The sequence below is a fragment of the Nocardiopsis sp. CNR-923 genome (assembly GCF_001942255.1).
Lineage (GTDB): Bacteria > Actinomycetota > Actinomycetes > Streptosporangiales > Streptosporangiaceae > Nocardiopsis.
The window spans coordinates 1-57671 of record NZ_MKKC01000064.1 but is presented as its reverse complement, the minus strand read 5'-3'; the positions used below and the strand labels follow the sequence as shown (position 1 = coordinate 57671).

General features: G+C 72.6%; 42 protein-coding genes and 10 pseudogenes. 38 read left to right on the top strand and 14 right to left on the bottom strand.

Translation table 11 applies throughout. The features are described 5' to 3' along the window. Window positions 1-32: 32 nt before the first annotated feature. The 5 genes and pseudogenes from prcB to BJF83_RS05965 all read left to right on the top strand — a co-directional run bounded on the left by prcB (window position 33) and on the right by BJF83_RS05965 (window position 5584). Window positions 33-875 carry a proteasome subunit beta gene (gene prcB, locus BJF83_RS05985; RefSeq protein ID WP_075925514.1) on the top strand — a complete coding sequence of 281 codons (843 nt, stop codon included), beginning with the start codon at window positions 33-35 and terminating at the stop codon, window positions 873-875. A 54-nt stretch (window positions 876-929) separates the two neighbouring features. After that, the gene (gene prcA / locus BJF83_RS05980) at window positions 930-1742 is read left to right on the top strand and encodes a proteasome subunit alpha (RefSeq protein ID WP_075925513.1); all 813 of its coding nucleotides are present in this window, start codon (window positions 930-932) and stop codon (window positions 1740-1742) included. A 110-nt stretch (window positions 1743-1852) separates the two neighbouring features. Beyond that, a pseudogene (gene pafA / locus BJF83_RS05975) lies at window positions 1853-3210 on the top strand (Pup--protein ligase). Between the two features lie 113 nt (window positions 3211-3323). Beyond that, window positions 3324-4427: an FKBP-type peptidyl-prolyl cis-trans isomerase gene (locus BJF83_RS05970; RefSeq protein WP_075925512.1), complete on the top strand. Its 1104-nt coding sequence runs from the start codon at window positions 3324-3326 to the stop codon at window positions 4425-4427. A 146-nt stretch (window positions 4428-4573) separates the two neighbouring features. Then, entirely contained in the window at window positions 4574-5584 is a 1011-nt protein-coding gene (locus tag BJF83_RS05965; protein ID WP_075925511.1) for a methionyl-tRNA formyltransferase, read from the top strand. Window positions 5585-5589: 5 nt separating this feature from the next. On the opposite strand, the pseudogene BJF83_RS05960 reads toward BJF83_RS05965, so the two are convergent. Next, window positions 5590-6676, bottom strand: a pseudogene (locus BJF83_RS05960) (DUF3866 family protein). A 104-nt stretch (window positions 6677-6780) separates the two neighbouring features. Here BJF83_RS05960 and BJF83_RS05955 point away from each other — a divergent pair. The 7 genes and pseudogenes from BJF83_RS05955 (at window position 6781) to BJF83_RS05925 (ending at window position 14807) form a co-directional block, all read left to right on the top strand. After that, window positions 6781-8798 (top strand): annotated as a pseudogene (locus tag BJF83_RS05955) (helix-turn-helix transcriptional regulator). 81 nt (window positions 8799-8879) lie between these two features. Beyond that, window positions 8880-9062 (top strand): hypothetical protein, encoded by a 183-nt coding sequence (locus BJF83_RS05950; RefSeq protein WP_075925530.1) that lies wholly within the window; start codon window positions 8880-8882, stop codon window positions 9060-9062. A gap of 66 nt (window positions 9063-9128) precedes the next feature. Then, window positions 9129-9452: a Sec-independent protein translocase subunit TatA gene (tatA, locus tag BJF83_RS05945; RefSeq protein ID WP_075925510.1), complete on the top strand. Its 324-nt coding sequence runs from the start codon at window positions 9129-9131 to the stop codon at window positions 9450-9452. A gap of 169 nt (window positions 9453-9621) precedes the next feature. After that, window positions 9622-10452 (top strand): twin-arginine translocase subunit TatC, encoded by an 831-nt coding sequence (tatC, locus tag BJF83_RS05940; protein ID WP_075925509.1) that lies wholly within the window; start codon window positions 9622-9624, stop codon window positions 10450-10452. Between the two features lie 100 nt (window positions 10453-10552). Then, window positions 10553-10974, top strand: a pseudogene (locus tag BJF83_RS05935) (DUF397 domain-containing protein). 83 nt (window positions 10975-11057) lie between these two features. Beyond that, window positions 11058-11954: a diacylglycerol kinase family protein gene (locus BJF83_RS05930; RefSeq protein WP_075925508.1), complete on the top strand. Its 897-nt coding sequence runs from the start codon at window positions 11058-11060 to the stop codon at window positions 11952-11954. Between the two features lie 12 nt (window positions 11955-11966). Beyond that, entirely contained in the window at window positions 11967-14807 is a 2841-nt protein-coding gene (locus tag BJF83_RS05925; protein ID WP_075925507.1) for an RNA helicase, read from the top strand. A 35-nt stretch (window positions 14808-14842) separates the two neighbouring features. Here BJF83_RS05925 and BJF83_RS05920 read toward each other — a convergent pair whose 3' ends face one another. Further along, complete coding sequence (locus tag BJF83_RS05920) at window positions 14843-15886, bottom strand: LacI family DNA-binding transcriptional regulator (RefSeq protein ID WP_143831803.1); 1044 nt, start codon at window positions 15884-15886, stop codon at window positions 14843-14845. A gap of 443 nt (window positions 15887-16329) precedes the next feature. Between BJF83_RS05920 and BJF83_RS05915 the strand changes: the two genes are divergently transcribed. The 8 genes from BJF83_RS05915 (at window position 16330) to BJF83_RS05880 (ending at window position 23520) form a co-directional block, all read left to right on the top strand. Further along, entirely contained in the window at window positions 16330-17379 is a 1050-nt protein-coding gene (locus tag BJF83_RS05915; protein ID WP_075925505.1) for a substrate-binding domain-containing protein, read from the top strand. Between the two features lie 30 nt (window positions 17380-17409). Beyond that, complete coding sequence (locus BJF83_RS05910) at window positions 17410-18459, top strand: ABC transporter permease (RefSeq protein ID WP_187347099.1); 1050 nt, start codon at window positions 17410-17412, stop codon at window positions 18457-18459. Beyond that, the gene (locus BJF83_RS05905) at window positions 18456-19310 is read left to right on the top strand and encodes an ATP-binding cassette domain-containing protein (RefSeq protein WP_075925504.1); all 855 of its coding nucleotides are present in this window, start codon (window positions 18456-18458) and stop codon (window positions 19308-19310) included. The genes BJF83_RS05910 and BJF83_RS05905 overlap by 4 nt, the downstream gene beginning before the upstream one ends. Continuing rightward, window positions 19307-20266 carry a carbohydrate kinase gene (locus tag BJF83_RS05900; RefSeq protein ID WP_075925503.1) on the top strand — a complete coding sequence of 320 codons (960 nt, stop codon included), beginning with the start codon at window positions 19307-19309 and terminating at the stop codon, window positions 20264-20266. The genes BJF83_RS05905 and BJF83_RS05900 overlap by 4 nt, the downstream gene beginning before the upstream one ends. Before the next feature lie 123 nt (window positions 20267-20389). Further along, the gene (gene panD / locus BJF83_RS05895; RefSeq protein WP_075925502.1) at window positions 20390-20794 is read left to right on the top strand and encodes an aspartate 1-decarboxylase; all 405 of its coding nucleotides are present in this window, start codon (window positions 20390-20392) and stop codon (window positions 20792-20794) included. Between the two features lie 162 nt (window positions 20795-20956). Continuing rightward, window positions 20957-21196: a hypothetical protein gene (locus tag BJF83_RS05890; RefSeq protein ID WP_187347098.1), complete on the top strand. Its 240-nt coding sequence runs from the start codon at window positions 20957-20959 to the stop codon at window positions 21194-21196. Between the two features lie 50 nt (window positions 21197-21246). After that, window positions 21247-22542: an MFS transporter gene (locus BJF83_RS05885; RefSeq protein ID WP_075925500.1), complete on the top strand. Its 1296-nt coding sequence runs from the start codon at window positions 21247-21249 to the stop codon at window positions 22540-22542. Between the two features lie 387 nt (window positions 22543-22929). Further along, window positions 22930-23520: a DUF4352 domain-containing protein gene (locus BJF83_RS05880; protein ID WP_316042212.1), complete on the top strand. Its 591-nt coding sequence runs from the start codon at window positions 22930-22932 to the stop codon at window positions 23518-23520. A 42-nt stretch (window positions 23521-23562) separates the two neighbouring features. On the opposite strand, the gene BJF83_RS05875 is transcribed toward BJF83_RS05880, so the two are convergent. Together BJF83_RS05875 and BJF83_RS05870 are read right to left on the bottom strand one after the other, a co-directional pair. Further along, a complete protein-coding gene (locus BJF83_RS05875) occupies window positions 23563-24387 on the bottom strand; it encodes a (2Fe-2S)-binding protein (RefSeq protein ID WP_394329300.1) in 825 nt (274 codons plus the stop codon). A 232-nt stretch (window positions 24388-24619) separates the two neighbouring features. Then, window positions 24620-25345 carry a DUF2306 domain-containing protein gene (locus tag BJF83_RS05870; RefSeq protein ID WP_075925499.1) on the bottom strand — a complete coding sequence of 242 codons (726 nt, stop codon included), beginning with the start codon at window positions 25343-25345 and terminating at the stop codon, window positions 24620-24622. Window positions 25346-25464: 119 nt separating this feature from the next. On the opposite strand from BJF83_RS05870, the gene BJF83_RS05865 reads away from it, so the two are divergent. After that, window positions 25465-26256 (top strand): TetR/AcrR family transcriptional regulator, encoded by a 792-nt coding sequence (locus tag BJF83_RS05865; RefSeq protein WP_075925498.1) that lies wholly within the window; start codon window positions 25465-25467, stop codon window positions 26254-26256. 100 nt (window positions 26257-26356) lie between these two features. Here BJF83_RS05865 and BJF83_RS05860 read toward each other — a convergent pair whose 3' ends face one another. The 3 genes and pseudogenes from BJF83_RS05860 to BJF83_RS05850 all read right to left on the bottom strand — a co-directional run bounded on the left by BJF83_RS05860 (window position 26357) and on the right by BJF83_RS05850 (window position 31338). Next, on the bottom strand, window positions 26357-27556 hold the full coding sequence (locus BJF83_RS05860) for a JmjC domain-containing protein (protein WP_075925497.1): 1200 nt from the start codon (window positions 27554-27556) through the stop codon (window positions 26357-26359). 241 nt (window positions 27557-27797) lie between these two features. Next, window positions 27798-29890: pseudogene (locus tag BJF83_RS05855) on the bottom strand (prolyl oligopeptidase family serine peptidase). Between the two features lie 230 nt (window positions 29891-30120). Then, window positions 30121-31338, bottom strand: a complete 1218-nt coding sequence (locus BJF83_RS05850) for an ABC transporter ATP-binding protein (RefSeq protein ID WP_075925496.1) — start codon at window positions 31336-31338, stop codon at window positions 30121-30123. A gap of 597 nt (window positions 31339-31935) precedes the next feature. Here BJF83_RS05850 and lnt point away from each other — a divergent pair. The 3 genes and pseudogenes from lnt (at window position 31936) to BJF83_RS05835 (ending at window position 35050) form a co-directional block, all read left to right on the top strand. Continuing rightward, window positions 31936-33605 (top strand): annotated as a pseudogene (gene lnt / locus BJF83_RS05845) (apolipoprotein N-acyltransferase). Between the two features lie 87 nt (window positions 33606-33692). Then, complete coding sequence (locus BJF83_RS05840; RefSeq protein ID WP_075925495.1) at window positions 33693-34262, top strand: FxsA family protein; 570 nt, start codon at window positions 33693-33695, stop codon at window positions 34260-34262. A gap of 143 nt (window positions 34263-34405) precedes the next feature. Beyond that, window positions 34406-35050: a class I SAM-dependent methyltransferase gene (locus BJF83_RS05835; RefSeq protein ID WP_075925494.1), complete on the top strand. Its 645-nt coding sequence runs from the start codon at window positions 34406-34408 to the stop codon at window positions 35048-35050. A 260-nt stretch (window positions 35051-35310) separates the two neighbouring features. Here BJF83_RS05835 and BJF83_RS05830 read toward each other — a convergent pair whose 3' ends face one another. Beyond that, window positions 35311-37857 carry an HAD-IC family P-type ATPase gene (locus BJF83_RS05830; protein ID WP_394329299.1) on the bottom strand — a complete coding sequence of 849 codons (2547 nt, stop codon included), beginning with the start codon at window positions 37855-37857 and terminating at the stop codon, window positions 35311-35313. Window positions 37858-38098: 241 nt separating this feature from the next. On the opposite strand from BJF83_RS05830, the pseudogene BJF83_RS05825 reads away from it, so the two are divergent. The 3 genes and pseudogenes from BJF83_RS05825 to BJF83_RS05815 all read left to right on the top strand — a co-directional run bounded on the left by BJF83_RS05825 (window position 38099) and on the right by BJF83_RS05815 (window position 39868). After that, a pseudogene (locus BJF83_RS05825) lies at window positions 38099-38882 on the top strand (NRDE family protein). A 228-nt stretch (window positions 38883-39110) separates the two neighbouring features. Beyond that, window positions 39111-39494: a hypothetical protein gene (locus tag BJF83_RS05820; RefSeq protein ID WP_075925493.1), complete on the top strand. Its 384-nt coding sequence runs from the start codon at window positions 39111-39113 to the stop codon at window positions 39492-39494. A 182-nt stretch (window positions 39495-39676) separates the two neighbouring features. After that, window positions 39677-39868, top strand: a complete 192-nt coding sequence (locus tag BJF83_RS05815) for a hypothetical protein (RefSeq protein ID WP_075925492.1) — start codon at window positions 39677-39679, stop codon at window positions 39866-39868. A 13-nt stretch (window positions 39869-39881) separates the two neighbouring features. On the opposite strand, the gene BJF83_RS05810 is transcribed toward BJF83_RS05815, so the two are convergent. Beyond that, window positions 39882-40145, bottom strand: coding sequence for a hypothetical protein (locus BJF83_RS05810; RefSeq protein WP_262391347.1), 264 nt, complete (start codon window positions 40143-40145; stop codon window positions 39882-39884). Window positions 40146-40358: 213 nt separating this feature from the next. Here BJF83_RS05810 and BJF83_RS05805 point away from each other — a divergent pair, with 213 nt between their 5' ends. The 3 genes and pseudogenes from BJF83_RS05805 to mshC all read left to right on the top strand — a co-directional run bounded on the left by BJF83_RS05805 (window position 40359) and on the right by mshC (window position 42657). Next, window positions 40359-41120, top strand: coding sequence for a Scr1 family TA system antitoxin-like transcriptional regulator (locus tag BJF83_RS05805; RefSeq protein WP_075925491.1), 762 nt, complete (start codon window positions 40359-40361; stop codon window positions 41118-41120). Further along, window positions 41117-41194: pseudogene (locus BJF83_RS30360) on the top strand (DUF397 domain-containing protein); the annotation flags it as partial. The gene BJF83_RS05805 and the pseudogene BJF83_RS30360, both read left to right, overlap by 4 nt. Window positions 41195-41433: 239 nt before the next feature. Continuing rightward, window positions 41434-42657: a cysteine--1-D-myo-inosityl 2-amino-2-deoxy-alpha-D-glucopyranoside ligase gene (gene mshC / locus BJF83_RS05795; protein WP_075925489.1), complete on the top strand. Its 1224-nt coding sequence runs from the start codon at window positions 41434-41436 to the stop codon at window positions 42655-42657. Window positions 42658-42783: 126 nt separating this feature from the next. Here mshC and BJF83_RS05790 read toward each other — a convergent pair whose 3' ends face one another. Further along, window positions 42784-43305: a nitroreductase family deazaflavin-dependent oxidoreductase gene (locus BJF83_RS05790; RefSeq protein ID WP_075925488.1), complete on the bottom strand. Its 522-nt coding sequence runs from the start codon at window positions 43303-43305 to the stop codon at window positions 42784-42786. 117 nt (window positions 43306-43422) lie between these two features. On the opposite strand from BJF83_RS05790, the gene BJF83_RS05785 reads away from it, so the two are divergent. Further along, window positions 43423-44625 carry a hypothetical protein gene (locus BJF83_RS05785; protein WP_075925487.1) on the top strand — a complete coding sequence of 401 codons (1203 nt, stop codon included), beginning with the start codon at window positions 43423-43425 and terminating at the stop codon, window positions 44623-44625. A 107-nt stretch (window positions 44626-44732) separates the two neighbouring features. Next, window positions 44733-45149 carry an ABATE domain-containing protein gene (locus tag BJF83_RS05780; RefSeq protein WP_143831802.1) on the top strand — a complete coding sequence of 139 codons (417 nt, stop codon included), beginning with the start codon at window positions 44733-44735 and terminating at the stop codon, window positions 45147-45149. Window positions 45150-45190: 41 nt separating this feature from the next. Here BJF83_RS05780 and BJF83_RS05775 read toward each other — a convergent pair whose 3' ends face one another. From BJF83_RS05775 to BJF83_RS05765, 3 genes are all read right to left on the bottom strand, one after another. Continuing rightward, the gene (locus BJF83_RS05775) at window positions 45191-45592 is read right to left on the bottom strand and encodes a thiol-disulfide oxidoreductase DCC family protein (protein WP_075925485.1); all 402 of its coding nucleotides are present in this window, start codon (window positions 45590-45592) and stop codon (window positions 45191-45193) included. A gap of 49 nt (window positions 45593-45641) precedes the next feature. Continuing rightward, the gene (locus BJF83_RS05770) at window positions 45642-46193 is read right to left on the bottom strand and encodes a hypothetical protein (RefSeq protein ID WP_158070338.1); all 552 of its coding nucleotides are present in this window, start codon (window positions 46191-46193) and stop codon (window positions 45642-45644) included. A gap of 85 nt (window positions 46194-46278) precedes the next feature. Next, complete coding sequence (locus BJF83_RS05765; RefSeq protein ID WP_075925483.1) at window positions 46279-47118, bottom strand: PAC2 family protein; 840 nt, start codon at window positions 47116-47118, stop codon at window positions 46279-46281. Between the two features lie 362 nt (window positions 47119-47480). On the opposite strand from BJF83_RS05765, the pseudogene metH reads away from it, so the two are divergent. The 3 genes and pseudogenes from metH to BJF83_RS05750 all read left to right on the top strand — a co-directional run bounded on the left by metH (window position 47481) and on the right by BJF83_RS05750 (window position 52662). Then, window positions 47481-50953, top strand: a pseudogene (gene metH, locus BJF83_RS05760) (methionine synthase). Between the two features lie 284 nt (window positions 50954-51237). Next, on the top strand, window positions 51238-51933 hold the full coding sequence (locus BJF83_RS05755; RefSeq protein ID WP_075925482.1) for an HAD family phosphatase: 696 nt from the start codon (window positions 51238-51240) through the stop codon (window positions 51931-51933). Between the two features lie 204 nt (window positions 51934-52137). Continuing rightward, the gene (locus BJF83_RS05750) at window positions 52138-52662 is read left to right on the top strand and encodes a cellulose synthase (RefSeq protein ID WP_075925481.1); all 525 of its coding nucleotides are present in this window, start codon (window positions 52138-52140) and stop codon (window positions 52660-52662) included. Window positions 52663-52747: 85 nt separating this feature from the next. On the opposite strand, the gene BJF83_RS25935 is transcribed toward BJF83_RS05750, so the two are convergent. Next, entirely contained in the window at window positions 52748-53089 is a 342-nt protein-coding gene (locus BJF83_RS25935) for a hypothetical protein (protein WP_083678432.1), read from the bottom strand. A gap of 417 nt (window positions 53090-53506) precedes the next feature. On the opposite strand from BJF83_RS25935, the gene BJF83_RS05740 reads away from it, so the two are divergent. The 3 genes and pseudogenes from BJF83_RS05740 (at window position 53507) to BJF83_RS05730 (ending at window position 57518) form a co-directional block, all read left to right on the top strand. Then, window positions 53507-54562 (top strand): ABC transporter permease, encoded by a 1056-nt coding sequence (locus BJF83_RS05740; protein WP_075925480.1) that lies wholly within the window; start codon window positions 53507-53509, stop codon window positions 54560-54562. Window positions 54563-54662: 100 nt separating this feature from the next. Continuing rightward, a pseudogene (locus BJF83_RS05735) lies at window positions 54663-56413 on the top strand (ABC transporter substrate-binding protein). Window positions 56414-56504: 91 nt separating this feature from the next. Beyond that, complete coding sequence (locus BJF83_RS05730) at window positions 56505-57518, top strand: ABC transporter permease (RefSeq protein ID WP_075925526.1); 1014 nt, start codon at window positions 56505-56507, stop codon at window positions 57516-57518. The last annotated feature ends 153 nt before the right edge of the window (window positions 57519-57671 follow it).

Below are 57671 nucleotides of genomic sequence, written 5' to 3'. Positions count from 1 at the left end.
TGACGGGGTGGGACGCGAGTGGAGGGAGTCGCGTGTTCGAAGGGTTCGAGGGCGGACGGTTGCCCGCCGCGTTCATGAGTGCGGGAACCTCGTCTTTCACCGAGTTCGTCCGATCGGTCAGCCCCGAGCTGTTGCCCGGACACCACCTGCCCTCGGGCGAGGGGGCCGAGCACCTCACGCCCGACGCGACGACCATCGTCGCCCTGACCTTCCCCGGGGGCGTGGTCATGGCCGGGGACCGCAGGGCCACCCAGGGCAACGTGATCGCCAACCGGGACATGGAGAAACTGTTCCGCACGGACGAGTTCTCCGCGGTCGCCTTCGCCGGTTCCGCGGGGATCGGCATCGAACTGGCCCGCTTGTTCCAGGTGGAACTGGAGCACTACGAGAAGATGGAGGGCCGGGTGCTCTCCCTGGAGGGTAAGGCGAACAAGCTGGCCCAGATGGTCCGGGGCAACCTCGGCATGGCCATGCAGGGCTTCGTCGTCGTCCCCCTACTGGTCGGCTACGACGAGACCGCCGACGTCGGTCGCGTGTTCAGCTACGACGCCGTGGGCGGGCGCTACGAGGAGCACCGCTACCACTCCATCGGCTCCGGGTCGGTCTACGCCCGGGGCTCGGTCAAGAAGCTCTACCGGGACGACCTGGACGAGACCGGCGCCGTCAGGGTGGCGCTGGAGTCCCTGTACGACGCCGCCGACGACGACTCCGCGACCGGCGGCCCCGACCTGCACCGCAAGATCTTCCCCCTCGTCGACGTCATCACCGAGGCCGGACACCGCCGTGTCCCGACCGACGACGTCGCCCGTCTGGCGACGGAGGTGGTCCAGGGCCGGGCCGCGCACCCCGACGGCCCGACCGCGACGTTGAGCTGATCCAGTCCGAGGCCCCACGCAGACTTCTCTTGACTAGGTAAGGAACGATCCGCGGTGTCGATGCCGTTCTACGTCGCCCCCGAACAGCAGATGAAGGACAAGGCGGACTACGCGCGCAAGGGCATCGCGCGCGGCCGCAGCGCCGTCGTCCTGCAGTACGAGGGCGGGATCCTCATGGTCGCGGACAACATGTCCCGCACACTGCACAAGATCAGCGAACTCTACGACCGCATCGGCTTCGCGGCCGTCGGACGCTACCCAGAGTTCGAGAACCTGCGCCTGATGGGCGTGCGGTTCGCGGACGTGCGCGGGTACCAGTACGACCGTCGCGACGTCAGCGGGCGCCAGCTCGCCAACATCTACGCCCAGACCCTGGGCACGGTCTTCAGTGAGAGCCTCAAGCCGTGGGAGGTGGAGATCGTCGTGGCCGAGGTGGGCGACACCGCGGCCGACGACGAGATCTACCGCATCACCTTCGACGGCTCGATCGTCGACGAGCGCGGTTTCGTCGCGGTCGGCGGCTCATCCGAGAGCGTCGCCACGGCACTCAAGCAGCGGTTCGTCGCCGACGCACCGCTCAGCGCCGCGCTGAACACCGCCACCCACGCCCTGGCCCGTGAGAACGGCTCCGACCGGGAACTGGAGGCGGGCAACCTGGAGGTGGCGGTCCTGGAGCGGGCCCGAGAGCACCGCAAGTTCCGCCGCGTCCACGGCCGACGCCTGACCGCCCTGCTGGAGGAGGGCCGGGCGCGCGGTCGCGCAGGGTCCGGCGGGGACGGCGGGGACGGCGGTACCGCAGCCAGGGGCTCCGCGGCCAGCGCCTCCGCCGACGGGGACGGCGCCGACGAGGACCAGACCGACGAATGACCTGATGGACGAACGCGGTGCGGCGCGACCGACGCGCCGCACCAGCCGGGCGGGTGCGGACGGCGAGGCCCCGTCGCCGCGCCCCGGTGACGGGAAGTTGGTGAGGCCGCGTGGAACGACGGATCTTCGGTCTGGAGAACGAGTACGGAGTCACGTGCACCTTCCGGGGGCAGCGCCGCCTGTCACCCGACGAGGTCGCCCGCTACCTCTTCCGCAGAGTGGTGTCCTGGGGACGCAGCAGCAACGTCTTCCTGCGCAACGGCGCCCGGCTGTACCTGGACGTGGGCAGCCACCCCGAGTACGCGACGCCCGAGTGCGACGGCCTGGCCGACCTGGTGGCCCACGACAAGGCGGGTGAGCGCATCCTGGAGGGGCTCCAGGTGGACGCCGAACAGCGCCTGCACGAGGAGGGCATCGCCGGGGACATCTACCTGTTCAAGAACAACACCGACTCGGCGGGCAACTCCTACGGCTGCCACGAGAACTACCTGGTCGGCAGGCACGGCGAGTTCGGCCGCCTGGCCGACGTGCTGATCCCGTTCCTGGTCACCCGCCAGATCGTCTGCGGCGCGGGCAAGGTGCTCCAGACTCCGCGGGGCGCGCTGTTCTGCGTCAGCCAGCGCGCCGAGCACATCTGGGAGGGCGTCTCCTCGGCGACCACGCGCTCGCGCCCCATCATCAACACGCGTGACGAGCCGCACGCGACGCCGAGCGGTTCCGCAGGCTGCACGTCATCGTCGGCGACTCCAACATGAGCGAGACCACGACGCTGCTCAAGCTGGGCTCGACCGACCTGGTGCTGCGGATGATCGAGGCCGGTGTGGTCATGCGCGACTACACCCTGGAGAACCCGATCCGGGCGATCCGCGAGGTCAGCCACGACATGACCGGCCGGCGCAAGGTCCGGCTCGCCAACGGGCGCGAGGCCAGCGCGCTGGAGATCCAGCGCGAGTACCTGGAGAAGGTGCAGGGCTACGTCGACCGGCACGGCACGGACGCGGTGGGAAAGCGCGTGCTGGAGCTGTGGCAGCGCACCCTGGAGGCGGTCGAGACGCAGAACCTGGCACTGGTCTCCCGGGAGATCGACTGGGTCGCCAAGTACCTGCTGCTGGAACGCTACCGCGACAAGCACGACCTGTCGCTGTCCTCACCGCGGGTGGCGCAGCTGGACCTGACCTACCACGACATCCACCGCGACCGGGGGCTGTTCTACCTGATGCAGAACCGCGGTCAGATGGACCGGGTGGTGGGCGACCTGAAGATCTTCGAGGCCAAGTCGGTGCCGCCGCAGACCACGCGCGCCCGGCTGCGCGGGGAGTTCATCAGACGGGCCCAGGAGCAGCGGCGCGACTTCACCGTCGACTGGGTGCACCTGAAACTCAACGACCAGGCGCAGCGTACCGTGCTGTGCAAGGACCCGTTCAAGTCGGTCGACGAGCGGGTGGAGAAGCTCATCGCCGGGATGTGACGTCCGGCGTGGTCAGGGGACCGCGGCCTCTGGACCGGTGCTCGTGGACGGCCGTGCGCCGACCATTCGGTAGTGTGACCCTGTCCTGAGCCCGATACCAGAGGTTGTGACTGATGCACCGACGTGCCGCCGCCCTCGCGGTGCCCTTGACCGCCCTCGCCCTGGCGGTTTCGAGCTGCGGATCCATCCCCGAGGAATGGCGCACGCCCGCCTTCCTCAGGATGGACGAGGACCAGCTCGACCCCCGCCTCCCGGAGGTCTCCGGACCGGTCGGCGAGGAGCCCGAGATCACCTTCCCCGACGAGGAGCTCCCGGACGAGGAGATCTCCGGAGTCGTGAACCCGGGCTCGGGTGAGGACGAGCTGGTGCGCGCCGACGACCTCCTCGTCGCCAACGTGGCCTCCTACCAGTGGACCGGGCCGGGCGAGGGGGAGGCGGTCGAGGGCCAGTCGAGCTACGAGACCGGCGCCCCCGACCTCATCCGCATGAACCAGATGCCGGAGTACATCACCGACGTGCTGGTCAACCAGTCCGTCGGCAGCCGTATGGTGTACGTCTTCCCCCCGCTGTCCGAGGAGGAGACGGCGCAGGCCGAGGCGGCGGGCCAGGAGGTGCCCGAGGGCGCCAGCGTGCTGGTGCTGGACGTGATCGACCGCTTCGGCAACGGATCGGTCGTCCCGGGCGAGCAGACCAGCGACGGCGGCGGCGACCTGCCGACCGTCACGCAGGACGACGTGAGCGAGCCGGTGATCGAGATCCCGGACACCGACGCCCCCGAGGACCTGGTGGTGGAGCCCCTGATCGAGGGGACGGGCCCCGAGGTCGAGGAGGGGCAGCAGATCATCGTCCAGTACACCGGTGTCCGCTGGGAGGCCGACGAGGACGGCGGCCACCCGGTCTTCGACTCCACGTGGAGCCGTGCCGGCGAGCCCTTCGACACGACCATCGCCGAGGGCAGCGTCATCGACGGCTGGGTCGAGGGCATCGTCGGCCAGCGGGTCGGCAGCCGCCTGCTGCTGGTGATCCCCGGCGACCTGGCCTACGGGGAGACCGCCGAGGAGGCCGGGGGCGGCCCCGCCGGTCCCCTGGTCTTCGTCGTGGACCTGCTGGGCGCCTACGACAACCCGCCGCCGGTCGAGGAGGCGCAGGAACCGGCCGAGGACGGGGAGGACACCGAGGAGGCCTCGCCCGAGGAGGACTCCGGCGGCCAGGAGTAGCCGTCGCACCGGGCGCGCGCACACCGCGCGGGGGCGCCCGCGTGTCGTCGACGGGCAACGCTCGCGGACACGCCTGACGGCCGCACGTCCACGGTCTGCCCCGCCGGCATGCGTAGAGTCGGTGCCATCGGTCGCGAGGGGGAGCCATGTCAGACCGACGCTACTGCTACGTCTCCGGGCTGCGCCTGGGCGTTCCGGCCGTGGAGGAACTCTGCGCCCAGGGGCGACCACCCAGCCTCGTCGTGTCCTACCCCGCCGAGCTGGCGCACCGCTGCGGCTACTTCGACTACGAACCGCTGACCCGGCGCCACGGGCTGACCCACCTGAGCGCCGCCGACATCAACTCCGACGAGGTGCGCGACGCCCTGGCCACGCACAGCATCGACCTCATGGTCGTCGCCGGCTGGTCGCAGATCGTCCACGAACAGCTCCTGTCCGCCCTGACCCTCGGCGGCGTCGGCCTGCACCCCTCACCGCTGCCGGTCGGGCGCGGACGCGCCCCCATCCCCTGGACCATCCTGCGCGACATGCGCTCCAGCGCGGTCACCCTCTTCCACCTCGACCACGGGTCCGAATCCGGCGACATCGTCGACCAGTTGTGGTTCGACGTGGCCCCCGACATCACCGCCACCGGCCTGTACGAGCGCGTCAGCTGGCTCCAGGCCGAACTCCTCATCCGCCACCTGGACGGTCTCCTCGACGGCGCCGCGCCGCGCCGCCCGCAGAGCGGCCACGTCTCGGTGTGGCCACGGCGCCGCCCCTGCGACGGCCACCTGGACTTCACCGCCTCCGGAGCGGACGTCGACCGCATGGTCCGCGCGCTCGCCGACCCCTACCCGGGCGCCTTCGCCCGGTTCGGCGGCGCCCACATCACCCTGTGCGGGGGCACGCTGCACCGGGACATCGCCGGGGGCGCGCCCGGTCAGATCGTCTCCGCGGGGTCGGGTCGCGAGTGGGGGGTCACCTGCGGCGACGGCACGGTGTTCGTCCCGGACGCGCTCCGCGTGGACGAGGGCGTGCGCGCCGATCCCACGTCCTTGGCCATGTTCCGGCCGGGCGCGTTCTTCGACGTCCCGTCTCCGCACATGCTCACGTCCGCGCGCCCCGGCCACGTTCCGGATCCGTCCCCGCACGGCGACTCGTTGCAGCGCGCCTGACGGGTTCAGGCGTCCAGCAGCCGGGCCGCGTGCCGCCCGGCGGCGGCGGCGCTCAGGAACGCGGCCCGGTCCTGCTCCAGTCCCCGACCCATCGTGGACACCTGCACGGGCAGCGACCGAAGTTCGTGCTCCAACCCCGCGACGTCCACGTCGACGAGCGTGTGCCGGGCGGCCAGTTCCGCGGCCTGGGACCGCACCCGCTCCCCGAACGCCCCGGGAAGGCGGGGCACGACCACGTCCGCCCCGGCCAGGGCCACCCGGCCGTAGGCGGTCAGGCTGTGGTGCGACACCCCCCGGTGCCGCCGTCTGGGATCGGCCTCGCTGATCCGCAGCGACGCCACGGCCCGTCCGTCGAGAGCCGCCACCGCGTTGACCGCCTCACCGCAGGCCACGCCGGAGAACCCCCAGGGTGTTCCGGTCCCCAGATTTCCCGGCCCCTGGCACACGACGGCGACGTCCGCCCCCAGCACGTGCCGGGCGGTGAGCAGGCCCGAGTGCACGGTGACCGCCTCCAGGTCGCCGCCGAAGGCCTGTCCGGTGGTCACGCACCCCGTGATCAGGCCCTGCTCGCGCAGCACCGCCACGATCCGGGAGAAGGCGGCGGGCAGCGCGCCCCCGTCGAGCATCACGTACGCGATCCGGGCCCCCGGTCGGGCAGCGCGCACTCCGGCGACGACGGCGGGCAGCGCCGAGTGCAGGTCGGCCACCACCACGGGCATGGCGTCCACGCCCGGTGCGGCGCACAGCGTCGCGTGGTGCGCGGACCCCTGCTCGTCGCGCCCTGGACGGTCGCCTGGAACGGGGTGTAGCGGGCTTTGACCAGGTGGCCGGGGCCGCGGGTGTCGGGCGGCAACCGGTCGGGCACGGCCACGACCAGTGCGTACCCGCCGGTGCCCAGGCCCAGGTCCAGGGCGCCGGTGTGAGCAGGACCCGGTCGCCCACCCGCGGGGCTCCGACCAGGTCCGTGTAGGCCAGCGCCCGGCACCTGGCGGGCTCCCGGCCGTCCTCGGCGGTCAGGTCGACCGCGCACGGCCGCACACCCGGCCAGGAGGGCAGGAGCTGACGGACCACACCACGACGCCACCGGATCATGTTCGGCACGGTACCTTCGTTGCTGAAACCGACGGCGGAGCGACGCGCGCGAGGCGCGGCACCCGTCGGTGGATCCACCACACGTGTCGAGAAGGGTGCTGGCGATGTCGCGCAGGAAGACGGAACGGCAGTTGAACCTGGTCATCTGTCTGCTGTCCACGCGCCGCCATCTCACCGCCCAGGAGATCCGCGAGACGGTGCTGGGGTACGCGGAGGCCGAGAGCGAGTCCGCGTTCAAGCGCATGTTCGAGCGTGACAAGCGCGAGCTGCGCGACAGCGGCATCCCCATCCAGGTGGGGACCGGTGACGCGGTCAGCGGCGAGGAGGGTTACCGCATCTGGCGCACCGACTACGAGCTCCCCGAGATCGAGCTGCTGCCGGACGAGGCCCTGGTCCTGGGCCTGGCCGCGCGTGCCTGGCGGCACGCCTCCCTGGGCGAGGCCGCCGCCAACGCCCTGTTCAAGCTCCGGGCGGCCGGGGTGCCGGTGGACTCCGGCGCCGCCCCCGGTCTGACCCCCGCCATGCGCACGGACGAACCGTCCTTCGGCCCGGTCTGGCAGGCCGTGCGCGACCGCCGGCCGATCGCCTTCGACTACCGCAAGCCGGGCCAGGAGACGGCCGAGCGGCGCGAGGTCGAGCCGTGGGGCATCGTCAACCTGCGCGGCCACTGGTACGTGGTGGGCCACGACCGGATGCGCGGCGCCCGCCGCGTCTTCCGGCTCGGCCGCGTGCGCGGCGCGGTGAGCGTGCTGCGCGGCGGCCCCGACGTGGCCGTCCCCGAGGGCGTGGACCTGCGGTCGGTGGTGGCCGGGCAGCGCGCCGAGCCCGAACGCTGCGCCGTCCTGCGCGTGCGCACCGACGCCGCCCACGACCTGCGGCGCGGCGCTCTGCGCGTGGTGCCCGGCGAGCGCGACACCTCCGGCGACGGCTGGGACACCCTCACCCTGCCCTACTTCGACACCCCCGACCTCGTGCGCCGGGTGTCCTCGTTCGGCGCGCGGGCGGTCGTCGTCGAACCCGCGGGCGCCGTGAGGCGATCGCCGCCCACCTGGCGGCTACGGCCGAGCCCACGGCCCCGGTCGGGGGTTCCGGCGACCCGGCCGCGGACGCGGGACCCGGTGCGCCCGCGCGCGGTCCGCGCTCCGCCGACCAGCTGCGCCGTCTGCTCATGCTGGTGCCCTACGCCCTGGGCCGCGACGTGCGCGTGCCCGAGGTGGCCGAGCACTTCGGGCTCAGCGAGAAGCAGGTGGTCGCCGATCTGAGCCTGCTGTGGATGTGCGGTCTGCCCGGCTACACGCCGGGCGACCTGATCGATGTCGACCTGGACGCCGCCAGGCAGACCGGCGAGATCATCATCGGCAACGCCGACACCCTGGCCCAGCCCCTGAGACTCACCGCCGACGAGGCGGCCAGCCTGGTCGTGGGACTGTCGCTGCTGGAGGCCCTGCCCGAGGCGGAGGGACTGGAGGGCGGCGCCCTCAAACGGGTGGGCGAGAAGCTGCGCGCCGCCGCGGGGTCCGCGGTCGCCTCCCTGGCCGACGCCGTGCAGGTGCGGGTGGAGGTGGACGAGCAGGTCGCCGACACCCAGCGCCGCTGCGCCGAGGCCCTGGACTCCGGTCAGCGCCTGCGCCTGAGGTACCTGTCGGGCTACCTCGACCAGGTGACCGAGCGCGACGTCGACCCGATGGGCCTGGTGGTGCAGGACGGGTACCCGTTCCTGGAGGGGTACTGCCACCTGCGCGGCGACGTGCGCCTGTTCCGGCTGGACCGGGTGTTGGAGCTGGCCGTCCTGTCGGAGGCGGCACGGGTCCCCGAGGGAGTGGGCCGCCGCGACCTGTCGACAGGGGTGCTCCAGCGTTCCGAGCGCGACACGGTGGTCACCCTCGACCTGGACCCGTCCGCCCGGTGGGTCACCGAGGACTACGTGTGCGACTCGGTGGCCGAACTCCCCGGCGGCGGGGTCCGCGCGACGCTGCGCACGCCCGCCCCCGCGTGGGTGGTGCGCCTCGCCCTGGGGCTGGGGTCCGCGTGCCGGGTCGCGGCCCCGGCCGAGGTCGCCGAGGAGGTGCGCGCCGAGGCCGCGCGGGCGCTCGCCCACTACGGGGCGGGCGCGGTGCGTTAGCGGGCCGCGGCCCGGCGCACGGCCCGCCCGTTCACCGGGGGGTGGGGTGCGGGTCACGGCGGAGCGGATATGGTGGTGGGCATGATCGCCCTCGCCGTCCTGTTCAGCACGGTTCTCGCCGGGGCCGTGGCCGTCGGAGTCCTCGCCGCGAGGGCGCTGGGGCGGGCGCGCGTGCTCTCGGCGGCGGTGAGCAGGGTCGCGGGCGGTCACCAGGCGAGCGGAACCGACCCAGAACGCGTCAACCGGGGCGGAACGGGAACGTGACGTCACGGAAGTCGAGTGCGCGTACCATCGAAGGCGCTCGGTTGCGCCCCACAGAGAGGTAGAACCATGGGACCCATCAACGGACCCACCATCGCCATTCTGGTGGTCCTGGCCGTGCTGCTGTTCGGAGCCAAGAAGCTGCCCGACCTCGCCCGCTCGGTGGGCCGCAGCGCACGCATCCTCAAGGCCGAGAGCAAGGGCCTGATGGACGAGGACAACGACACCGGCGACGACAAGCGGTCCCGGCAGCACGACGCCGAGCCGCAGCAGCAGTCGGCGCCGCAGCAGTCGGCGCAGCAGCCGCAGCAGCAGGGATACCCGCAGCTGCCGCCCGGCCAGCGCATCGTCGACGAGTCCGGCCAGACCCAGCCCCGTAGCTACGGCGACTGAGCCGCGCTCTTCCTGGACCGGCCCCGTGGGGCGCCGGTCCGGGCGCGCGTGCGGCGCGGCAGGGTGCCGCGCGTGACGGTGTCAGCGGGTTCCGACGCAGCGGAACCGGACGAGAGAGAGTGACCACGCGATGAGGGCACGAGGCCGGGCGGCCAATCCGGAGGCCCGGATGCCGCTCATGGACCACCTGCGCGAGCTGCGCGGGCGCCTGACCAAGGCGCTGATCGGCCTCGTGCTGGGTGCCGTCGTGGGCTACGTCTTCTACCAGCAGGTGTGGGACTTCCTCACGGCGCCGTACTGCTCGCTGCCGGAGTCGTCCGCGTTCGACTCCGAGGGCTGCTCGCTCATCGTCACCGGCCCCTTCGACGCGTTCTTCGTCGCGATGAAGGTGTGGATCTTCGTCGGCGCCCTGGTCTCCACGCCGGTCTGGCTGTACCAGCTGTGGGCGTTCGTCGCCCCGGCCCTGCACAGCCGGGAGAAGCGGTACGTCTACGTCTTCGTGCCGCTGGCCGTGGTGCTGTTCGTCGGCGGCGCCGCGCTGGCCTACCGGATCACGTCCTTGGCGCTCAGCGTGTTGTTCGGTTTCCTGCCCGAGGACGCCGACCCGATGCTGACCGTCGACCAGTACCTCGACTACATGATCATCATGATGGTCATGTTCGGGCTCGGCTTCGTGATGCCCCTGCTGGTCGCGCTGCTCAACCTGGCCGGGATCCTGCCGCACGCCGCACTGGCCAAGTGGCGCCGGGCGATCATCTTCGGCGCGTTCGCGGTCTCGGCGGTCATCACCCCGGCCGAGCCGATCTCCATGATCGCACTGGCCGTTCCGCTGGTGGTCCTGTTCGAGGCGGCCGAGCTGTTCGCCTTCCTCAACGACCGCCGCAAGCGCCGCGACGACCCCTACACCGATCTCGGGGACGACGAGATCTCCGAGCTCGACGACGCGCCCTCGGACCTGGACGGCCCGGACGTGGAGGAGAAGTCCTCCAAGCGCCGATGAGCGCCTCCGCGACACGCTAGGGTCTGGCGGGGGCCGGACGGTACGGCCCCGGCGCCCCGGGCCGCTTCCGGGGAGACCGATGCTGTGAAGGGCCAGTGCGATGAGTGAGCAGTCCCAAGCCAAGCGTGAACTTCCTCCCGAGGCCATGGGCAACGAGAAGTGGCACGACACCACGCACGCGGTGTGGATGCGCTCCTCCCTGTCCAAGGAGGAGTCCGAGGCCGTCGTCGAGGTCGCCACGTTCGACGACGCTTCCGCGCCGTCCGCGACGGCAAGTCGCCCGAGAAGGGCACGCTGTTCTTCACCCCCGCCGAGTGGGAGGCCTTCGTCCTGGGCGCCCGCGACGGCGAGTTCGACATCCCCGAGGAGTACCTGACGGAGGAGGAGCGGCGCATCCAGAACCGCGAGGTCGACGTCGAGGTCGCGTGGGTGCCCTCCCCGCTGAACACCCCCGAGGCGATGGAGGAGTACCATCGCCGCCAGCGCGAGGAGGCCGAGCGGGTCCGCACCGACGGATCCTGACGGCCGGGCACACCCGGCGCGAGGGTGCGCCCGGCCGGGCCCCGCGCGCCCTCCGCACCCCCGGGCAGTTGAAGGACCACGCCATGACCCCCGAGATCGACCTGTTGGTCAACCCCCGCTCCGGGCGGGGCCGCGCCGCCGTCACCGCGGTCCGGCTCAAGGAGCGCCTGCGTGAGGCGGGCGCCGACGTGCGCGTCCTGGCCGGCCGTTCGGCCGCCGACAGCCGCCGTCTGGCCCGCCTGTCCGCCGCCGACCGGCCCGACGCACTGGTGGCCGTGGGCGGGGACGGCCTGGTGCACCAGGCCGTGCAGGCCGTGGTGGGCACCGGGGTGCCCCTGGGGGTCGTGCCCGCCGGGACCGGCAACGACATCGCGCGTGCCGTCGGCCGTCCCGGCCGCTCCGCCCGGGACACCGCAGCGGCGATCCTGGCCGGGCGCAGGCGCTCCCTGGACGCGGTGCGCGTGCGGCTGGAGGACGGCGCCGAACGCCATTTCCTCAGCGTCCTGGCCTGCGGTTTCGACGCCCGCGTCAACGAGCGGGTGAACGGCTTCCGGTTCAGCGTGGGCCGGGCCGGGTACCTGCTGGGCCTGCTGGCCGAACTGCGGTCCTTCACCCCCGCCGACTTCACGGTCGAGGTGGACGGGCGGCGGATCGAGGAGCCCGGCATGCTCGTCGCGGTCGGCAACACCAACGCCTACGGCGGCGGCATGCGGGTGTGCCCCGACGCGGTTCCCGACGACGGCCTGCTCGACGTGGTCTTCCTGCGCGCTGCGCCGACCGCCCGGTTCATTCGGCTGTTCCCGCTGGTCTTCACCGGCGGCCACACCGGTCTGGACCTGGTCGTGGTCGAGCGCGGTCGCCGGGTCGCGATCCGCACCGAGGCGGGGGCCGCCTACGCCGACGGGGAACGGATCGGCCGTCCTCCGCTGGTCTGCGACGTGGTTCCCGAGGCGGTCGAGATGCTGGAGCTGACCTCATAGTCTGAGAGGCCTATGAGTACTCACGCTGAGCGGTACGCCGCCTTCCGTCGGCGCAAGAGCGCCTCCAGCGCCGCGATCGAGGCCTTCCAGGGCCTCTACGGGTTCGAGTTCGACCCCTTCCAGATCCGTGCCTGCAAGGCGTTGGAGTACGGCCACGGGGTGCTGGTCGCGGCGCCCACGGGCTCCGGCAAGACGGTGGTCGGCGAGTTCGCGGTGCACCTGGCGCTGAGCCAGGGGACCAAGTGCTTCTACACCACCCCCATCAAGGCGCTGTCGAACCAGAAGTACAACGACCTGGTCAGCCGGTACGGGGCCGAGAAGGTCGGGCTGCTCACCGGCGACAACAGCGTCAACGGCGAGGCGCCCGTGGTCGTCATGACCACCGAGGTGCTGCGCAACATGCTCTACGAGGGGTCGGCGACCCTCGGCGGGCTGGCGTACGTGGTCATGGACGAGGTCCACTACCTCGCCGACCGGTTCCGCGGGGCCGTCTGGGAGGAGGTGATCATCCACCTGCCCGAGTCGGTGCGGATGGTCGCCCTGTCCGCGACGGTCAGCAACGCCGAGGAGTTCGGCGAGTGGCTCCAGCAGGTGCGCGGCGACACCACCGTCATCGTCGACGAGAAGCGGCCCGTCCCGTTGTGGCAGCACGTCATGGTGGGCAGTCGGATCCACGACCTGTTCGCCGAGACAGTGGAGGAGGACGCCTCCGACCAGGAGGAGGGGCCGAGCGGGGGCGGTCGCAAGCGCAAACGCGACCGCCGCCGCGACCAGTCGCGTCGGCCGCGCGAGATCGTCGTCGGCGGACAGCGGTTGGCGATCAACCCGCGGCTGATCCGGATCGCCGAGGAGGACGCCCGGACCACCCAGCTGGCGCACCGGCGGCGCGCCCCGCAGGCGCGCGCCCGCGGTAACGCGCGCCCCCGCACCCGGTACGCGCCGCCGGCCCGGCCCGCGATCGTCGGCGAACTCGACGACGCGGGCCTGCTGCCCGCCATCACGTTCATCTTCAGCCGCGCCGGGTGCGACGACGCCGTGCGCCAGTGCGTGGCCGCCGGTCTGGTGCTCACCACCCCGGAGGAGGCCGCGCGGATCCGCGAGTACGCGCAGACGCGGTGCGCCGACATCCCCCCGGCCGACCTCGCCGTTCTGGGCTTCGAAGGGTGGCTGCGCGCCCTGGAGTCGGGGATCTCGGCCCACCACGCGGGGATGCTGCCCACGTTCAAGGAGATCGTCGAGGACCTCTTCTGCCGGGGGCTGATCCGCGCCGTCTTCGCCACCGAGACGCTGGCGCTCGGCATCAACATGCCCGCCCGCACGGTGGTCATGGAGAAGCTGGACAAGTGGAACGGAGAGACCCACGCCCAGCTCACCCCGGGCGAGTACACCCAGCTGACCGGACGCGCGGGGCGGCGGGGAATCGACGTCGAGGGCCACGCGGTGGTGGTCTGGCAGGCCGGGACGGACCCCGAGTCGGTCGCCAGTCTGGCGGGCACCCGCACCTACCCGCTCAACTCCAGTTTCCAGCCCTCCTACAACATGGCTGTCAACCTCGTCGGCCAGGTCGGCCGTCGTCGCAGCCGCTCCATGCTGGAGGAGTCCTTCGCCCAGTTCCAGGCCGACCGCGCCGTGGTCGGCCTGGTCAAGCAGCTGCGCAAGCACGAGGAGGCCCTGGAGGGGTACGCGGCCTCCGCCGAGTGCCGCCTGGGCGACTTCATGGAGTACGCGTCGCTGCGCCGGGCGCTGAGCGACCGTGAGTCCGCGCTGGCCAGGACCCGTTCGGCCCGGCGCCGCGACGAGGCCCTGGAGAGTCTGGGGAAGCTGCGTCCGGGCGACATCATCCGCATCCCCTCGGGCCGCTTCTCCGGCCACGCCGTGGTCCTGGACCCCGGGCTCAAGCTGGACCTTCCGGCGCCGCTGGTGCTCACCGCCGACAAGCAGGTCAAGCGGATCAACGCCAGCGACTTCACGATCCCGGTGCACCCGTCCGGGCGGATGCGCATCCCCAGGTCGTTCTCGGCGCGGTCGCCGCGCTCGCGCCAGGACCTGGCCTCGACTCTGCGCAACAAGCTCAGGGAGCAGGGCGACGCGCCCGAGGCCGGGCGCGGCCCGCGCGCCTCCGGTGACGACGCCGAGGTGCTGCGGCTGCGCGCCGAGCTGCGCGCGCACCCGTGCCACGGGTGCGACGAGCGCGAGGAACACGCCCGTTGGGCCGAGCGCCACTTCCGTCTGCGCAAGGAGACCGAGGGCCTGCGCCGCCGCGTGGAGGGCCGTTCGCACGTCATCGCGCGCACCTTCGACCAGGTGTGCGGGGTCCTGGAGGACCTGGGCTACCTGACCGACGACACCGTCTCGACGGACGGGGCCCAGTTGGCGAAGGTCTACTCGGAGCTGGACCTGCTGGTCGCCGAGTGCCTGCGGCGGGGGCTGTGGACGGACCTGACCCCGGTGGACCTGGCCGCCTGCGCGGCCGCCCTGGTCTACGAGCCGCGCCGCAACGACGACCCCTTCCCGCGGATCCCGACGGGGCGGGTCGAGGAGACCCTCCAGGAGATGCTGCGGCTGTGGGGCGACCTCAACGACGTCGAGTCGCGCCACCGGGTGTCGTTCCTGCGCCGACCGGACTTCGGGTTCGTGTGGACCGCGCACCGGTGGGCGCGCGGCGACCGGCTCGACGCGATCCTGCGGCAGGCGGACATGCCCGCCGGCGACTTCGTGCGCACGGCCAAGATGCTCGCGGACATGCTGGGCCAGATCGCCGGCGCCACCGGTGACCCGCAGGTGCGCTCCACCGCGCGCAGGGCCGCCGACCTGGTCCTGCGCGGAGTGGTGGCCTACTCGTCGTTCGGCTGAGGTCGTTCACCCGTCGCCGTGCGCGGTCGGCGCGATCACGGCGGCGGAGCGATCTCCCCGGAGCCGCGTACCACCAGTGTGGTGGGCACGCGGTCCTCGCGGGGAGGTGCGTCGTCGCCCCCGATGCGTTCGAACAACCGCCGCACCGCCAGGGTCCCGATCCGGATCACGTCCTGGGCGACCACGGTCACCCGGGGCACGAGCAGGTCGGCCATGGGGAAGTCGTCGAAGCCGACCACGGCCACGCGCTCGTGCAGGCCGCGCTCCTGGAGCGCGTGGATCGCGCCGATGGTGACCAGGTTCTGTGCGGTGAACAGGGCCGTGGGCGGGTGCGGGGCGTCGAGCAGCGCGGCGACCGCGCGCGCGGCGCTGGCGGTGTCGGGCAGGTCCTGGACGAGGCGGCCGGGCCGTGCGGGCAGACCCCGTTCGGCCAGGGCCGCACGGTAGCCCGCCACGCGTTCGCCGACCGTGCTGATGGTGCGCGCGTCGCCGAGGAAGGCGATCTCGGTGTGCCCGTGGTCGGCCAGGTGCAGGACGGCCTCACGCGCGCCCTCGGTGTTGGTGGCCAGGACCGCGTCGGCGGCCAGCCCGCGCGGCGGGCGGTCGACGAACACCACGGGTGTGCCCGAGCGGATCTCCGGGTGCAGGTAGCCGTGGTCGGTCGCCGCGGGGGCGATGATGATGCCGTCCACCCGGTGCAGTGTGGCGGCGCGGACCAGCTCCAGTTCGCGCTGGGGGTCCTCGTCCAGGCTGCCGGTGAAGACGAGGGTTCCGTGGTCGCGGGCGACGTTCTCCACCGCGCGGCTCAGGGTCGCCGAGAAGGGGTTGGCCACGTCCTCCAGGAGCAGGGCGATCTGCCGGGTGGCGCCGTCGGTGCGGCGCAGGCTGGAGGCGGCGAGGTTGGGCTGGAAGTCGAGTTGGGCGATGGCCCGGGTGACCCGGTCGCGCAGTTCGTCGGAGACCGTGGAGACGCCGTTGATGACGCGTGAGACCGTCTTGATGCTCACCCCCGACAGCGCGGCGACGTCCCTCATCGTGGCCCGGCGGACCGGCTCCCCGGACGTGGACCATCGCTCCATGCCATTGTGGTGCACCGACACTCGAACCCCGGCTTCTCTCCGCGTCGCCTCGACCGTCGTCCCCGCACGGACGCGACGGTGCCGTCCGACGCCGCCTCCCAAGGCCCGTCGCCGCGATCCGGCAGGTGGGGACGGTCATATTCTGCCGCACCCGTGCGGTTCGGGGCGCCCGGTCGGCGGCGGTGGCGGCCGGTCGGTCGGTGGGCCCGCGGGACGTGGCGGGAATCGGAGGCGTGGCTCACTCTGCACCGGGCGAGTCAACGTTGTCAACGGGGTGGGACTTGCTTCTTCGCATGGTCGAACAGCCGTGACTGCGGGGGTTGACACAGCGGTGACATCTCGCTGAAACTTTCGGGACATCGTTGTCTCGGTGGCTGGGCCACGGGACGGCGTCCCCCGACCCCCTGCCTCGCGCCCAGCGGGGCGACCCGAAGGAGATGCGCATGACGAAAGCACCGTGGACGCGCCGGGCCCTGGCCGCCACCGCGGGACTGGGCCTGGCGGCCTCGTTGGCCGCCTGTTCCGACGGCGGCGGTGGCGACGGCGGAGTCCTGGTGGGGCTGATCACCAAGACCGAGACCAACCCGTTCTTCGTCAAGATGCAGGAGGGCGCCGAGGCCGCAGCCGAGGAGAGCGGCGTGAGGCTCCAGACCTTCTCCGGCGAGTACGACGGAGACAACCAGACCCAGGTCCAGGCGGTGGAGAACCTGATCGCCGCCGGAGCCGACGGCATCCTCATCACCCCCAACGACTCCGCGGCGATCGTCCCGGTCCTGGACCGGGCCCGCGCCGCCGGGATCCTGGTGATCGCGCTCGACACGCCCACCGAACCCGCCGACGCGGTCGACTCCACCTTCGCCACCGACAACTTCCGCGCCGGGGAACTCATCGGCGCGTGGGCGGCCCAGCGCTTCGAGGAGGAGGGGGAGGAGCCGCGTGTGGCCATGCTCGACCTCAACCCCAACCAGGTCGCCGTGGACATCGCCCGGGACCAGGGCTTCCTCCAGGGGCTGGGGGTCGACGTCGCCGACCCCGGCCGGATCGGCGACGAGGACGACCCCCGGATCGTCGGGCACGACGTCACCGAGGGCGCCGAGGAGGGCGGTCGCACCGCGATGGAGAACCTCCTCCAGCGCGACCCCGACCTCAACCTCGTCTACGCGATCAACGAACCCGCCGCCGCCGGGGCCCACGAGGCGCTGCTGGCCGCGGGGCGCGCCGAGGACGTGACCATCGTGTCGGTCGACGGCGGCTGCCCGGGCGTGGACAACGTCGCCAGCGGCGTCCTGGGCGCGACCGCCATGCAGTTCCCCCTGGACATGGCCGCCATGGGCGTGGAGGCCGTCGTCGAGTACGGCCAGACCGGCGCACTGCCCGAACACACCGAGGGCGCGGACTTCGTCGACACCGGAGTCGAGCTCATCACCGACCGGGAGGCCGAGGGCCTGGAGTCCCGGGACAGCGCCTGGGGCCAGGAGAACTGCTGGGGCTGACCCCGTCCGCCACGCGAAGAAAGACGCACCGTGACCACCTCCAACACCCGCCCGGTGTCCTCCCCGGACCCCGAACCGCCTCCGGCCGAGATCGACGCGCGCCCCCGGGGCCCGGTCGACCGGCTCCAACGCCTCCTGCACGCCCAGGCCACCGTGGGCCCCGCCGCCGTCCTACTGGTCACGGTCTGCGCGTTCGCCGTGGTCAGCCCGAACTTCCTCCAGCCCGCCAACCTTTCGCTGGTGCTCCAGCAGACCGCGGTCGTCGGCACGCTCGCGCTCGGGCAGACCCTGATCATCCTCACCGCGGGCATCGACCTGTCGGTCGGCTCGATCATGGTGCTGTGCTCCATCGTCATGGGCCGCCTCTCGGCCGACCTGGGCCTGCCCGGGCCGCTCGTCCTGCTGGTGGGACTGGCCAGCGGGACGGCCTGCGGCCTGTTCAACGGGTTCCTCGTCACCAGGGTGAAGCTGCCCCCGTTCATCGTCACCCTGGGCTCGCTCAACATCTTCTTCGCGCTGAACCTGTGGATCTCCAGCAGCGAGACGATCCGCGGCGCCGACATGTCGGCGCTGCTGCTGTGGACCGGCCGCGTGGTGACCTTCGCGGGCGCCCGCCTCACCTACGGCTCCCTCCTCATGCTCGCCCTCGTCGCGGTGCTGGCCTACGCCCTGCACCGCACGCGGTGGGGACGGCACGTGTACGCCACCGGCGACGACCGGGAGGCCGCCCGTCTGGCGGGCATCCGCGTCGACCGGGTGCTGCTGAGCGTCTACGCCGTCGCGGGCCTGGTCTACGCGGTGGGCGCGTGGATCCTCATCGGCCGGATCGCCTCGGCCAGCCCGCAGGCGGGTGTCATGGACAACCTCGACAGCATCACCGCGGTCGTGCTCGGCGGAACCAGCCTCTTCGGCGGCCGGGGCATGATCGTCGGCACGGTCATGGGCGCGCTCATCGTGGGCGTGTGCCGCAACGGCCTGACCCTGGCCGGTGTGGACGTGCTGTGGCAGAACTTCGCGGTGGGCGTCCTGGTGATCCTCGCCGTGTCCCTCGACCAGTGGATCAGGAGGGCCCGCCGATGAGCCGACCGACCTCGCGGACCGACGTCGCCCCACCCTCGCGGGAGGAGGCCCGGACACGGCCGGTGCTCCAGGCGCGGGGCCTGGTCAAGCGGTACGGCAGGGTGACCGCCCTGGCCGGGGCCGACCTGGAGCTGTACCCGGGCGAGATCCTCGCCGTCATCGGCGACAACGGGGCGGGCAAGTCCAGCCTGGTCAAGGCCCTGTCCGGGGCGATCGTGCCCGACGAGGGCGAGATCCTGGTCGACGGCGCGCCCGTGCGGCTGCCGACCCCGATCGCCGCCCGGGAGGCGGGCATCGAGACCGTGCACCAGACCCTGGCCGTCTCGCCGTCCCTGGACATCGCCACCAACCTGTTCCTGGGCCGGGAGCTGCGCAGGCCGGGGCCGCTCGGATCGGTGCTGCGCATGCTCGACCGGCCGCGCATGCGGGCCGAGGCCGCCCGCCACCTGGCCGACCTGGGCATCATGACCATCCAGAACCCCAACCAGGCGGTGGAGACGCTCTCGGGCGGCCAGCGCCAGGCGGTCGCGGTGGCCCGGGCTGCGGCGTTCGGGAACAAGGTCGTCATCATGGACGAGCCGACCGCCGCGCTGGGCGTGCGCGAGTCCCGCGCGGTGCTGGACCTGATCCTGCGCGTGCGCGACAACGGGCTGCCGGTGATCCTCATCAGCCACAACATGCCGCACGTGTTCGAGATCGCCGACCGGGTGCACGTGCAGCGACTCGGTCGGCGGGTCGCCACCCTCGACCCGTCCGGGTGCTCGATGTCCGACGCGGTCGCCGTGATGACCGGAGCGCTGGATCCGGACGAGCTGCCCTCGGGCGCGCTGGCGCCGGGGGCCCGCCGATGATCCTGGTGTGCGGCGAGGCCCTCGTCGACCTGGTGCCCCAGCCCGGCGCGGACCTGTGGCGGGCGCTGCCGGGCGGCGGCCCGGCCAACACGGCCGTCGCCTTGGCCCGGCTCGGGGGACGGGCGGCCCTGCTCTGCCGACTGTCGGGGGACGCGTTCGGCCGCCGGATCCGCGCCCACCTGGTCGAACGCGGCGTGGACCTGGGAATGGCCGTGGCTGCAGACGAACCCTCCACGGTCGCTGTGGTCGGGTTGGACGAGCACGGCGCGGCGGAGTACTCCTTCTACCTCGACGGGACCGCCGACTGGGGGTGGAGCCCGCGGGAGCTGCCGGAACCGCCCGGGAAGACCCGGGCGATCCACGTCGGCTCCCTGGCGGCGGTGCTGGAGCCGGGCGCCGGGCACCTGTTGGCGTGGGCGCGGGCGCACCGGGAGCGCACGGTGCTGGCCTATGACGTCAACGCGCGCCCGGCCGTGGGACTGGACCGGTCCGCCGTGGCCGCCTGGGCGGCGCGGTGGATGGACGCGGCCCACGTCGTCAAGGCCAGCGAGGAGGACCTGGCCTGGTTGGAACCGGGCCGCGACCCGGTCGCGGTCGCCGAAGGGTGGGCGGACCGGCACGGACTCGACCTGCTGCTGCTCACCCGGGGCGGCGACGGCGCCGTGGCGCTGTCCCCCCGCTGGAGCGACCCCGTGTCGGTCCAGGGCGTGCGGGTCCCGGTCCGGGACACCGTGGGCGCGGGCGACGCTTTCGGTGCGGCCGTCCTGGCCCGGCTGTCGGACCTGGGCTACCTGGCCGGTCCGGGTGTGCTCGCGACCCTGGTCCCGGGGGCGGCGCGGGAGGTCCTGGAGTTCGCGGCGGCGGCCGCGGCGCTGGCGTGCACGACCGAGGGCGCCGATCCCCCCGACCGCGACCGGGTGGAGCGGTTCCGCCACGGAACACACCGGGCGGGATGAGCGTTGCGCCGACTAGTGGGGGCCCGGTGGTCGAGGCGCCGCGCGCGGGCGGCCATCATGGGCAGAGCACGGGACCCGACCAGGGCCTGTAGTCCGCCAGACACCTGAAGCGAGGATTGAGCAGTGCTGCGCACCCTCATCAACGGCAAGATCCACCGAGCCACCGTGACCCAGGCCGACCTGCACTACGTCGGATCGGTCACGATCGACGCCGACCTGATGGACGCCGCCGACATCGTCGACGGCGAGCAGGTCCACATCGTCGACATCGACAACGGCAGCCGACTCGTCACCTACGCGATCACCGGTGATCGCGGCACCGGCGTGATCGGGATCAACGGGGCGGCGGCACGCCTGGTCAGCCCCGGCGACCTGGTCATCATCATCTCCTATGCCCAGCTCAGCGAGGCGGAGCGGGCCGAGCACGTCCAGCACGTCGTGCACGTGGACCGCGACAACCGCATCGTGGCGCTGGGCGGAGACCCGGCCGAGCCGGTCCCCGGGAGCGAGCTCGTCTCCGGACGCTGACGCCTCCCGGCCCCACCGGACACCCCTCCGCCGGGCGCGCACGCTGCTGGCGGCGGGGTGCTCCCGGCGGCGGGGTCGCCGTGCCGACGACGCCGAACACGCGGGCGTGGCCGGATCCGGCCTGCTCAACCACCCCCGGGCGCGGGTATGTCCGTCATCGGCATGGACAGTGCGGACGAGGAGCGGCGCCGGGTCGCCGAGCACGTCGAGTGGCAGAAGCAGGGCGCGTGGGTGGTCGTGTGGGGCCGCTACACCCGTTGCTTCTGGGCGTACGCCTGCTGGCCGGTCATACCGGAGGAGGGCGTGGTGATCAGCGCGCGCGACCCTCACACGCTGTACGCGCAGATGCGCTCGGTGGAACGTGAGCACGGTTACCTCAGGTGGCGCTACGGCCGCAGGTGACAAAGGTCTACGATTCATCAGTTAACGGGACAAATCGAAAGGCGGGCCTCGTGACCGTGCCATCCACGCTGAGCGGTCGGGGGCTCCCGGAGGTCCGACGCGCCCGCCTCCAGCGCCGCACCGTCCTGACCCTCATGCTCACGCAGGTCGTCGGCGGCCTCGGCATGGGCGCCATGCTGGCCGTGGGTGCGCTCATCGCCCGGGACCTGACGGGTTCGGACGCCTGGTCGGGCATGGCCACCACGATGATCACGTTGGGCGCGGCCGTGTTCGCGCTGCCCCTGGCCTCGGTCGCCGCGCGGCGCGGACGCCGTCCCGGACTGGCGCTCGGCTGGGCCTTGGGCGGTGCGGGCAGCTCCGTGGTCATCGCGGCCACCGTCCTGGAGTGGTTCGCACCGTTCCTGGCCGGCATGGTGCTCATCGGCGCGGGAACCGCCACCAACCTCCAGGCCAGGCACGCCGCCGCCGACCTGGCCGGCCCGGACACCCGGGGCCGCGACCTGTCGATCGTGGTGTGGGCGACGACCGTCGGCGCCGTGCTGGGCCCCAACCTCATCGGGGTCGGCGGGCGCGTGGCCGCGGCGGTCGGTCTGCCCGAACTGCTCGGCCCGGCACTGTTCACCACCGCCGGATTCGTCCTCGGCGCGGTCCTGACCTTCCTGCTGCTGCGTCCCGACCCGCTGCTGGTCGGCGCCGAGGGCGGCACCGGCGTGGGCGTCCCCGACGCGGCCCCGGTCCGGCGGTCCCCGCTCGCGGGCCTGGCGGAGGTCGGGCGCAGCCCCCGGGCCGTGCTGGCGATCGTCGGGATCGTGGCCAGCCACACCGTCATGGTCGCGGTCATGACCATGACGCCCGTGCACATGTCCCACCACGGGGCCGCGCTGACGGTCGTCGGCCTGACCATCTCGCTGCACATCGCCGGGATGTACGCGCTCTCCCCGCTCGTGGGCTGGCTCACCGACCGCCTCGGCCGGGTGCCCGTGCTGTTGGCCGGCCAGGGCGTGCTGTTGGCGGCCGTGGCGATCGCCGGGACCGCCGGGGACGACGAGGCGAGGGTGACGCTCGGCCTGGTGCTGCTCGGCCTGGGGTGGTCGTTCGGCCTGGTGTCCGGGTCGACCCTGCTGGCCGAGTCGGTGTCCGACGAGGCGCGCCCGCGGGTGCAGGGCCTGAGCGACCTGCTGATGAACCTGGGCGGTGCGTCGGCGGGCGCGGTGTCGGGCGTCGTGCTCACCCAGGCCGGTTTCGGCGGCCTCAACCTGTTCGCCGCGCTGTTCACCCTCCCGGTCGTGGTGCTCGCCGTGCGCGCGCTGGCGGCCCGCGGGGGCGGGGGCGTCACCGCGGCCTGAGCGGTCGCGCCGAAATCTCGGTCGGACCTTTACCGGAAACGCCCTGGCGGGGGCCCGTGCGCGCGGGCCCCCGCGGTTACGGTGCAGTTCGGAAAAGGCGCTCGCCGGCCCCGGGGGGCGGACGGCGGCTGGGACGAGGGGTGCGCTCATGACCGACCGACAGCCCGAGGAAGGGCCGAAGGGGCGGCCGGGGCCCCGCCCGGACGAGGGCGGTGGGGAGCCCTGGGGCCGGCCCGGGGAATCCGGCCCCGGAGGGTTCCCGCCCGGCGAGCACCCCACCGGAGCGCCCCCGAACCGGTCACGGGCGAGCCCTCGGAGGGGCCCAGCGGGCGGGCGCAGGCCGGTTTCGAGCACGCGGGATACGCGCCCGGGTACGGTGAGACGGACATGGCCGGAGCCGGTGCGGGCAGCTTCCCGGCGGGCCCGCCGCCCCCGCCGACTGGCCCGGGGTGGGGGCCGCCGCCCGGCGGCCACGGTCCGCCCGCGCCCGCGCCCACGCCCTGGGGCAAGATCATCGGCATCGGCTGCGGGATCCTGCTCCTGCTCCTGCTCCTGCTGGGCGGGTGTACGGCGCTCCTGCTGGTCGCGGCGGGCAACGGCGGCCTCACCCCCGAGCAGCCGGGGGCGGGCGAACCGGAGGAGCCTCCCGCGGACGAGGCGGTGACCGAGGAGGTCACCGCGAGAGTGACCGAGTTCGAGCCCAGCCCGCTCTACGTCGAGGGCGACTTCACGAGTGTGGAGGTGTCCGTCACCAACGACGGCGAGGAGGGCATCGACATCAACCCGCTCTACTTCACCGTGGTGGACACCGACGGCGTCGAGCACGAGGCGGCCATCGCGATGGACGAGAACGAGCTGGAGGTCCAGGAGGTCGCCCGGGGGAGACGGCGACCGGGACGATCACCGTGCGCGGGGACGTCCAGGTGGACCACATCGTGTTCGACCCCTTCTACCACGGGCCGGTGGAGGTGCCCGTGAGCCGGGATTGACGTGAACGGCAGTGTGGGCCGGCGGGGCGGGTCAGGGGGCCAGCGCGGGGTCGCGCAGCCACTCGGAGAGCTCCTGTCGGCGTTCGGAGTCGCACTTGAGCGGGCACGTGGTGCAGAAGCCGTGCCCGGGGTCGCCCTTGTAGTCGAAGCAGCAGGTGCCCCGAACCGCCCAGGTGCCGCGCGGGTCCCGCGGGGCGAAGGGGAACAGGCGCGGGCGTCGGCGGGTGACCGCGCCCGCCTCGATCACGGCGTCGCAGAGCCGCGTGGCCAGGTCCCAGGCCTCGCGGGCGTCGCGGCCCAGGTAGCGGGCCGGGTTGAGCATGTAGAAGTGCAGGGTGTCCACGACCCAGCCCCACAGGGTGCGCAGACCCGCGCGCGAGTGGGTGTGCAGGGCCGACAGCAGCGGCCCGAAGGCGGCGACGACGCCCTCGGCCGCCAGGCGCAGCTGTTCGTCGCGGTCGCGGGCGACCACCGTGTCCGGGCGGCCGGCGGCGGGGTCCTCGGGCAGGACCGCCCAGCGGGCGACCGCGACCGCGGGGGTGGCGAAGCGCGACAGGGCGGTGTCCCAGGGCAGGTACAGGGCCTGCGGGGTGAGCAGCGGGGCCCGGCCGGTCAGGTACAGCGAGGCGGAGACGAGGAAGATCGGTTCGCGCAGGGTCACACGGAGGAAGTTGGTGGCGGCGGGGAGCCGGTGGCCGGGGCCGTGCTCGGTGCGCAGTTTGTCGTGCAGGACCGGGAGCCAGCCGTCGGCGACCAGGAGGTCCGCACGGTGCCACTGGGTGTGTTCGTGGCGGAGCCGATCGGGCGCTCCGGTGGCGACCAGGTCGGCAGCGGCGCGAACCTCAGCGGTGCGCACGCCTGACGCAGTGCTTCGAGCGGATCTGGGGTCACCGCTGGAACCTGCCCTTCGTCGCACGGAGCCGTCACGTCCGGGGGTGGTCGCACTCCCCACCGGGGACGGGATGCGCCTTATTAAGTGAGGCTACCCTCATCAGCGGTGCGGCGGCAACGGTTCGGGTGAGTGTCGCGGCGCACCCGGAACGGGAGTAAGAGCAGGTCCGACCGGGTGCGTCCGGTTCCGTCCGGGTTCAGCGCGCGGTCGTGCGGAGCCGGCCCGGGGCGCGGCGCCCGAGCCACCACTCGACGGCGAGCAGCGGCAGGACCCAGCTGAGATAGCTGCTGGACACGGCCACGGACAGGATCATCGCCTCGACGTCGCCCCCGAAGCCGCTGTCCAGCCAGGGCAGCATGAGCAGTGCCAGGAGCACCAGGACGATCCGGTTGAGCGCGACCCCGTAGAGCAGGACGAAGCTGCGCAGCATCCACGCCCGGTGGCGGGCGAAGTCGCGTCGGCGGGCCGCCAGGTAGCCCAGGACGGTACAGGCCAGCCACAGGAGTGCCCAGAGGACGTTGCTGATCCGGGCGTCGGGGCCGACGGAGCTGAGCGGCCCGAGGAGCAGTCCGGGCACGCCCACGAGCGGGACGCCGAGCAGGACGTAGACCCGTCCGCTCCAGCGGTGGACGCTCGGGTGGCGGCGGCGGAGCCACGGCCACACCTGGAGGGGGACGATCAGGGTGAGCAGGGCGCCGGCGAAGATGTGCGTGACCAGGACCGGGTAGTGCCAGGCGAGGTCGTCGCGGACGGGCAGGCGGGCCTGCTCCGGGTCCAGGGACGTGTACGGCGGCAGGGCGTAGGCCGCGAACACCAGCCCGAAGAGGGCGAGCGGGACGATCCAGGGACGTCGCCACCAGGGTCGCGGGGGACGTGGGGCGCGGCTGTCGGGCGGGGTGGGGGCGGCGGTGGGCTGGGTCATGCCTGGCCTCGGGGTCGGGGGGAGCTGCGGACTAAAATCGTGTATCCCGTACACGAATTAGTTTAGATCATACACATATCTAGGATGGAGTCGAGCGCACACACGACGACTGGTGGGGCATGAGCGAGCGACGGCCGCAGTCCGACATGACACGGGAGGTCGAGCTCTTGTGGGAGCTGCGCGGGACCGCCAGGCGCGGGCCCAAGCCCAAGCTCAGCCGGGAGGCGGTCATCCGGGCGGCCGTGACCGTCGCCGACGCCGAGGGCCTGGAGGGCGTGTCCATGCAGCGGGTGGCCGGGGAGCTGGGCTTCACCACCATGTCGCTGTACCGCCACGTGGACAGCAAGGAGGACCTGCTCGTCCTCATGGTCGACGCCGCCATGGCGCAGGACCCGCCCGAACCCCGCGCCGACGCCGACTGGCGCGCGGGGATCGGGGAGTGGGTGGCCGGGGTGCACGGTATCTACCGCCGCCACCCCTGGGTGGTCTTCGCGGCCGTGTTCGGCCCGCCGCTCGGACCGAACGGGCTCCGGTGGATGGAGGCCGCGCTGCGTGAGCTGGTCCGGTCGGGTCTGAACACCGGTGAAGCCGTCCAGGTGCTCATGACGATCTCCAGCGTGGTCCGCGACACCTGCCGCATCGAGTTCGACATGCGGCGGGCGGCCGAGGCCGCGGGCGCCACCCTCGCGGAGCACGAGCGGGCCCACGCCCTCAGCCTGAGCCGGGTGGTCGCACCGGAACGCTTCCCGACCATCGCGGCGATGCTGGACGACGGGGTCATGGCGGCCGGTCCGGGCGAGGCCACCACCCCGACCGAGGACATGTCCTTCTCCCTGGAACGGATCCTGGACGGCGTCGAACTGTACGTCGAGCGCCAGGGGCGCGCGCCCGCACCGCCGGCTCCGCGATGACCCTCGCCGGAGGGGGCGGGCCTCGGGGCGGGGTCCGTTCGGCCGGGGAGAACCGAGGGTCGGGAGCCGCGCGACGGGGCAGGCGTGCGCCGGGCACGCCCTACCGCACGAGCACCAGCTGGTGCCGGGTCAGCACGGCCACGACCCGGGCCGCCTCGGCCGCGTCCACACCCGCCCGCTCGGCCAGCTCGGACACCGTCAGCGCCCGGTGCTCGGCCAGCACGGCCAGCACCGGTTCGACGGAGACCGGGAGACGGTAGCGGCGGCCGGACACGCAGACCGACACCCGGTCGCCCTCGCGGGTCAGGGGCGGGGGCAGGACCGGCACGAACTCCACGCGCGCGTCGGGCCCCGGCGGCTCGTCCCCGACCGGCCAGGGCAGCGTGAACGAGGTGCGCCGGGGGAACCGGGCGTCGCGCCCGGCCAGGAACGCGTCCAGGTCGCCCTCCTCGGCCAGCTCCACCAACCGTGCGACCAGTGCGTGCCGGTGCTCGCGCCGGGTGTCGGCGTCGGCGAACCGCGGCAGGTCCCGCCGGAACAGGTCCTCCTCGACCAGCCGCCGCACCAGCGCCTCGGCCCAGTCGACCCCCGTGGCGCGGGTGAAGCCGAAGGTCAGGTGCATGCTCACCCCGCCGGCGCCGGTCACCGTGTGCCACCAGCCGCGCGGCACGTGGATCACCTCGCCGGGCCGGAGCACGCCCTCCCACACCACGTGCGGCTCGCCGTCGGCGTCGCGCGGCGGCGTGTGGGCGTGGTCGGTGTCGTTCCTCATCGGGTGCGGACGCGACCCGGGCCCGTGCACCCGCCAGTGCTTGGCGCCCTCGACCTGCACGATCACCGTGTCGTGGTCGTCCCAATGAGTGTCGAAACCACGTGAATCCCCCCAGATCAGGTACAGGTTGGCCTGCACCCTCTCCCGGACCAGCCGCATGAGGTCGTCCGCGGCGGCGGCGATCGGCGGGTGCATCCGGTCGACGCCGTCCAGGACCAGGCTCGCCCCGCCCCGCAGTTCGGTGTAGAGCGCCTCGGGCCGCACCACCCGGCGCGCGGAACGGGACGAGGTCGCCTGGCCGGTGTAGCGGTCGGCCGGAACGGGGGAACCGTCCCGGTGCAGGCGCAGACGCGGCGGCTCGGGCGAGCACGTGGCGAGCACGTGGTTGAGGTCGTCGAAGGTCAGCAGGGAGCGCACGGCGTCGGCGCCCAGGTCGGCGTGGACGAACTCCTCCGACAGCAGGGGGAGGAGGGGCGCGGGGAGGGCGTCGCACAGGGATCGCGTGAACAGGTGGCCCGGGTCGGTCACGGGTGTCCTTACCTTTCCCTTCCATGGGGCCGCCCGGCCCCGCGTACGGGCGCGGGACCGGGCGGGACGGGGTCAGATGAAGTCGGAGCTGGAGTCGGTACCGTCACTGTCGCCGCCCGCGGTGATGTCGCGGGAGGTCACCTCCGCCAGGTCCTCGACCTCGACCTCGATCGGATCCACCTCGCACCTCGCTTTCCTTGTGCCGTCGTCCTCTTCTTCCGTGCGGGGGCCGTCCCGGGCCTCAGGGCGCGGTCAGCCCCGTTCGGTGGGCCGCGAACGCGTGCGCGTCGGCGGCCAGTCCCACCGCACGGCTGACCGCGCGCGGGCCGTGCCCCACGTCACGCTCGTAGCGCAGCAGGACCGACGCGCGTCCGTGTTCCCGCCCGGCCGCCCGCAGCGCCGCGCACATCTTGCGCGGATGGGCGGCGTCGGTGCGGGTGTCGCCGTGGAAGCCGGTGAGCAGGACGCTGGGGAAGGTCTGGCCGGCACCGTCCAGGGCCCGGTGGTAGGGGGAGTAGGACATCAGCGCCGCGAAGTCGTCGGGGTCGGCGGCGGTGCCGAACTCGCGTGTCCACATCCGGCCCAGGCCCAGTAGCTCGAAGCGGGCCATGTCCGCCAGCGGCGCGGAGGCGATCACCGCGGCGCACAGGTCCGGGCGGGCCGTGGCGGCGGCCAGGACGAGCAGTCCGCCCGCCGAACCGCCCGACAGACACAGGTGGCGGCGGGCGCACACCCGCGCGTCCACCAGGCGTCGGCCGCCGAGACCAGGTCCTGCACCGCGCGCGGCTTGTCGCGGCCCGAACCGCGCAGGTGCCAGTCGCGTCCGGCGTCGCCGCCGCCCCGCACGTGCGCGACGGCGTAGCGCCCGCCCGTCAGCAGCCAGGCCAGGACGGTCGCGCTGAACCCGAACTGGCGGGGGCGGCCGAACCCGCCGTAGACGTGCAGCAGCGTCGGGCCGGGGACGGCGACGCCGGTGTCCGCGGCGCGGGAGAAGACGGTGACCGGGACCCGCGTGCCGTCGGGCGAGCGGCACCACAGGACGGCGCGCGTGATCCCGGGCGGACGCGGGGGCCGGGTCGCCCGGTCCGGCCAGGGGAGGGGCCGCCGGGCCCCCGGGGCCAGCCGTAGCACGTGCTGCTGGGTGGCGACGTCGGCGTAGGCCAGGTGGACGGCGCCGTCCGGGGAGGGCTCCAGGGCGTGGACCATGCCCTCGCCCGGCAGGTCGACGGCGCCCACGCGTGCTCCGGTGCGGGCGTCGTGCAGGGTCGCCTCGCTGATCCCCAGCCGGGTGCGCACGACGAGCAGCGCCGGGCCGTCGGGGGCGGCGTAGGGGGTGAAGGCGTCCAGGGTGGCGCCGTCGTCCTCCGGCACGACCTCGCGCCAGTGGTCGATCCCGGGGGCCCGGGGGTCGACCGCGCACAGACGGCGGCGCGGCGCGTCGAGCGTGGTGCGCAGGTAGAGGACGCCGTCCGGCCCCAGCCGCGCCTCGGTCTCGGCCTCGGGGCCGACCTGGACCGGGCGCGGTTCCAGTCCGTGGGGCGCGGGGTCCCGACCGGTGCGGCGCGCGGCCAGGTCGGCGAGCCACAGGTCGGTGCGGTGGCCGGTGCCGTGGCTCTCGGTGACCAGGAGCCAGCGGTCGCCCAGGACGCGCACTCCCGGGACGGTGGCGGGCGCGGTGCAGGGGTGGACGAGTGTCTCCGCACCGTCGGCGACGCGGCGCAGCCAGACCCCGCGCACGCCCCGGGCCCCGTCGCGGCGGACGTAGCAGAAGGCGGGATCCGTGCCCGGGACCCACGCCACGTGCGAGTAGCGCACGCCGGCCACCGCGGGCCCGACCGCAGCCCCGGAGACGGTGTCCACCACGCGCAGCACGCCGCGCTCCACCCCTCCGGAGGAGGTCTGGACGGCGACCATGGCCCCGTCGCGGCTGGGTTCCCAGGCGTCGAGGGTGGTGCGCCCGGTGGGGTCCTGCGCGGTCGGGTCGAACACCGTCCGCGCGGGCCCGCCGTGCTCGGGCACGACCACCAGGCGCGGGTGCTCGGCGTCGGGGGCGCGCACCGTGGTGAACAGCGCCCCGGGCCGGTGCCGGGGCGGCGTCCACAGTTCGGTGCGCACGAGCGAGCGGATGCGCTCGGCCAGGGGTCCGCGCAGCGGCCACGTGGCGGCTTCGCGTTCGAACTCGCGGGACCGCTCGTCGAGCCAGCGCCGGGTGGCGGGGGATTCGGGGTCCTCCAGCCAGCGGTAGGGGTCGGGCACGGGGCGGCCGTGCCGGGTGTCCACGACCCGCACGGGGCCGTGCGCGGGGGCGAATCCGGGGGGTCGGTGACGCACCATCACATCGTTGGTGCGCTCCGACGGGACGGTCAAGGAACACCTCCCTGACGACGGGCACACGAGTGTGTCCCGTCGGTCAGGTTTGGGGTTCGGGCGTCGCCAGGGCGCCCGTCTGGCCCCGGAACGGCTCCATCTGGTGGGAGGGGTGAGGCGGAGGGGGCGGTGCGCCGGAGGAGTCGTTCAAGGGGGGTGGAGGGTGACGAGGGGGTGGCGCACGCCCCGCCTCGGTCTCAGACGTTGGCGGGGTGCCCGATGGCCAGGCCGCTGTCCTGGTCGAAGAAGTGCAGCTGGCTGACGTCCACCGACAGGCTGATCTGGCTGCCGGGGCGCACCTGGCTGCGGGGGCTCACGCGCGCGGTGAACCGGGTGCGGTTCCGGCTGAGCGGCAGCGAGTCGTCGAGCTCGTCGCCGTCCCCGGCCGCGTCCCTGGCCAGCGCGGCGGCGTCCTCGTGGCGGACCGGCGGGGCGTCGACGGCGAAGATCACGTTGATCTCGGTGCCGAGTTCCTCGGTGACGTCCGCGGTGATCCGGATGGTCGGGTCGCCGTTGCCGTCGAACTCGGCGTCGTTGAAGTCGGAGGGGCGGATGCCCAGGATGACGCGCCTGCCGAGGTACTCGCGCAGGGCCGGGCGCGACTCCAGCTGGGCGGCCAGGACCGGGAGTTCGTGGTCGGCGAAGGCGAGCACGGCGCCGTCGCCGTCGGCGCCGATCTCGGCGTCGACGAAGTTCATCGCGGGCGAGCCGATGAACCCGGCCACGAACAGGTTGACGGGGGCGTCGAAGAGCCGCTTGGGGGTGTCGACCTGTTGGAGACGGCCGTCGCGCAGGACCGCGACGCGGCTGCCGAGGGTCATCGCCTCGACCTGGTCGTGGGTGACGTAGACGGTGGTGACGCCCAGCCGCTCGTGCAGCTGGTTGAGCGAGGCGCGCATCTGGACGCGGAGCTTGGCGTCGAGGTTGGACAGCGGCTCGTCCATGAGGAAGGCGCGGGGTTCGCGCACGATCGCGCGGCCCATGGCCACGCGCTGGCGCTGACCGCCGGAGAGCATGCCCGGTTTGCGCTTGAGATAGGGCTCCAGGCCGAGCATCTCGGCCGCCTCCTTGACGCGGCGGGCGATCTCGGGCTTGGCGACCCTGCGCAGTTTGAGGCCGAAGGCGAGGTTCTGCTCGACCGTCATGTGGGGGTAGAGCGCGTAGTTCTGGAAGACCATCGCGATGTCGCGGTCCTTGGGCGGACGGTCGTTGACGATCTCGTCGCCGATCAGCAGCGTCCCGCCCGAGATCTCCTCCAGCCCGGCGATCATCCGCAGCGCGGTGGACTTGCCGCAGCCGGAGGGGCCGACGAGCACCATGAACTCGCCGTCCTCGATCCGCAGGTTCAGGTCGTCGACGGCCTTCACACCGCCGCCGTAGATCTTGTCGACGCCGTCGAGGACGATCTCGGCCATGGGTCAGCTCCCGCGCTGGGTCGTGGTGGGGGGGATCTCCGGGGAGCCCCGTGACATCCTGTGTGCTTTCGAAGTTGATCGAAACAGGAAGATTTGCTGGTCATATGAGACACGAATGTGATCGAAATGTCCAGAGCTTGCCATGGAACGATCGGATTGCGGTCAGGCACAAACCCGTCCGATCCGGCTGGCGCGGTGGCGTCAGGTGCGTTAGCCTGTCCGACGGTTCATAGCGCTCTCCCCACACGGCCTCGGTTCGGTCCCCACGACACGGCACCCGGGTTGAGGCATCGGGTTGGGAGTCTGGGTAACCTAACGACCAGTCCAGCACTGGACGGACCGGTTGTGTGTCCCCCACTCGTCCGATCGGACGCTGCATCACGCGCCAGGTGTAGCTGGGATCGGGTGAGGGGCGGAATGCCACGACCGGGCGGGGGGTTGGACCCGGAAAAGGCCCGAACATCCAGTAGACAACGGTCTTCCGAGCTCGCCGCCGACGGGACGGAGCCGGTCCGAAGGGTGGCTCGGGCCTTTTCCGCGTCCCCCCATATGCTGGCCACGAGCACTCCCGTCCCCAGCGGAAAGCGAGCAGGCCACGTGGTCGCCGAGAACACCCAGAAGGACAGCGCCCCGGCGCCCGGCGGCCCGGCGCCGCACGCGGTCGGGGCACGCCTTCGCCCGGATCGCCGCAGCTGGCCCTCGACGATTCCGGCCGGTCACCGCTGGGGCCGCCACGACCTTCTCTGGCGCCTGGCCGCCGCCGTGGGCTCGGGCCTGGCCCAACTCCTGGCCCTGCCCCCGTACGGGTGGTGGTGGCTGGGGCCGGTCAGCGCCGCGCTCTTCGCCTTCGCGGTCGTCGGGACCCGGCCGCGCCGCGCCGCGTGGCTGGGCCTGCTCGCCGCCGCGACGCTCATGGTCCCGCTGGTGAGCTGGCAGGACATCTTCGGCGTCGACGTGTGGCTGATCATCGCCGCCGCCGAGTCCGCGTACTTCCTGCCCATGGCCATCGGACTGACCCTGGCGCCCGCCTGCCCCTGTGGCCCGTGTGGACCGCCGCGCTGTGGGTGGCCCAGGAGGCGGTGCGGGCCCGCTGGCCGCTCGGCGGCTTCCCCTGGGGCAAACTGGCCTTCGCCCAACCGGACACCCCCTTCGTCGGCTACGCGGCCCTGGGCTCCTCCCCGCTGGTCACCTTCGCGGTCGCCCTCACCGGCGCGCTCCTGCTGTGGAGCGTCCTGCGCGTGGCCGCGGCCCCGAGCGGCGGCGGGCACGGTCGGGCCCGTGCGCTCGGGGCCGCCGCCGTCGGTCTGGCCGCGAGCGCGGCGATCGTCGCGGGCGGCGCCCTGGTCCCGGCGATCGGCCGTCCCGCCGAGGCGCAGACCGTCACCGTGGGCCTGGTCCAGGGCGACGTCCCCAACGTCGGCGAGATGACGGTGACCGGGGAGCGCGCGCAGGTGCTGCGCAACCACGCCGACGGCGTCCACGACCTGGCCGAGGCGGTCGAGGCCGGCCAGTACCCCCAGCCCGACATGGTGCTGCTGCCGGAGAACGCCACCGACATCGACCCCTACCGCGACCCCGAGGCCGCGCGGCTCATCTCCGAGGCCGCCGAGGACATCGGCGTCCCGCTGCTGTGGGGTATGAGCCGGTTCAACGACGACGGCACCCGCTACGTCCAGAGCGTGGTGTGGGATCCCGAGACCGGCCCCGGGGAGCGGTACGTCAAGCGCTTCCTCGTGCCCTTCGGCGAGTACATCCCCTACCGCGACTTCTTCGTCCGCTTCGTCGCACGCCTCGAACAGGTCTCCTCCGACGCCGTCCCCGGCACCGAACCCGGCGCGCTCGACGTGGCGGGCACCACCCTGGCCGTGGGCATCTGCTTCGACGTGGCCTTCGACCAGCCGGTGCGCGAGGCCGTCGCCGAGGGCGGCCAGGTCATCGTGATCCCCACCAACAACGCCAACTACAACTTCACCGGGCAGTCCGACCAGCAGCTGGCCATCACCCAGCTGCGCGCGGTCGAGCACGGGCGGCCCGCCGTGGTCGTCTCCACCAGCGGCATCAGCGCCGTGGTCGACCCCGACGGCACCGCCTCCTACACCTCTCCCGAAGCCGAGCCGGACATCCACGTCGCCGAGCTGACCGCGGTCTCGGGCACCACCGTCGCCACCAGGCTCGGCGCGGTCCCCGAGGCGGTCCTGAGCGCTCTGGGGCTGGGCGCGGTGGTCGCGGCGGTGATCGTGGGCCGCCGTGCCCGGAACGGGGCCTGAACGACCGTCCCCGGGAACCCTGAGCGGCGCGGGCGCGTTCTCCCTCACAGAGCCGCCTCGCGCGGGCCGACGATGGGATGGTGTCCGATGCCGCTGCTGACCGTGCTGGCGCTCATGGCGCTGCCGTTCCTCGAAGTGTGGCTGATGATCGCCGTCGGCGGGTGGATCGGCGTTCCCTGGACCCTGGCCGTGCTCGTCTGCCTCCTGGTGCTGGGCCTGGCGGTGCTGCGCCGCGCCGGGACCAGGGCCTTCCGGGACGCCGACCAGGCCATGCGCTCGGGCGAGCCGCCGCGCGGGGGCCTGCTCGACCCGCTCATGGTTATGGCGGGCGGTGTCCTGCTGGTCGTGCCCGGATTCATCACCGCCGCCGCCGGTCTGCTCATGGTGCTGCCCTTCACCCGGCCCGTTCTGCGGTGGGCGTTCGCCGGGTGGGCGCGGCGGCGCGTGCGCCGGATGACGGAGCGGATGGAGGAGGGCTTCCCCGTCCAGGGGGGCGGCGTCCCCGGCCAGGGCGGCCCCGGCCCCTTCGGCCGTCGTCCCGGCGGCTCGGCGGGCCCCGGCGGTTCCACGGGCGGGGCGGACCGGTCCGGCCCCGGGCGCGGACGCGTCATCCAGGGGCACTTCGAACCGGTCGACCCCGACGATCCCCGGAACTGACCGGCGCCGACGCCTCAGCCCGCTCATCCGGTCCGGGTTCGCGGTGTCGCCGCGCCGCCACCGCGCACGGGCCCGTCGGACGGAGAGCTGCCCCGCGGGGGGCGACCCCGGGGCCGCCCACCCGCCGGGTCTAGAGTCGCGGCATGGCCGAACCCTCCTTCCTCACCGCCACCCGCTCCTCCTACGACGCCATCGCCGACGACTACGCCCTCCGCTTCCACGAGGAGATCGCGTCGAAGCCGCTGGAACGGGCGCTGCTCGTGCTGTTCGCCGAACTCGTGCGCGCCCGGGGCGGGCCCGTCCTGGACGTGGGATGCGGCGGCGGCCAGGTCACCGCCCGCCTGCGCGACCTCGGGCTGGACGCGTCGGGCCTGGACCTGTCCCCGGGCATGCTGGCGGTCGCCCGGCGAGAGCACCCCGGGCTGGAGTTCCGCGAGGGTTCGATGACCGGCCTCGACGTCGCGGACGGCTCCCTCGGCGGGATCGTGGCGATGTACTCGACCATCCACGTCCCCCTGGCCGAGCTTCCGGGCGTCTTCGCCGGGTTCCGCCGGGCGCTGGCCCCCGGCGGCGAGTGCCTGCTCGCCTTCCAGGCCGGTGAGGGGGTCCTGCGCATGGACGAGGCGTTCGGGCACGAGGTCAGGCTCGACTTCCACCGGCGCACCCCGGAGGCGATCGCCGATCTGCTGGAGGACGCCGGACTACAGGTCCACATCCGGACGTGGCGCGCCCGCGACCGGGACGAGCGCACCCCGCACGCCTTCCTGATCGCCCGCCGTCCCGTCTGAGCGCGGCCGGAGCCGAGGGAACCCGGCCCGGACTGTTCTCCTCGGTCCGCGCGATCGGAGCCGGAGCGTTCGAGCGACCGGCTCCGGCCAGCCCACCCAGAAGCCCGCCCGGAGCGCGCGGACCCGCTCGGCCAGTTCGGGCACGGGGCCGTCCACGGCCGCGCCCGGGACGGCCCCGCCGGGTCCCTTCCCAGGAGTACGCGACCGCGATCCCGCCCGGAGGCCCTGCGGCCCGGGGCGCGGGCCGGACCGCGGCGGGGTCAGCGGCCGACGGGGACGCGTTCCATCTCCGGATCGTCCTCGGCCGCCCGCGCCCGCGCGGCCATCCGGTCGTCCACCACGCGGATGACGGTGATCACCGCGATCGCCACACCCGCCACCGCCAGTCCGGTGAGCAGCTTGCCCGGCTCGCTCACGTCCAGGTCGAAGAACCACTGCCCCAGCGGCGTCACCATGGCCAGGGTCAGCAACCCCACCATGGACCCCACCAGCACGACCTTCCACCACACGTACGGCCTGGCCACCAGCAGCAGCACCCACAGCGTGGTCGCGCACAGGGTGATCACCACCGCCGTGCGGTCAGCCGGCTCGGGCACCGTGCGCCCGCCCAACACCAGCAGGTAGGTGGTCACCGCGGCCAGACCGGCCACCAGCCCCGCCGGGGCCGCCAGGCGCAGTGTGCGCAGGACGAATCCGGGGCGGGCGATGTCGGTGTTGGGCGCCAGCGCCAGGAAGAACGAGGGGATGCCGAACGTCACCGCGTTGATCAGGGTGGCGTGCCGGGGGAAGAACGGGTAGGCCACGGCCAGCAGCCCCACGACGGTCGCCAGCGTCATCGAGTACACGGTCTTGGTGAGGAACAGGCCCGCGACGCGCTCGATGTTGCCGATCACCCGCCGGCCCTCGGCCACCACGCGCGGCAGCGCCGCGAACCGGTCGTCCAGGAGCACCAACTGGGCCACCGAACGCGACGCCGGGCTGCCCGACCCCATCGCCACGCCGATGTCGGCCTCCTTGAGCGCGAGCACGTCATTGACCCCGTCACCGGTCATCGCCACCGTGTGCCCGCGCCGACGCAGACCGCGCACCATGTCGCGCTTGCGCTCGGGCGTCACCCGGCCGAACACCGAGCGCCGCTCGACCTCCCGCGCCATGTTTTCCGCCGACTCCGGCAGGTCCCGGGCGTCGACCGGCCGCTCCGCCCCGGCCAGGTCCAGCTCACGGCCGACCGCACCCACCGACGCCGCGTGGTCGCCGGAGACGATCTTGACGTCCACACCCTGCTCGGCGAAGTAGTCCAGCGTCGGCGCCGCGTCCTCGCGCACCCGCTGGTCCAGCACCACCAGCGCCGCGGGCCGCACGGGTCCCGGCGCGTCCTCGGCGTCGACCCGTCGTGCGGCGCGCGCCAGCAGCAGCACCCGGTGCCCCCGCGCGCCCAGCCGGGCCGCCTCGGCCGCCGCCGGGTCGTCCGGGGGGACCAGCACGTCGGCGGCCCCCAACACCCAGTGCTCCTCGCCGTCCGGGGCGAGCAGGCTGGCGCCGCTCCACTTGCGGGCCGAGGAGAACGGCGCGAGCGCGGTCACCGGCCAGTCGGGCGCCTCGTGCCCGTGGGCGGCGCACCCCTGGGCGATGGCGGTCATGCTCGGGTTCGGATCCGGGTCGCCGGCCGCCAGCGCCGCCAGGACCCGGGTGGCGGCGGGCCCGTCCCCTCCCCCCAGGTCGCGGACGCGCGCCAGGCGCATCCCCGCCTCGGTGAGCGTGCCCGTCTTGTCGGTGCACACCACGTCGACCCGGGCCAGACCCTCGATCGCGGGCAGTTCCTGCACCAGGCACCGGTGGCGGCCCAACCGGATCACCCCCACGGCGAAGGCGATGCTGGTGAGCAGGATGAGCCCTTCGGGGATCATCGACACCAGCGCCGCCACCATCCCGCGCAGCGCGTCCGCGAGCGGGCCGGAGACCTGACCGCCCGCGACCGGTTCGTCCAGGGCGACGTGCCCGCCCAGGACCAGCTGGCTGTAGACCAGCAGTGCGCCGATCGGGAACAGGGCGTAGGTGATCCAGGTCAGGATCCGGTCGATCCCCGACCGCAGCTCCGACCGGACCAGCGAGAACCGGCTCGCCTCCTCCGCCAGGCGGGCGGCGTAGGCGTGCCGTCCGACCTTCGTGGCCCGGAAGCGTCCGCTGCCGGACACCACGAAGCTCCCGGACATGACGGTGTCGCCGGGCCGCTTGGCGACGGGGTCTGCCTCGCCGGTCAGCAGCGACTCGTCGACCTCCATCCCCGCCGACCAGGTCACCACGCCGTCGACCACGACCTGGTCGCCCGTGCCCACCTCCAGGACCTCGTCCAGGACGATCTCCTGGGCGGCGACGCGCACCGTCGCCCCCTCGCGGACCACGCGCGGCCGGGCGGCGTTGACGATCGCGAGCCGGTCCAGTGTCCGCTTGGCGCGCAGTTCCTGGACGATGCCGATGAGCGTGTTGATCACGATGACCAACGCGAACAGCCCGTCCTGGACGGGGCCGATGACGGCGATGATGGCGAACAGCACCGCGATCATCGCGTTGATCCGCGTGAAGACGTTGCCCCGGATGATCTGGCCGACGCCGCGGCTGGCGCGCACGGGGACGTCGTTGGTGCGCCCCGCGGCCACACGTCGGGCGACCTGCTCCCGGCTCAGACCCGGTTCCGCCGGGGGGCGGGCCGGTCCGGCCCGTCCGGGGGAGGCCACGGCCGAGGCCGTGCCGGGTGGGGCGCCGCTGGCGTCCGGTCCGTCGCCGGGACGGTCGGGCTGGTCGGGCACGCGCTGCTCCTGTCGGGAACGGGTGGACGGGGGCGCCGCCGCGTCGTGTGCCCGGTGCTGGTGCGAGGGGGACGCGTCACGGCTGGAGCCAGACCAAGACTAGAAGAATCGGGACGCGCGCTCACTCAGGCGCACGCCCCGCGTCCTGGTGGTGTCCCCACCACCCCGGCCGCAATAGCGGTCGGCGGCGTGCTGTTGTATGAACGGGGACGCCGTCCAGGGACGAGTCGGGAAGGTCGCCATGTGTACTGTCATCGTCGGATTCGACCCCGGAGCGCACACCCCCCTGACCGTCGCGGCGATTCGCGACGAGATGAGGGATCGCCCGTGGGACTGGCCCGGTCGGCACTGGCCGGACCACCCGGCGCTGGTCGGGGGCCGGGACCGGTTGGCGGGCGGCACGTGGCTGGCGGTGGATCCGGGGCGTGGACGTGTGGCGGCGCTGCTCAACGGGTGGCCCTGGGACGGCCGGATGCCCTGGGAGAGCGCCTACCCGGCCAGTCGGGGGGACCTGCCCCTGCGCTCCCTGGCCGTAGCCGACCGTGACCCGCTCGACGGCGTGGACCCGACCAGGTACGCCCCCTTCCACCTCCTGGACGCCGACGCCCACAGGGCCGTGCTGCACAGCTGGGACGGCGCGCGGCTGGACGCCCGCCCCCTCCCCGTCGGGGTGAGCGTGATCGTCAACACCGGGCTCGACCCGGTCGACCCCCGCGCGCTGCGCCACGCCCCCGAGTTCGCGCGCACCCGGCCCGACCCCGCACGGCTGGCCGGTCTGACCCGCGTGTCCGACGTCTGGGGACGCTGGCCGGAACTGATCACGGCGGCCGCGCACGAGCGCCGCGTTCGGCGGGCGCCGACGACGGCGGCGACCCCTCGGGCCTGATCGCACACGCCGACCTTGGCGGCGGGCGGGTGTGGTCCACCGGGTCGGTGACCCTGCTGGCCGTCGACGGGGAGACCGTCCGCTACGCCTTCACCGACACCCCGGCCGACGCGGACGCTGGCGGTCGATCGACCTCTGATCCGCCGCGCGCCCGTCCCGGACGGGCGGCGCGGCGGCGGTCCCGGCCCCGCGTGGCATCACGGGTGGGCGGAGTCGGTGGGCAGTCTTCGCGATCGGGGTAGGAAAGACACTCCGAAACCGCATCATAAGCGGAGTGCAGGACCGTGTTCTCGGTGAACGGGGTCGAGGGACGCGTCGGGCGTCCCCGGTCGGCCCCGATCGCGACCCAGACCCGGAAGGACCACTGATGAACGCCACCCCCGCCCACGACCTCCCCCGTCCCCACGCGCTGACCCCGCACCACGACCCCGCCGAGCTCGTGGGGCGCTGGACGCGCGTGCGCGGCGACCACGGCGACCAGGTCGGAGTCCTCCTGCACGCCACCCGCTCCGTCGCCGCGCGGAGGTGGGAGTGGTCGCTGCGCACCCCGACCGGCGTCGTCACCGGCTCGGGCGACCTGCGCGCCGCGCCGCTCGGCGGACACGAGGACCGCGCGACGCGCTCGGCCCGGCGCAGACTCCGGGCGGCCCGCGCCGACCTCGCCGAGTTCGCCGACGCCGGTGACCCCGCCCTGGACGAGGCGACCTCCGACCTGGAGTTGCTGGAGCTGGAGTCGGCGGTCCACCCCTGACCCCCGGACTCGCGTCGGCGCCCGTGCCCCGCCCTCGGCAGGGCGCGCCGCGCCAGTGACCCACGGTGCGCCGCGGCACATTGGCCCCGGTAAACCCTCTGAGTGACCGAAGCGTCTCTCTGTGAGACGGCTCGGGTGTCGTCCCACGCGTGCGAGCGCGCGGTCGGGTACAGGGAGCGGCGATGCGGGGCGGACAGGGCGGGCGGATCGAGAGCGTCGCGTACTGGCTGCTCTACGTGGTCTCAGTGAGCGGCGCGCTGTTGCACTGGCGGCTGGGCGCGGTGCTGCTGGCCGGCGCCTGCACGGGTTCGGCCGTGCTGAGCGCTGTGCTGATCGCCCGCACACGCCAGCAGGACCTGGCCCCCGACCGCTGAGCCGGGCTTCTCGCTAACCGGTGCTCCTGCGGGGGAGCGGAGGGACGAAGCCGGCGCGCGTCTCGATCACCTGTTCCACGAGGATCTCCAGTCGCTCGCGCCGCACGTGCCTCCAGGTACCGTCGCGGTCCTGCCATCCCCAGGACCAACCGTCCTTCAGGCCGAGGGCGACGTCGCCGAGGTAGGAGGGTCCGATCAGCGCGCGGTCGACGTCCCATCCCCGCGTCCAGGGGAAGCGCCGCCATTCCAGGGTGAAGGCGAGTCCGCGTCGGACCATGAAGGCCTCCCGCGCTTCGGTGAAGGGGTCGAGCCTTTCCGGGGGCGTGATTCGGGTGTCCGGAATGCTGTGGATTGCTGGGTTATTCGCGTTTCGGCTCTCGCTGCCTTCGGTGTCGTTCATGGTTTCAGCGTGCCGCGAACCCTTAGGACTCCCACAGTTTTATCCATTAATCCCACAGTATCCCGGTAGCTCTTCCGGTACCTTGACCGTGTGTCTCCTACGCCGTTCTCAGATGAACTCACTCGTTGTCGCGAATCTCTGGGGCTCTCCCAGACACAGCTGGCAACTCGTTCGGGGTTGTCTCTGTCCAGCGTCAACCGCTGGGAACGGGGTGGATCCCTGCCAAAGCGGGAAACAGTAGAAAGACTGGACGCCGTCCTCAACGCGGACGGTGCTCTGTTGGCGCGCTACCAGGAGGCGAAGGACGGTTTTACCGTGCCTCCGTGGGCGCGTGACCTCGCATGGATCGAGGCCAAAGCCCGGACCGTCGAGGTTGTAGCCCCGGTTTTGGTTCCTGGGTACCTTCAATCGCCGACCTACGCTGAAATGCTGTTCCGTGCTGCCCAGCCGTGGCTCACCAGCGACGAGATTCGGAAGCTCGTGTCCCTGAGATGCCAGAGGTTGGAGCAACTCCCGAACCTCAGGGTCACCGCTGTCTTTCCAGTGTCAGCTCTGACGGCTGTTCCCGAGGAGGTTCGCAGAGAGCAGGTGGCGACTCTCCGGGGGCATGTCGCCGGGGGCCGTGTTGACCTGCATCTGGTTCCAGCAGGATCTGTGCTGTTGACACCGACGGCTCCCGTGATGGTGTTCCGCTTCGGGAACGGGGAACTCACGGCATCCTGCGACTACGCCACGGGTAGTGTCATAGCGGACGTCACGGAGCTACGGAAGTTGACTGCGATGACCACCACGGCCCTCGCGTCGGCGCTGCCTGTGGCGTTGTCCCTGGACACCCTGGAAGGTCTCGCATGATCACTGACGCTTGGATGAAGAGCAGCTACAGCCCCAATGGGGGTGATTGTGTCGAGTGCCGTTACGCGGACTCCCCGGAGGTCCGGGACTCCAAGAACCCCCAGGTGGGACACCTGACCTTCTCGCGTCGGAGTGGCGCGCGCTCCTGGAGACCCTGCGCTAGGACCCCCGGAGCCCCCGGCCATGGCCGGTCGGGGGCCTCGAACCCCGATCCGCGTCCCCCTATTCCCACCCTTCAAGGGGGGATCATCACCCGACGAACCCACCCTTCCGGGGGCGTTTGTCACACTGGTGTCCGGATAGTCTTCCGGGTATGCGTTCATGGTCTGCGCCTGACATCGTCCCCCTGCCGGGTACCGGCGGCCCGCTCCGCGTCCACGACACCGCCACCGGTCAGCTGCGGACGACGACACCGGGGCCGCGCGCCGGGATGTACGCCTGCGGCATCACCCCCTACGACGCCGCGCACCTCGGCCACGCCTTCACCTACCTGACCTTCGATCTGGTCAACCGGGTCTGGCGGGACGCCGGGCACGACGTCGACTACGTGCAGAACACCACCGACATCGACGACCCGCTCCTGGAGCGGGCCGAGGCGACCGGCGTCCACTGGCGCGACCTCGCCCACCGCGAGATCGACGTGTTCCGCGACGACATGGCCGCCCTGCGGATCATCCCCCCGGCCTCCTACGTGGGCGTCGTGGAGTCGGTCGACCTGATCAGCGACCTGGCCGCGCGCATCCGCGACACCGGCGCCGCCTACGAGCTGGACGGCGACCTGTACTTCTCCGCCGACGAGGCTCAGGGCTTCGGCGGCATCAGCCACCTGAGCCGCCGCGAGATGCTCGACCTGTTCGGGCAGCGCGGCGGCGACCCCCGGCGGGAGGGCAAGAAGAACCCGCTGGACTGGCTCCTGTGGCGCGCCGAGCGCCCCGGCGAGCCCGCGTGGGACAGCCCGCTCGGCCGGGGCCGACCCGGCTGGCACATCGAGTGCAGCGCCATCGCCCTGGACCGGCTCGGTCCGGCCTTCGACATCAACGGCGGCGGCAGCGACCTGATCTTCCCGCACCACGAGATGGGCGCCGCCGAGACGCGGTGCGCCACCGGCGGCCCCAACGCCCACAACCACCTGCACGTCGGGATGGTCGGCCTGGACGGCGAGAAGATGTCCAAGTCCCTGGGCAACCTGGTGTTCGTGTCCAAGCTGCGCGCGCAGGCCGTCGAACCGGCCGTCATCCGCGTGGCCATGCTCGCCCACCACTACCGGTCGCCCTGGGAGTGGACCGACGCCGAACTCCCGGTCGCCCGCGAGCGGGTGAAGCTCTGGCGCGCGGCCACCGCCCTGGGGTCGGCGCCCGACGCCGCCCCGGTACTGGCGGCCGTGCGCGCCGCCCTGGCTGAGGACCTGGACTCGCCCGGCGCCCTGGCCGCCGTGGACGCCTGGGCCGAGAGCGCGCTGAAGGAGGGCGGCGCCGACACCTCCGCCCCGGGGCTGGTACGGACCACGGTCGACACGCTGTTGGGCGTCGCTCTGTAGCAGGTCGTCACCGGCCCCGGTCGGCTGACCTTCGCCCGTCGACCTCGCCGCCCACCCCGCGCCGGTCGGCCCCGCCCGAGGATCGGACGGGCGTGGCGCCCCCGTCGCCGGCCGGGCCCCGGACCCTCAGGGGGCGTTGAAGTCGGGGTAGGGGGATCCGGAGGCGCGTTCGGGGAGGAGTCGCACGACCGGGACGCCCTCCACGGGGTCCGAACCCACCCGCGCGTAGTCCTCGGGCTCCTCGCCGACCTCGCGCCCGAGCGCCCTCATGAGCGCCTTGGCCGTGCCCGGGTGGCGCTCGGCGTAGTGGGCCAGCGCCCGCCCCGAGTCCTCGGGCGGCAGGGGCGCGGCCGTGCCCCGGAACCTCTGGCCGCCCACCTGGAACAGCACCCGGGGCTCGGCCCGGATGTTGCGGAACCACTGGGCGCGCGGGCCGTAGGCGGCGGCGACCAGCACCGCCCCGGTGCGGTCGTTGCGCCCCACGACCTCCAGCACCGCCTGCCGCGGCTCGCCGCTGGTGCGCCCCCTGTGCGTGAGCAGGACGAACCGGCGGCCCAGCAGCGGCCCCAGGCCGAGTCGGTACAGCCAGATCGGCGCTCGGACGGCGGCGCGCCGGAGCGGTGACCTCGGCGGCTCGGAGATCGTCATGGACGTCGGGCCTTCCTGTGCGGCGAGGGTCGGGCGGCACGAGTGTACGCAGGTGGCACGCCCAGTCCGGGGTCGCCACGCCCGTGGACCGTCGGCGCCGGGTGCCACAATCCCGCCATGCGTACAGGAACTGACGTACTCCACGAGACCGACTGGTCCCGGCTCCTTCACGCCCGCGGAACCGCCACGGACGCGCCCAAGGCGCTGGCTCCGCTGCTCGACTGGGACGAGGCGGGGTGGCGCGGCGCGCTCGACTACCTGTACGAGGCCGTCCTCGGCGGGGGCGGGGTGCATCCGGCGACGGCGCCGGCCGCCCTGTTCGTCGCCGGTCTGCTCGACCACCCGGTCGCGGACACGGTACCGCCCTGGGCGGGGCCGTGGCCGAGAACGCTGCGCGGGGTGCTCCTGGAGTTCCTGGGCGCCGCCGCGCGCGCCGCGTCCACCGATCCGTCCGACGAGGAGCCCGGGACCGCGGCGGAGGTCGACGCCACGCGGGCGGTGTACGCGGCGGTGGGACGGCGGGCCGTGCTCGACCTGCGTGCGGTGGCGCCCGCGCTGTACGACGCCGTGCGCCCCTACCTGACCGACGACGACCGGCACGTCCGTCAGCGGGCGGTGGAGGCTGCTGGCGAGTTCGCGTTCCTGGCCGGTCTGGAACCGGACCTGTCCGGGGCGGCGGATATGGCGGGGACCCGGGACGAGGGGGCTGCCATCGTCCTCGCTCTCGGGAGGAACGGCCGCGACACCACCGCCTATCTCACCCACGCCGATCCCGCCATCCGGGCCTGCGCCGCGCTGGCTCCGGCCCTGCGGGGCGACCCGTGCGCGACCGGGGAACTGGTGTCCGCGCTCCTGAGGGGAGAGGAGATCGAGTCGTGGTTCTCCGTGCGCCCCGGTGCCTTCGGCGGCCCCGTCAGGTCGAGCCTGGCGCGGGAACTGCGTGGGCGAGCCCGGGTGGGGGACCGCGCCGACCTGCTCGCGGTGGCGCGGGTGATGGTGGAGGTCACCGAGCCGGAGAGCCTCGCCGCGGACCTGTCCCCGTACGGGGCGCTGTTCGAACCGGTGGACGGCGCGCGGTGGCGGGCGGAGGATCTGACCGCGCTCCATCGGGAGTACCTGCGCGTCCTGGTCGACTCCGAACGGCTGTGGGAACGGGCCGACGAGGTGTCACGGGTGTCGCGGCGTGCCTGGGAGGAGGCGGCGGACCAACCGTACGCGCCCGCCTGGCGGCGGCTGTCCCGGGGGGAACTGCGACGCTTCCTCGACGCGCACGGCCTGCCCCAGGATCGAGAGGAGCTTCGGGCACTGGCCGAGGAGTGAGCGACGTGTCCGGAACGTACGGGGGAATCCGGTCGAGTCGCCGTATCGGGACCGCGATCCTCGGCGTTCTCCGGATTCTCCGGGCGGAGCGTGATCCAATGGTCACCATGACCACCCCCACACTCAGCGCCGCCGCACGACTCGTCCTCGACTTCGTCACGTCCGGCGAGGCGCTGTCCGACCGAGCCGACCTCGCGCGCTTCCTCCGGGAGCACCGACTGGCCACCGAAGGCGCCATACCGATCACCCTCAGCGACCTTGACGAGGCCCTGACGCTGCGCGCCGCCATGCGCGCCGTCCTGATCCGGGGAGAGGGGAACACCGGCGACAATCCCGACGTGATGGCGCGCGGTCAGCGGGTGCTCGACGGCCTGAGGGTCACCGTGCGGCTGCTCCCCGATGCGGACACCGCCTCGCCCCTGGCTCCCGCCGTGGTCGACGAGGTGCGCCGTGGGCTGGCGCGGATCGCGGGCGCCTGGGCGGCCCTTGTGGCAACGGGGGAGTTGCGCGACCTGCGCGTGTGACGCGCCGTGGGACCTCCGGCGCCCTCGGCTCCCGCCCGCGCTCAGCCCCCGTCGATCGCGCAGGCGGCGGTCCCGCCGGGCAGCCGATGGCGGTGGGCGGCCACCCACCGGTAGAGGGCGCGGTTGAGTGCCCGTAGGAGCGGCAGCCGGAGCACCCGGCCCAGGGGACGCGCGAGGAACCGGCCGTGGATCAGAACCTCGGCCACCGCGTCCCCGCCCGCGAAGCGGCGACCGTCGGGGTAGACGATCCACGCCTCCCGGTCGGCCCGCTCCGGAGTGAGGCCGACGGCGGCCAGGTCGAACTCCTGCCAGGCCACGAACGCGGTGCGGGTGCGCACACGGTCGCGGCCGAAGACCACCGCGCGCTGGCAGAAGCCGCAGTCCCGGTCGTAGAGGAACGTTCCGGCGCCGCGGATGTCGGGTCCCTCCGAGCGGTCGGTCATGCCTCCATGATGCCCCCTGACGGGCGCGGTGACCCCGTCCGGCCCCGCGCTATCCGCCGCGTGGCGGGGGCGCGATCTCGCTCGCGTTGCGCACGCGCTCCAGAGCCGGGGGCGCGTCCGGGGCCCGCAGTGCGGCCACCCGGACGACGAAGTGGGGCTCGACCATGGCGACGGCGGCCCACGCGTAGGGCGAGTGGAGGACGTCGCAGTCATAGGGCGCTCCGTCGATCCCGATCCGTGCCCGTGACCACGACGCGCCCAGGGGGTGGACGCGGGGCTCGGCGTCCGTGTCCCCCTCGGCCCGGCGCTGGAGGAAGTCGTGCCCCGACCCGAACCGCCGCACGTGGTCGCGCAGCGGCGGCCAGTCCACGTCCGGCCACCGCCGCGTCGTCACCTCCAATCCGGTCCCCTCGGCCTCGGCGACGCGGTAGCGCGCGGTGCACTCCAGCACGTGGTCGTGCAGCGGGGAGAATCCCACGTCCGCCAGGCGGCCCGTGCCCGACCTGCCCGCGGGCGCGAACAGGGGAAGGTCCGCCATGACGCGCTCCACGGAGACCGGTGCGGGCGTTCTCGACGGGAGTGTTGAGTCGCTGAACTCCATGCCGCCGATGCTAGTCCCGTGTCGGGAGACCTACTCGGTACCGACCCCCGTGGACTCGACGCGTCCCCCACCGGACCGTCCACGATCAGCCGTCGTCGCGGCGGCGCAGGTAGCGTTCGAACTCGCGGGCGATCGCGTCGCCGGACGCCTCCGGCAGTTCGGCGGTGTCCTTGGCCTCCTCCAGGCCGCGCACGTAGTCGGAGATGTCCTCGTCCTCGGCGGTGAGCTCGTTGACGTTGGACTCCCACGACACCGCCTCCTCGGGCAGGTCGCCCAGCGGCACCGTCGTCCCGAGGAGCTCCTCCACCCAGCCGAGCAGCGCCAGCGTCGCCTTGGGGCACGGCGGTTGCGCCACGTAGTGCGGGATGGCCGCCCACAGCGACACCGTCTCGATCCCGACCTCGCCGAACGTCTCGTGCGCCACGCCCACGATGCCGGTCGGGCCCGAGTAGGTGGTCGGCTCCAGGCCGTGTGCGTCGCCCAGCTCCACCGGCGAGGCGATGCCGGTCACCGGGATCGGCCGGGTGTGCGGCGCGTCGGCCAGCAGCGACCCCAGCATCACCGCGCGTTCCACGCCCAGCTGCCGCGCGATCGCCAGCAGGTCGGCCGTGTACGAACGCCACCGCATGTTCGGCTCGGGGCCGGACACCAGGACCACGTCGCGACCGGCGCCGGGCGGCGTGGCCAGCGCCACACGTGTGGTGGGCCACTCGACCTTGCCGACCAGACCGTCGACCACGGACATGCGCGGCCGGGTGACCTGGAAGTCGTAGTAGTCGTCCGGGGTGAGCGCGCACAGCTCACGGGCGTCCCACTCCCTGGACAGGTGCTCGACGGCGAGGGTGGCGGCCTCCCCGGCGTCGTTCCAGCCCTCGAACGCCGCCACCATGATCGGATCGACGAGCTCCCGGGTGAGCTTGATCATCGGCGGCCCCTTCCTGCGCGCGGACGGAGTCCACCCTATGGGGTGCCGCCCCGGCCTGGAAACCGGGATTCCCGCTGAGCGCGGACCTTCCCGACCTCCGCTCCGCCGGTGGACGCGTCGCGCGAACGGCCGGGAAACGAACCAAATTCCGTCTGATTGAACCCGTGCGGAGCGGGCCTGACGCGCATATCGTGGAACGCACGTCTCACATGGCGAAACGCCTGATGAGGTAGCCTCGCAGCCAGCGCTGCCGTGGACAGAGCCGTCCCCAGCGCCCGACCCGATCGCGCCGGGGTCGGCCCAGCTCCGCGCTCCGGCCGGCTGGGCCAACCCAGCGCGCCCAAGACTAGAGTTGCGGATTGATGAGAGCTCGCCTGACCTTCCGTGAAGCACTGTCCCAGCGTGTCATCGTCGCGGACGGAGCGATGGGCACCATGCTCCAGGCGCACGATCTCGACCTCGACCAGTTCGAGGGGCACGAGGGCTGCAACGACATCCTCAATCTCACCCGCCCCGACATCGTCCACGACACGCACGCCGCCTTTCTCGCCGTGGGCGCGGACTGCGTCGAGACCAACACCTTCTCCGCGAACTACGGCGGTCTGGCCGAGTACGGCATCCAGGACCGCGCCTACGAGATCGCGGAGGCGGGCGCCCGCGTCGCCCGCCAGGCCGCCGACGCCTACTCGACCCCCGACCACCCCCGCTACGTCCTGGGGTCGGTCGGCCCCGGCACCAAGCTGCCCACCCTGGGCCACGCCCCCTACGCCCTGCTGCGCGACCACTACGAGCAGTGCCACCGCGGTCTCATCGACGGGGGCGCCGACGCCATCCTCATCGAGACCTGCCAGGACCTGCTCCAGGTCAAGGCCGCCGTGGTCGCCGCCCAGCGTGCCCGCAAGGCCCTGCGCAGCGACATCCCGATCATCGCCCAGGTCACCATCGAGACCACCGGAACCATGCTGGTCGGCTCGGAGATCGGCGCCGCGCTGACCTCGCTGGCGCCGCTCGGCATCGACGTGGTCGGCCTGAACTGCGCCACCGGTCCCGCCGAGATGAGCGAGCACCTGCGCTACCTGTCGCACCACTCGCCCATCCCGATCTCCTGCATGCCCAACGCGGGCCTGCCCCAGCTCGGCGCGGACGGTGCGGTCTACCCACTCACCCCGGCCGAGCTGGCCGACGCCCACGACACGTTCACCTCCGAGTTCGGGCTGAGCATGGTCGGCGGCTGCTGCGGCACCACGCCCGAGCACCTGCGCCAGGTGGCCGAGCGCGTCCAGGGGCGCGGGATCAGGAACCGCAGGCCCGTGGTCGAGGCCGCGGCGTCCTCGATCTACCAGAGCGTGCCACTGCGCCAGGACGCCAGCTACCTCGCGGTCGGCGAGCGCACCAACGCCAACGGCTCCAAGAAGTTCCGCACCGCCATGCTGGAGGAGCGCTGGGACGACTGCGTGGAGATGCGCGCGACCAGATCCGCGACGGCGCCCACCTGCTCGACCTCAACATCGACTACGTGGGCCGCGACGGCGTGCGCGACATGCGTGAGCTGGCATCGCGCTTCGCGACCTCCTCGACCCTGCCGATCATGCTCGACTCCACCGAGCCCGCGGTCCTGGAGGCCGGGCTGGAGGCGCTGGGCGGTCGCGCGGTGATCAACTCGGTCAACTACGAGGACGGCGACGGCCCCGACTCGCGCTTCACCCGGATCATGGGGCTGGTCAAGGAGCACGGCGCGGCCGTGGTCGGACTGTGCATCGACGAGGAGGGCCAGGCCCGCACCGTCGAGTGGAAGCTGCGCGTGGCCACCCGCCTGATCGAGCAGATCACCGGTGAGTGGGGCCTGCGGACCGGTGACATCGTCATCGACTGCCTCACCTTCCCCATCACCACGGGGCAGGAGGAGACCCGCCGCGACGGCATCGAGACGCTCGACGCCATCCGCGAACTCAAACGGCGCCATCCCGACGTGCAGACCACGCTCGGCCTGTCCAACCTGTCGTTCGGCGTCAACCCGGCGGCCCGCATCGTGCTCAACTCGGTGTTCCTGCACGAGGCGGTCGAGGCGGGGCTGGACTCGGCGATCGTGCACGCCTCCAAGATCGTGCCGATCAACCAGATCCCCGACGAGCAGCGCGAGGTCGCCCTCGACCTGGTCTACGACCGCCGCACCGACGACTACGACCCGCTGGCGCGGTTCATCGACATGTTCGAGGGCGTGGACGCCACGTCCATGAGGGCCTCGCGCGCCCAGGAGCTGGCCGCCCTGCCGTTGTGGGAGCGCCTGGAGCGGCGGATCGTCGACGGCGAGCTCGCCGGGATCGAGGCCGACCTGGACACCGCGCTGGCGGACAAGCCCGCGCTGGCGATCGTCAACGACACCCTCCTGGAGGGGATGAAGACCGTCGGTGAGCTGTTCGGCTCCGGCCAGATGCAGTTGCCGTTCGTCCTCAAGTCCGCTGAGGTCATGAAGAGCGCGGTCGCCTACCTCGAACCGCACATGGACAGGACCGACGACGATGGCAAGGGCCGCATCGTCCTGGCCACCGTCAAGGGCGACGTCCACGACATCGGCAAGAACCTCGTCGACATCATCCTGTCCAACAACGGCTACGACGTCGTCAACATCGGGATCAAGCAGCCGGTCTCGGCGATCCTGGAGGCCGCCGAGCGCGAACGCGCCGACGTCATCGGCATGTCCGGGCTGCTGGTCAAGTCCACGGTCATCATGAAGGAGAACCTCCAGGAGATGAACTCCCGGGGTCTGTCCGAACGCTTCCCCGTGCTGCTGGGCGGCGCGGCGCTCACCCGTTCCTACGTGGAACAGGACCTGGCGCAGATGTACGACGGGCAGGTCCGCTACGCCAAGGACGCCTTCGAGGGGCTGCGCCTGATGGACAGCTTCATGGCCGTCAAGCGCGGCGAGGAGGGCGCCGAGCTGCCCGCCCTGCGCCAGCGCAGGGTGCGCCGGGGCGCCGTGCTCGCGGTGACCGAGCCCGAGGACATGCCCGCGCGCAGCGACGTGGCCACCGACAACCGGGTGCCGACGCCGCCGTTCTTCGGCGACCGGATCAGCAAGGGCATCCCGCTGGCCGACTACGCCGCCTTCCTCGACGAACGCGCCACGTTCATGGGCCAGTGGGGGCTCAAGGCCTCCCGGGGCGGTGACGGACCCTCCTACGAGGAGTTGGTGGAGACGGAGGGCCGCCCGCGGATGCGGATGTGGCTGGACCGCATCCAGACAGACGGCCTGCTGGAGGCGGCCGTCGTGCACGGGCACTTCCCCTGCTACAGCGAGGGCGACGACCTCGTGGTGCTGGACGAGGACGGCGGGGCCGAGCGCACGCGCTTCACGTTCCCGCGTCAGCGCCGCGACCGCCACCTGTGCCTGGCCGACTTCTTCCGTCCCAAGGAGTCGGGGGAGCTGGACGTGGTGTCCTTCCAGGTCGTGACCGTGGGTTCGGCGATCAGCCGGGCCACCGCCGCGCTGTTCGAGAAGAACGCCTACCGCGACTACCTCGAACTGCACGGGCTGTCGGTCCAGCTGACCGAGGCGCTGGCCGAGTACTGGCACACGCGGGTCCGGGCCGAACTGGGCTTCGCGGGCGAGGACCCGGCCGAACTGGAGGCCTTCTTCAAGCTCGGCTACCGGGGCGCGCGGTTCTCCCTCGGCTACGGGGCCTGCCCCAACCTGGAGGACCGGGCCAAGATCATGCGGCTGCTGGAGCCCGAGCGGGTGGGGGTCACACTGTCGGAGGAGTTCCAGCTCGTGCCCGAGCAGGCCACCGACGCGATCGTCATCCACCACCCGGAGGCGACCTACTTCAACGTCTGACCGGAACCGGCAGGGCGGTGACGTCGGTCTTCGGTGCCCGGCCCCGCCCCCGTGAGCAGGACGTGTGTCCGCCGACCAGGCTCCGAGGGGCCGGTTCCCGCGCGCCGGGCGGCACCGAGTGTTCGGGGCGCGGACGGTCACACTTCACGCCCCGGGCGTCCGCGGGCGGCCACGCCCGTGGGACCCTGGGCGATCCGTGGGCGCACCGATTCAGGGGCGTGCGAACGACACGAGAGGGGAGAGCGTGGCGGCGGTCCGCCGAGAGCGGCCGTGCCACCGAGAGCATGACTGAACCGAGGACGACCGGCGGCCGGACGGCCGGGGAACGCCGCCTCCAGGCGGTGCTGTTGGACATGGACGGGACGCTCATCGAGAGCGAGCACCTGTGGGGGGAGTCCGAGGCCGAACTCGTCGCGGAGTTGGGCGGCGTGTGGGGTGATCAGGACCACGAGCGCAACGTCGGCAACGCGGCCGAGCCCGTGGGCCGGTACATCGTGGAGCTGACCGGGGCGGATCTGACACCGCGCGAGGTCGCCGACCTCCTCTATGAGAAGTTCCGCGCCAAGCTGGAGGGCGGCGCCGAGCTGCGTCCGGGGGCCAAGCAGCTGGTCACGATGGTGGCTGACGCGGGCATCCCGGTGTCGCTGGTGACCTCCACCGAGCGCGCGTTGGTCGGCGCCGCGATCGGCGGGATCGGGCTGGAGAGCTTCGACGACTCCGTGGCCGGTGACGAGGTCGGTGCGAACAAGCCCGACCCGGACCCCTACCTCGTCGCCGCCCGGCGGCTCGGCGTGGACCCCCGCCGCTGCGTGGCCTTCGAGGACTCCGTGGTGGGTGTGGCCTCCGCGGCGTCGGCGGGCTGTGTGACCGTCGCCGTGCCCAACCACGTGGAGATCGCCCCGCGCGAGGGCGTGGTCCTGCGGGAATCGCTGGTGGGCGTGGATGTGGACTGGCTGGAGTCGCTGGTCGCCGACCGCTGACCCCAACCCGCCGACGCGGGGCCGTGACGCGGGGCGTCGCGGCCCGGGGCCGCCGGTCCCCCGCAGCGCGGCCGGCGGCCGGTCCGGTACGCGGCGGGACGTCCGGGTACGGTGGAAGCGGGGCCCCGGGCGGGTGCCGGACCGGGGAAGTCCCTAAGGGATCGGCCTGATGCGCGCGACGGCGCCGGATGGGAGACTGGCGACATGTTCGAGCTGCCTGAGAACCTGCCCGTCTCCGATCTGGCCGTGGGCGCGGTGCTCACCGGACTGGGGCTGATCGTCTCCTTCCTCCTCTGGCGCTGGAGGGGCGCCGCCTCGGGCGTGCGCGGCATGGCCTGGTCGCTGGTGCCCCTGGCCGTGGCCCTGCTCGGTCTGATGAGCGTGGTCTGGGAGTTCGTCCGCGGGGTCGCGGGCGTCGTGACGGGGCTGCTGTTCAGCCCGCTGGTGTGGGCCGGAGTGGTCCTTTCCGGCCTGGCCGTGGTCCTGTACGTCGCCTCCGGGGTCATGCGTTCGCGGGGCGTGGGCACCGCGCCGCGCTCCGGAAAGGGCACGTCGGCGGAGGGCGCGAAGGCCGCGGACGCCGCCAAGGGCTCCGGCGGACCCGCAGCCGGAGCCGGAGGGGCCAAGCCCCAGGTGGGCTCCGCCTCGGGGAAGAAGGCCGCGCCCGCCGACGACCTCTCCGACCTCGGCGACATCGAGGAACTCCTGCGCAAGCGCGGAATCGACTAGAAGGCGGGGATTCCCCATCCTCGGCGGCGCCCATCGCCCGTTCCTCGCTGCGCGGCCCGCCTCGCCCGCCCGTCTCCCACCACCCTCAGCGGACGCCCACGGCCCGGTCCATCAGCTCCATCCACCGGGCGCGCTGCTCCTCGGTGATCGGCAGGCCCCGGTGACCGAGGAGCAGTGCCTGGTGTCCGCCGAGCCGCTCGGTGCGCTCGGCCGGACCACCGAAGACCTCGGCCAGCCACACCGCCACGTGCTCGCGGTGCTCGGGGGTGAAACCGGCGAAGACCGGGGCCGGCAGGGGGTCCGTCAGGACACGATGCGGGCGGCGGCACCGCCGCCCGGGACACGGGCTCGGACGACTTCTCCCCGGGCATAGCACTTGCCATAGCTTGCCATCTTTCGGGCGGATTGCCCTGAAATCAGGGCGCATCGTGAGCTGGCGCTACGGATCGGTATCCCCAGGTCACCACCGTCATCCGACGAATGCGAAGTTTGTCGATGTGTGTGGATTAATGAGTTCCTTGTCATGATTTATCACGATTCAGATACATGATGTGGAACTGGACGAAATGTGCCTGACGGGCGAGTAGGTTGGTCGCTGTGTAACAGCCAGGGCGGTATCGCTTCGAGGGTGTCCAACTCCACGCGGAGTGCGGGCGCGACCGAGCGGCCGTGCCCGGCGCGACGGAAACACCCCTCCCGTCGCCGCCGGTTCCGCCCACGCCAGCCCGCGTCGAGATCCGACCGGCCCCACCGTGAGGCCCCCCGTGGGTCGACCGCAGGTCTCACGCACGGGTATCAGTCACCGCTCGGCCAGAAGCGTATGAGTGGAGAGAGTGGTGTCCCGATGAGCGCGCCCTCGCAAGCCCCCGAGTCGGCGGACGGGCCGACCGCAGCGGACGCCGTCGAGGAGTCCGGGGCCGGTCACGGCGGAGCGGACAACCGCTCCCTCCGGCAGATCGCGTGGCAGCGGCTTCGGCGCGACAGGGTCGCGATGGTCTCCGGCGTGATCGTCGTCCTGCTCATCCTCGCCGCGATCCTGGCGCCGCTCCTGACGAAGTGGTTCGGCTACCCGCCCACCGAGTACCACCAGGACCTCATCGACGCCTCCACCCGGCTCCCCTACAAGGACCCGGAGAACCCCTACGACCCGGTCACCGGTTTCGCGGTCACCGACCCGTGGGGCGGCATCAGCGCCGACCACTGGCTCGGCGTCGAACCCACCACCGGCCGCGACCTGCTCAGCCGACTGCTCCACGGCGCGCAGATCTCCCTGCTCGTCGCCTTCCTGTCCACCCTCGTGTGCGTCGCGATCGGCACCGTCCTGGGCATCGTCGCGGGCTACAAGGGCGGCTGGATCGACACCGTGATCAGCCGGGCCATGGACATCTTCCTGGCCTTCCCGCTGATGCTGTTCGCCATCGCCCTCGTCGGCGTCATCCCGGACGGCTTCCTCGGCCTGACCGGCAACGGCCTCAGCGTCGGCGTCATCGTCTTCATCATCGGGTTCTTCAACTGGCCCTACATCGCCCGCATCGTCCGCGGCCAGACGCTCTCCCTGCGCGAGCGCGAGTTCGTCGAGGCCGCCCGCAGCCTGGGCGCCGGGAACCGGCACATCCTGGTCAAGGAGATCCTGCCCAACCTGGTCACGCCGATCCTCGTCTACTCGACGCTGCTGATCCCCACCAACATCCTGTTCGAGGCGGCGCTGAGCTTCCTGGGCGTGGGCATCAACCCGCCCACCCCCAGCTGGGGAAAGATGCTCTCCGAGGCGATCCCGTTCTACCAGAGCGGCCCCTACTTCATCGTCTTCCCCGGCCTGGCGATCTTCATCACCGTCCTCGCGTTCAACCTGTTCGGTGACGGTCTCCGCGACGCTTTCGACCCCAAGACCTCGGACTGATCCGCGTCCGGGCGGGGCGGGCGACCGCCCACCCCGACCAGGCGCGGATCGACCCGCGGACCCACCCATCCCCTTTCAGGTTCGGTAGAGAGGCAGTCCCTTGAGGAAACGCACACTCGGCTTCGTCGCGCTCGGCGCGGCGGCGTCCATCTTCCTGTCCGCGTGCGGCGGCGGCGACGCCTCGGGCGGCGGCGACGCGGCCGGAGTCGGCTTCAACGCCGCCGAGAACGATGTCGTCAACCCGTCCGACGCCACGGGTGGCACCCTGCGCTACGCGATCCAGGCGGACTTCGACTCGGTCGACCCGGGCAACACCTACTACGGCTTCAACTGGAACTTCTCGCGTTACTTCGCGCGCACCCTGCTCGCCTACAACCCGGAGCCGGGCGAGAACGCCACCGACCTGGTCACCGACACGGCCGCGGGCATGCCCGAGCCCAACGAGGACTTCACCGAGTGGACGGTGCGGATCCAGGAGGGCCTCCGGTACGAGGACGGTTCGGAGATCACCGCCCAGGACATCAAGTACGGCATCATCCGTGCTGACTTCAACGGCGGCGCCCTGACCAAGGGCCCGAGCTACTTCGCCCAGAAGCTCGACGCCGACGAGGACTTCAACGTCTACGAGTCCTCCGACCCGCTCGGCGAGTTCGACGCCATCGAGACGCCGGACGACCACACACTGGTCTTCCACCTCAAGGACAGCTTCTCCGAGTTCCCGAACCTGCTGATCCTGCCGCAGACCGCTCCGGTCCCGCTGGACGCGGACACGGGAGAGCTCTACCAGCAGCACGTCGTCTCCTCGGGCCCGTACAAGTTCGACGGGGACTACGAGCCCGGCGTCCAGCTCAACCTCGTGCGCAACGAGGAGTGGGACGCCGAGACCGACCAGATCCGCACGGCCCTGCCGGACCGCGTCGAGGTGGAGATCGGCGTCAACCAGGACGAGATCGACGAGCGACTGGTCAACGGCGACCTCGACGTCGACCTGCAGGGCACCGGTGTGGGCCCGGCCATGCACGGCCGCCTGGCCGCGGACGAGTCCGCCCGCCCGAACATCGACAACCTGTACTCGGGCGCCACGCGCTTCGTGAGCATCCACATTCCGGTGATCGAGGACGTGGCCTGCCGCCAGGCGATCATGTACGCCGCCAACCGCGACAGCATGCACCGCGCCTGGGGCGGCGAGCTCGGCGGCGACATCGCCACCAACCTGATCCCGCCGCAGATCCCGGGCTCCAACCCGGAGAGCGACCTGTACCCCTCCGAGGACAACACGGGCGACCTCGACGCCGCCCGCGAGAAGCTGGAGGAGTGCGGCGAGGAGGACGGCTTCGAGACCGTCATCGCCGTCCGCGAGGGCCGTGAGAAGGACGAGCAGACCGCCGAGGCCCTCCAGGAGGCCCTGTCCCGCGTCGGGATCGATGTCACCATCGAGACCTACCCGGCCGGCGACTTCTACGGCCAGTACGCCGGTTCCCAGACTTCGTCCGCGAGAACAACATCGGCCTGAGCGTCTCCAACTGGATCCCCGACTGGGCCACCGGCTACGGGTTCGCCCAGCCGATCACCGACGGCCGCGCCATCGTCGCAGCCGGCAACTACAACATGGCCGAACTCGACGACCCCGAGGTCAACGAGCTGTGGGACCAGGCGGTCCAGACCGAGGACCCGGACGAGCGGGCCGCGATCTACGAGCAGGTCGACACGCTCGTCCTGGAGCAGGCCGCCATCCTGCCCGTGGTCTTCGACCGCGCGATGTTCTACCGCTCCACCGAGCTGACCAACGTCTACTTCCAGCCCGGCTACGCCATGTACGACTACATGGCCCTGGGCGTGGACCGCGGTTAGTCACCACCCGCCACGTTCCGAACTACCACGACAAGGCAGGTGAAGGCGGCGGGGCCCCGCGACCCCGCGGGTGTCCCCGCCGCCGACCGCGATGCTGACCTACATTCTCCGCCGACTCGGTGCGGGCCTGTTGCTGCTCGCCATCGTCACGATGGTCACCTTCTGGATCTTCTTCGTCCTGCCCAAGTGGGCGGGCGTGACGCCGGAGGGCATGGCCGCCATGTACGTGGGCAAGGCGCCCACCCCTGAGGCCCTGGCGGCCACGGTGGAACGGCTCGGGCTGGACAAGCCGATCGCCGTCCAGTTCTACGACTTCGTCCGGACGCTGCTCCTGGGCACCGAGTACACCTTCGGCCGGTCGACGGTGGAGTGCGCGGCGCCGTGCCTGGGCTACTCGTTCACCACCAACACCCCCGTCCTCGGGCAGATCATCGACCGGCTGCCGGTCACGATGTCCCTGGCCGCGGGCGCGGCCGTCATGTGGGTCGTCGGCGGAGTGGCCGTGGGCGTGCTCTCGGCCGTCAGGAAGGGCAGCGTCTTCGACCGGATCGCCATGTCGCTGGCGCTGGTCGGCGTCTCGCTGCCGATCTACTTCACCGGTCTGCTCTCCCTGTCGTTCCTGGTGCACACCTGGAACCTCTTCCCGGTTCCGCGCTACGTGCCCCTGACCGAGGACCCCCTCGCCTGGGTCCAGGTGATGTTCCTGCCCTGGGTGACGCTGGCGTTCCTGCACGCCGCCCAGTACGCGCGCCAGACCCGCGCGGGCATGCTGGAGACCCTGGGCGAGGACTACATCCGCACCGCCCGAGCCAAGGGCCTGAGCGAGCGCCGGGTCATCCTCAAGCACGCGCTGCGGCCCACGCTGACGCCGATCGTCACCATCTTCGGCCTCGACCTGGGACTGGTGCTCGGCGGCGCCATCCTGACCGAGAAGACGTTCTCGCTCAACGGCATCGGCAAGTACGCGATCGACGCCATCATCGCCAAGGACCTCCCGGTGATCCTCGGCGTCACCCTGGTGGGCGCGTTCTTCATCGTCGTGTGCAACCTGATCGTCGATCTGCTGTACCCCGTCGTCGATCCGCGGGTGCGGATCGCGAAGTAGTGCGCCCGGCGCAGTACCTGACCAACGAACGAAGGAATCTGACATGGCCTCGACCGAGCCCGTCGTCCGGGTGGACGACCTGCGGGTGACGTTCCCGACGATGGACGGGGACGTCCACGCGGTGAACGGGTTGTCCTTCGAGGTGCCCCGTGG

Coding starts and splice junctions, on each gene's coding strand:
- BJF83_RS05970 (WP_075925512.1), top strand. CDS start 3,324: ATGCACCGACGTGCCGCCGCCCTCGCGGTGCCCTTGACCGCCCTCGCC.
- BJF83_RS05965 (WP_075925511.1), top strand. CDS start 4,574: ATGTCAGACCGACGCTACTGCTACGTCTCCGGGCTGCGCCTGGGCGTT.
- BJF83_RS05950 (WP_075925530.1), top strand. CDS start 8,880: ATGATCGCCCTCGCCGTCCTGTTCAGCACGGTTCTCGCCGGGGCCGTG.
- tatA (WP_075925510.1), top strand. CDS start 9,129: ATGGGACCCATCAACGGACCCACCATCGCCATTCTGGTGGTCCTGGCC.
- tatC (WP_075925509.1), top strand. CDS start 9,622: ATGCCGCTCATGGACCACCTGCGCGAGCTGCGCGGGCGCCTGACCAAG.
- BJF83_RS05930 (WP_075925508.1), top strand. CDS start 11,058: ATGACCCCCGAGATCGACCTGTTGGTCAACCCCCGCTCCGGGCGGGGC.
- BJF83_RS05925 (WP_075925507.1), top strand. CDS start 11,967: ATGAGTACTCACGCTGAGCGGTACGCCGCCTTCCGTCGGCGCAAGAGC.
- BJF83_RS05920 (WP_143831803.1), bottom strand. CDS start 15,886: ATGGAGCGATGGTCCACGTCCGGGGAGCCGGTCCGCCGGGCCACGATG.
- BJF83_RS05915 (WP_075925505.1), top strand. CDS start 16,330: ATGACGAAAGCACCGTGGACGCGCCGGGCCCTGGCCGCCACCGCGGGA.
- BJF83_RS05905 (WP_075925504.1), top strand. CDS start 18,456: ATGAGCCGACCGACCTCGCGGACCGACGTCGCCCCACCCTCGCGGGAG.
- BJF83_RS05900 (WP_075925503.1), top strand. CDS start 19,307: ATGATCCTGGTGTGCGGCGAGGCCCTCGTCGACCTGGTGCCCCAGCCC.
- BJF83_RS05890 (WP_187347098.1), top strand. CDS start 20,957: ATGGACAGTGCGGACGAGGAGCGGCGCCGGGTCGCCGAGCACGTCGAG.
- BJF83_RS05880 (WP_316042212.1), top strand. CDS start 22,930: ATGGCCGGAGCCGGTGCGGGCAGCTTCCCGGCGGGCCCGCCGCCCCCG.
- BJF83_RS05870 (WP_075925499.1), bottom strand. CDS start 25,345: ATGACCCAGCCCACCGCCGCCCCCACCCCGCCCGACAGCCGCGCCCCA.
- BJF83_RS05865 (WP_075925498.1), top strand. CDS start 25,465: ATGAGCGAGCGACGGCCGCAGTCCGACATGACACGGGAGGTCGAGCTC.
- BJF83_RS05850 (WP_075925496.1), bottom strand. CDS start 31,338: ATGGCCGAGATCGTCCTCGACGGCGTCGACAAGATCTACGGCGGCGGT.
- BJF83_RS05840 (WP_075925495.1), top strand. CDS start 33,693: ATGCCGCTGCTGACCGTGCTGGCGCTCATGGCGCTGCCGTTCCTCGAA.
- BJF83_RS05835 (WP_075925494.1), top strand. CDS start 34,406: ATGGCCGAACCCTCCTTCCTCACCGCCACCCGCTCCTCCTACGACGCC.
- BJF83_RS05820 (WP_075925493.1), top strand. CDS start 39,111: ATGAACGCCACCCCCGCCCACGACCTCCCCCGTCCCCACGCGCTGACC.
- BJF83_RS05815 (WP_075925492.1), top strand. CDS start 39,677: ATGCGGGGCGGACAGGGCGGGCGGATCGAGAGCGTCGCGTACTGGCTG.
- BJF83_RS05810 (WP_262391347.1), bottom strand. CDS start 40,145: ATGGTCCGACGCGGACTCGCCTTCACCCTGGAATGGCGGCGCTTCCCC.
- mshC (WP_075925489.1), top strand. CDS start 41,434: ATGCGTTCATGGTCTGCGCCTGACATCGTCCCCCTGCCGGGTACCGGC.
- BJF83_RS05790 (WP_075925488.1), bottom strand. CDS start 43,305: ATGACGATCTCCGAGCCGCCGAGGTCACCGCTCCGGCGCGCCGCCGTC.
- BJF83_RS05785 (WP_075925487.1), top strand. CDS start 43,423: ATGCGTACAGGAACTGACGTACTCCACGAGACCGACTGGTCCCGGCTC.
- BJF83_RS05780 (WP_143831802.1), top strand. CDS start 44,733: ATGACCACCCCCACACTCAGCGCCGCCGCACGACTCGTCCTCGACTTC.
- BJF83_RS05775 (WP_075925485.1), bottom strand. CDS start 45,592: ATGACCGACCGCTCGGAGGGACCCGACATCCGCGGCGCCGGAACGTTC.
- BJF83_RS05770 (WP_158070338.1), bottom strand. CDS start 46,193: ATGGAGTTCAGCGACTCAACACTCCCGTCGAGAACGCCCGCACCGGTC.
- BJF83_RS05765 (WP_075925483.1), bottom strand. CDS start 47,118: ATGATCAAGCTCACCCGGGAGCTCGTCGATCCGATCATGGTGGCGGCG.
- BJF83_RS05755 (WP_075925482.1), top strand. CDS start 51,238: ATGACTGAACCGAGGACGACCGGCGGCCGGACGGCCGGGGAACGCCGC.
- BJF83_RS05750 (WP_075925481.1), top strand. CDS start 52,138: ATGTTCGAGCTGCCTGAGAACCTGCCCGTCTCCGATCTGGCCGTGGGC.
- BJF83_RS25935 (WP_083678432.1), bottom strand. CDS start 53,089: ATGCGCCCTGATTTCAGGGCAATCCGCCCGAAAGATGGCAAGCTATGG.
- BJF83_RS05740 (WP_075925480.1), top strand. CDS start 53,507: ATGAGCGCGCCCTCGCAAGCCCCCGAGTCGGCGGACGGGCCGACCGCA.
- BJF83_RS05730 (WP_075925526.1), top strand. CDS start 56,505: ATGCTGACCTACATTCTCCGCCGACTCGGTGCGGGCCTGTTGCTGCTC.